Consider the following 57,671-nt stretch of genomic DNA (forward strand, 5'->3'; position numbering starts at 1 on the left):
GACGGCCGCGTCCGCGGTGTAGCGCGTGCGGGCCCAGAACGGAAGGGCGAACCAGCACAGCAGGTACCAGGCGAGCACGCCGGCCACCAGGTAGGGCACGAAGCCGTCGTGCGTCGCCGTGCGCAGGACCAGGAACAGCGCGGCGATCAGGGTGGCGAGCAGCAGCACGATTCCGGTGAAGGTGAGGCGTGAGGCCCATGTGACGGTCTGCGGCTTGATCCGCCGCCCGGAGACGATGCGGTGGAAGGCGACGGGGGCGACGAGGGCTCCGGTGGCCAGGGATCCGAGGATGACCGTCACGATGTAGATGGTCTTGTCGGTCTGCTCCAGCCGCTGGAAGATCGGGGTGAACACCACGGTCAGCAGGAAGCCGAACAGGATCTGGACGCCCGTCTGCACGACGCGTATCTCCTGCATGAGGTCCTGCCACCGGCGGTCGGCCCGCTCGTCCTCCGTCTCCTTCCGGCCGTCCCGCCGCCTGCCCGCGTCCGGAACGCGTTCACCGCTCATGGGCTGTCCTCCTCGACGAGGGGTGTGACGGATATGTACCCCCGGACGGCGGATTCCGCTCGTCGGGGCCTCCACGCTCTCGTGGTGGTGCCTCGCGGTTCCCGGGTCGGCGCCTTGCGGATCACGGGCCCTCGGATACTCAGATCGGTTGACTCGTCAACCGATCTCCCCCACCGACCCTCCTCAGACGCTCGGCGAGCACGAACGTGACACTGATCAGCAGCGCCCAGGCGCCGAACTTGGTCAGCGCCACCGGCTCCCAGCCGCGGAGCTGGTGCGGGTAGCTCCAGGCGCCGAGGTAGGTCGCGGCGTTCTCGGCGACCCAGAGGAAGAAGCCGATCAGCACGAAAGCCACGGCGAGCGGCATGCGGTAGCGCCGGGGACCGACGGTGAAACCGACCCAGGTTCCGGCGGTGACGGCCACCATCGCCGCCGCGAGTGGCCAGCGGAGGTCGGGCAGCCAGTGGTGGGAGAAGAAGTTGACGTAGACGGCCGCCGCGACCAGTGCGGTCGCCGTGGCGCGGTAGCCGGTGAAGCGCAGATCGAACAGGCGCCAGGCACGGCAGACGTAACTCGCGACGGCCGCGTACATGAACCCGCCGTACAACGGCACGCCGGCGATCTTGGTCACCGCTGCCTCGGGGTAGCTCCACGAGCCCATGCGGACTTTGACCAGTTCGAAGACTCTGCTGCGCAATTCGCTGCGGGGGTGGGGCCGGGTCGGTGATGATCGTCTCTGGGTCGCTTTCGTGCCGTGCGGCCGTGGAGGTGGGGCGGGTGTCGATGCGGCCGGTGGGGCTGCCGGAGATCCCGGAGCAGACGGTGAGGGTGGCTCGGGCGGCGTTCCCGAAGGGGAGCCTGGCGATACGGGCCCGGGACCGTCTGGCGGGGATTTTCGCTGATGAGCCGTTCGCGGGGGCGTTCGGGGTGCGGGGTGCTCCGGGGCTGTCGCCGGGGGTGTTGTCGCTGGTCACGGTGCTGCAGTACTGCGAGGACCTCACCGACCGGCAGGCCGCGGCGATGATGGTGCGGGCGATCGACTGGAAGTACGCGCTCGGGATGGAGCTGACGGACACCGGTTTCGACGCGAGTGTGCTGTCCAGGTTCCGGGCCCGGCTCGCGGACAACGGCATGGAACGGGTGGTCTTCGACCGGCTCCTTGAGCACTGCAAGGACGCCGGCCTGGTGGGGGACGGAGGCAGGCAGCGTACTGATTCCACCCATGTGATCAGTGCGGTGCGGGACTTGAACCGTCTTGAGCTGGCAGGGGAGAGCGTGCGGGCGGCCCTGGAGGCCCTCGCGACTGCGGCGCCGTCGTGGCTGGCCGGCCGGATCGATGTGGCGGAGTTCGCCCAGCGGTACGGGCCCCGGGTGGATGGCTGGCGGATGCCGTCCTCGCAGACCAAGCGCAACCGCCTCGCCCAGGTCTTCGGTCAGGACGCCCTCGCTTTATGCCGGGCGGCCTGGGCCGCCGATACCCCGGTATGGATCCGTGAGATCGAGGCCGTGGGCCTGCTGCGGCAGGTCCTCGTGCAGACCTACACCATCCGCAGCGACACGCGGGGACGGCAGGTGATCAGGAAGCGGGACGCCGACGACGGCGTCCCGCCCGGCCAACTCCGCCTGGCCTCCCCCTACGACACCGACGCACGCTGGGCTGCCAAAGGCGAGGACCTGTTTTGGCTGGGCTACAAGGTCCACCTCACCGAAACATGCGGCACACTCCCCGAAGCCGAAGCCGAAGCCGAAGCGGTAGCAGGGGTGCAGCCGAATCTGATTACCGACGTGCACACGACCGACGCGACCGTGCCGGACGTGAAGGCGACCGCGCCGATCCAGCGCAAGCTCGCCGGGCACGGCGTGAAGCCGGCCGAGCACTACCTCGATTCCGGCTACCCGTCGGCCGACCTGATCACCAAGGCCATGAAGGACGGTATCCGCATGGTCACCCCGGTCCTTCTGGACCACTCCGCGCAGGCCAAGGCCGCGGAAGGCTTCGCCAAGAACGCCTTCACCATCGACTGGAAGACCCGCCAGGTCCGCTGCCCCGCCGGGAAGACCAGCTCCCACTGGAACCCCGTCAAACAGCACGGCAAGGACGCCATCGTCATCACCTTCAGCGTCCTGACCTGCCGCGACTGCCCCTTCCAACAGCAGTGCACCACCTCGAAACCCGGGCGCCGCATGCTCACCCTCAGACCCCAGGAACTTCACGAGAACCTCGCCCGGGCCCGCGCCGAGCAGCAGACCAACACCTGGAAGAACAAATACGCCCTGCGGGCAGGCGTCGAGGGCACCATCAACCAGGCCCTCGACATCACCGACATCCGCCAGGCCCGCTACCGCGGCCTGCCGAAAGTCCGCCTCCAGCACGCCTTCTCCGCCACCGCGATCAACGTGATCCGACTCGACGCGTACTGGACCGACAGCCCTCTCCGGCGCACCCGCTCCAGCCGACTCGAACGCCTCGCCTACCAGCTCACCGCATGACCCGCCACGAATTGCGCAACAGAGTCGGTCGGCGGATGCGCCGAGCACGACCGCCGGTGGTGTCAAGCCCCGAATTCCCGTCTCGGGACAGCAGCCGTCCGTTCGGTCTTACTGGAGTCAGAGGCGCTCGGCACCGGAAGACACGGCGGCCATCGCCTCTGCCTCCGACTCCCGGACCGCGATGACTGCAGGTGAATGGCTCATGTACACGTCGATGAACTTCCGCACAGAGGTTCGCGTCGGTGGCCCCGACGTCCCGCGACGGCCCGCCACGGCCACCGCGCTGTCGCCCGGAGAGCGCGCAGAGGGCGGACAGCCCGGAGAGCACGCAGAGGGCGGACAGCCCGGAGAGCACGCAAGGCCCGCAGCCACGATCGGTGCCCGTGGCCCCGCCCGGAACCGCAACTGGCCGTACGCGCTGGGCGGTGCTCTCCTGGTGCTGATGTTCTCCGGCATGTGTGTGCTCGGCGCCATGATGGCGACGAGCTGCTACGAGCTCATCCGCGAGGGCACGGGCATGTACGAGCTCTATCTGCGGTCGGCCCTGTTCGCGGGCACGGGCTTCATCGGTCTGTGCGTCCTGCCCGTCATCGCCGAACGGAACTGCGTCGGCCGCTTCATCGCCCGCCACATCCCGGTATGAAGGCGTCTGCCAGGATCACCATGTGTCGAAACCCCGACTGACGATCAAGGACCCCGTCATCGGCTGCGAGGACCCCGAACGGCCGGCGGTGTTCTGGGGCGAGCTCCTGGGGAGGCCTGTCGCGGCGAGGACGGGCCCTTATGTGTGGCTCGAGCGGGGCGCCGGCCGGGAGTGGGATTCCAGAGGGTCTCCGAGGGCGCCCGGCGCCGGCACGTCACCACGCGCAATGATCCACCTGCCGGTGCGCGGCGACCAGCCCCCTCGCACGAAATGCCGGCATGAGCCGTCTACCCGGCCGAGACCATCGAGGCCCATCGCGCCTTCATCGCCCGCCGCAGGACCACCGGCCCGGAGTTGAGCATCGAACCCCCGCTGAGGAGGAATGGGACGCATTCCTCGCGCGCTTCGAGAAGCGGAGGGCCTCCATCTGCACCTGCGCGAGCTGGTGGTGCTTCGTCCGCGGCAAGGCGATTGGGTCCCGGTCGGCCGCAGAGCACCGACACAGGGGGACGATCGGCCGACGGCTACGGCGAATACGCGACTCCTGAACATGCGGGCCTACCCGTCCCGGGACGAAACGCGGCGTCGGCCGTCGGAGTGATCGTGGGCGGACCGCGGCGCCGCAGCGGCCCGGCGATGGGCCCCGCGAGCACGATGGACGCTCCGCACCCCGGTCGACGCCACTGCGGAGTACCCACAGGAGGACCTCGTGACCACTCAGCCGTCCGGCTCCGAAGCGCCGTCCGCTCGCTACGACGACCTGCGCGCACTCTTCGTCAACTGCACCCTGAAACGCTCACCCGAGACCAGCAACACCCAAGGTCTGGTCGAGAGAAGCCGCACCCTGATGGAACGCCAGGGCGTCCGCGTCGACGTCGTACGCGCCGTCGACCACGACATCGCCACCGGGGTGTGGCCGGACATGACCGAACACGGCTGGGAGACCGACGCCTGGCCCGCGCTCTACGAGCAGGTGATGGCGTCCGACATCCTCGTCCTCGCCGGTCCCATCTGGCTCGGCGACAACAGCTCCGTCATGAAACAGGTGATCGAGCGGCTGTACGCCTGCTCCAGCCTGCTCAACGACAAGGGGCAGTACGCCTATTACGGACGGGTCGGCGGCTGTCTGATCACCGGCAACGAGGACGGGGTCAAGCACTGCGCCATGAACGTGCTCTACAGCCTCCAGCACCTCGGTTACACCATCCCGCCGCAGGCCGACGCGGGCTGGATCGGCGAGGCCGGGCCGGGGCCCTCCTATCTCGACCCCGGTTCGGGCGGACCCGAGAACGAGTTCACCCATCGCAACACCACGTTCATGACGTGGAATCTGCTGCACCTGGCCGCGCTGCTCAAACGGGCGGGCGGCATTCCCGCGCACGGCAATCAGCGCACGGAGTGGGACGCGGGGTGTCGCTTCGACTCCCCGAACCCCGAACACCGGTAGACCTGGCGAGGAGGGCTTCCGCCGACGCGCCGGATGCCGTGGTCAGCTGCGCACCGTGCCAGCACCCCAGCTCCCAGGCGTGGACCGGCCCGTCGCCGGGCCCTCCTCGCTTCGAATCATTGCATAGGACAAACCGCAACGCCAGAGCCGTGCGAACCGACTGGAGGGCACTGTTCCGCCCGGGTGCCGCCCTCACTGGCGCGGGGCGACGGACTTCTCGACCTCCGCGAGCGTGGCACCGTCCACCAGGCCGGTGTCCTCCAGGACCTCCATGTGGTCCAGGACCGTCTGGTTGGCCTGCCGTGCATGACGGCGGATCAGGTCGTTCTGCGTGGCCGCCCGCACCTCGGCGATGGTGGCGAAGATCTTTCCGTGCGAGGAGCGCAGGACGTTCGCGAAGAGCCGGTCGAACTCGGCTCCCCGGGCGTTCTCCAACTGCTTCACCCAGTCCTGCTGTTCGGCCGTCGCCTCCTCCGGCAGCGGCACACCCAGGATCCTCGCGTCCTCGCGGACGAGCTGGTCGAGCTTGCTGTGCCCGTCCAGTAGATGCAGACCGGCGCGCTTGACGGCTTCGCTCGCGGCGTTCGTCTGGGCCAGCCGGCCCGCCGGGATCTCCCACAGGCCCGCCTGACGCACCTTGACGAGGAACGTCTTGTCCACCTCGGTCACCGGCTGCGGCCCCGCCGGAGCGCCTCCCGCGCCGTCCGTCGAGCCGTCGTCCTCCGCGCCGGTCGCATGACCGACACCGGACGAATGCCCGTATCCCGCCCCCGCGTTCTGGCCGTATCCGCCCGGAGCTGCGACCCCGGCGGCGGACGGTGCGGCCGACGTGTCGCCCTCGCCTCCGCGAGTCACGATCAGGACGGTGGCGATGACGGCGCACACCGCGACGACGACACCGAGGGTCAGCAGGGGGATCCCGGATTCGGCTGCACGTCGGCTCGGACTCATGATGCCTCCCGGTTCGGCAGGGTGTTCGTTCTCGTTCACGTCGCCGGGAGCTCTTGTGGCGGCTGGCACGGCACGCAGCCGGCAGTACGGACACGGGCTCCGCTGTGCTCAGTCGTTCGCCGTGATTTCCGGCGGACGCGGGAGCGCAGGGGAATCCCCCGCGGCTCGACACACCGGACACGGCCCGACACACCGGACACAGCTCGGCGGCCCGGGCACATGACCGCGGTGGCCCGTCCCGCGCGCGGGCGGCGCTCGGTCACGGCCGGGGTGCGGTACGGCGGGCCGACGGGGCAGGGTAGAAAAGGGGTATGGCCGACACGGGGGAGTCCGCGGAGCGCTTCGACGACGTCGAGGCGGTGACACGCGCCGTACTGACCGCGTCCAGGCTGCTCGTCGCCGTCTCCGCCCAGTCCCTGGCGGCGGTCGAGGAGCGGGTGACGCTGCCCCAGCTCCGACTGCTGGTGATGCTCTCCATGCACGGGCCGGCCAAGCTCGTCGTGCTCGCCGAGCGACTCGGAGTCAATCCCTCGACGGCGATGCGCATGATCGACCGGCTCATCACGGCCGGCCTCGCGGACCGCCGCACGAACCCGGCCAACCGGCGCGAGACGGTGCTGCGGCTGACGGACGAGGGCCGCGTCCTCGTCGAGGACGTCACGAGCAGACGCCGTAGGGAGATCGAGACGATCGTGACGCGGATGGCCCCCGCCCGGCGCGCCGCCCTGATCGACGCGCTCACCTCCTTCAACGAGGCGGGACGCGAACCGTGCGCACCGGCCGCGGACAGCGCGATGTACCCGCTGGGCTGGACGGACGCGCCGCTACTGCGGGGAGACTGATACACCGGGTCCCGGAGGCGCCCGCCGTGCGGCCGGCAGGTCGGTCGCCTCGCCGTGGAAGCGGGCTCCGGCGCGGAGCACCCTTGCGGCGGTCGGGCCCCCGCGCCGAGTGGAAGGCGCTCGGCGCGGGGGCCCGCGGATGCGTGGCCGGGTAGACGGGCCGCGACGCCGGCCGCGTGGCGGCCGGTCCGCTCCTTCGGCGCCCGCCGAAGGCGGCGCCCCGGTCCGCGGCGAGACGGCCGAGCCCGGCCCGAACCACCTCGCCCCGCCCGCCGGGTCAGCCTCCCAGACCCTCCGCGGCCGTCTTGATGTCCGCAGCGAACGTGCTGACCTCGGTGTAGACCCCGGGCTTGCCCGGGCGGGCGCAGCCCTCTCCCCAGCTGACGATGCCGACCTGGGTCCAGGCTCCGGCCTCGTCCTTGCGGAACATGGGACCGCCCGAGTCGCCCTGGCAGGTGTCGACCCCGCCGGTGTCCAGCAGGCCGGCGCAGAGTTCCTCGCCCGGGGTCAGCTGGTCGCCGTAGGCGTTCTGGCAGGCGGTGTCGTCGATGAACGGCACCTTGGCCTTGAGCAGGTACCGCTGCTGGCTGCCGCCCTCCTTGTCGGCACCCCATCCGGCTATGTCGAACTCGCCGTTGTTGAGCTCGCCGTCCGCCGCGATCGGCAGGGTCGGCAGGTCGATCGGCTGCTCGAGCTTGATGAGCGCCCAGTCCTTGCCCTTGCCGTTGTAGCCGGGCGCCTGCAGCACCTCGGTCGACTTCACGCTGACCGCGTCGGGGTCCTCCAGGTCGACCACCCCGGCCGTCGCGGTGATGCCGGTGTTGGGGCCGCTTCCGTCGACACAGTGGGCGGCGGTCAGCACGATGTCCTGGGTGTACAGCGAGCCGCCGCAGCCCATGGACAGTCGCACCATGAAGGGGAATTCGCCCTGATCGGCCTTGGTGCCGCCGACGACGGTCGCGCCCAGGTCACCGGGTGGGGCCGGTTCGGAGGCGGCGAGGGCAGAGCCGGGCTGGAGGCTGACGGCGGCGAGGGCGACGGCGCCGGCAGCGGTGGCGCGCTTGAGGTGCTTGAGGTAGTTGGTCAACGTACTTCCTCTCGTGGGGGGATACGCGTCCCGAGCCCGGCCCACGAGAATCGGCGCACCACGCCGAGGAGGGCGTGGCGGTGCACCCGCGTACGGCCGTTGCGCGACGGCAGCAGGCGGTTGTGCGTCCGAACCCAGTGGGGGATGAGTTCGCAGAGCGCCTAGCGATTATGTGGAAGTGATACGCGGGCATCAAGAGCGTTGTCGGTCCAACACCCTTTCTGTCCGGTGCTGTTGCCCATCGGCACAACGCAGGATTCGCCCGCTGGGGGATGGGTAGCGGCCGCGTCCTCCGCGGTGTTCACGGTGTCGGCACACGATGAGCGCAGTCTGTCCACGCGGTGACGGCCATCCCGTGGAAAGCTCCGTGTTCGAACAACTGTTGCTTTGCGCCGGCGTGTACGAGAGTGATCCGCCGGTCGCCCGAACAGGGAGAGGACACCCCCCACATGTCCACCCACCGCCTCAAGCGCCGGAAACCGTGGCAGCTTGCCGTCGTCGCCGCGGCAGCCACCGCCATCGCCGCTCCCGCGGCCGCGATGGCCACCCAGGCGCCCCCCGCCTCCACTCCCGCCCGGACCGCCGGAGCGGTGGGCGCGTACGACGACACGTACTACAAGGACGCGTTGGGCAAGACCGGTCCGGAGCTGAAGGAGGCCCTCCACGCCATCGTCAGCGACCAGACCCGGCTCACCTACGACCAGGTCTGGGATGCGCTGAAGGCCACGGACGAGGATCCGGAGAACCCGTCGAACGTGATCCTGCTCTACAGCGGCCGGTCGCAGAGCAAGGACACCAACGGATCCGGAACCGACGACTGGAACCGGGAGCACGTATGGGCCAAGTCCCACGGCGACTTCGGCACGGATGTCGGTCCCGGCACCGACATCCACCATCTGCGCCCCACCGACGTCACCGTCAACAGCACGCGCGGCAACAAGGACTTCGACACCGGTGGTGAGGAGGTCGAGGAGGCCCCCGGCAACCGTGCCGACAGCGACTCGTTCGAGCCGCGCGACGAGGTCAAGGGCGATGTCGCCCGCATGATCCTCTACATGGCCGTCCGCTACGACGGGGACGACGGCGTCCCCGACCTCGAACCCAACGACAGTGTCGACAACGGGTCCGCGCCCCACATGGGCCGGCTGTCGGTGCTGAAGCAGTGGAACCAGCAGGACCCGCCGGACGACTTCGAGAAGAAGCGCAACCAGACCGTGTTCGACGAGTTCCAGCACAACCGGAACCCGTTCATAGACCACCCCGAGTGGGTGGACGAGATATGGGAGCAGTCATGAGCACTGGTCGCCGGTGATCGCCGATCGCCGGTGAGCGTCTTTCGCCGGCGAGTCGCCTCCGTCCGACAGGCCGTTCTCCCACCGGGCTGTCGCCGCCGCCCCCGTCCCGCCTGCACCGGGCCCTTCGACGCCCGGCCCGGCGGAGAGGGGGCAGCACACTCGTCTGGAGCGGACGGTGCCCGGCGCGCATGCGAGTCGGGCACCTGCGCCCTGAGCGCGGTCACGAAGAGCCCTGATTGACGAGGTAGTCCGTGCGCCCGTCGTCGTCGAGGTCGAACGGGCCGGGCGGAATGACGCAGAACTCGTTCCCCTCCGGATCGGCCATCACCAGGAAGCCGCCCGACGCGTACTGTTCGGCCACGCCACGGTGCCGGTCCGCGAGGTAGGCGCCCACCGCCCGGTCCAGGGCATCACCGTTCACCGCCCCCAGCACGCGCCCGATCGTGGCCGGCGAGGGAGCACGCCGCCATCTGAGCGGGTGACAACGGATGCCGATGGCCGTCAGGAGTCCGCTGGAGGCGTTCGCACCCCATTCGGCCAGTTCCTCGATGCTCCGCGCGCCCGACACGACCGCACAGGCGCAGACCAGCAGGATCGCCGTCAGCGAGTACCACCGGCCCCGCCGCGAGCGCGGATCGGGCACCGCATCGAAGTACGGGCGCAGGTCGGCGGTCTGCCCCGGGCCCAACGGACCCAGCTTCAGCAGGACAGCAGGGATGGGAGAAGATACAGCGGCAGGCACGGGCCACCTCGTGATCAACGGGCTTAAGACACCACGATGATCACGAAGCCCGTGCCTGCACCTCTATCCGCCCCAACCGGCGGCTACCCGAACTCACCACACGACCAGGGAACTTGCAGCTGCCCTGTACGGCGAGCACTCCGCGCAGCGCCTGTTGCCCCTTCGGCGTCAGCCCGCCTCCCTGCGCGTACCTCATGAACCCGGCATACCGCAGGGATCACGAACTGTCACGACCAGCCGTCATCGCGAGTTCAACCTCAGTACCGAGAAGCCAGAAGAATGATTCGATCGTCTTCCTGGAAAGCAATCCTGACATCCTTGTCCGGATTGAGGTGGACTCCAAAACTCGGGGGCCGCCCCATCTCATCCGATTTAAAGTATCCCATGGCGATCCATCCGCTCCCCTGGGCCTGCTCAATTATCGAGGAAAAGTATATTCCGCCCCGCGGAAAAGGTGTGTCGGTGAGGAGTGATGAAGGGGATGCGTACAAAATTTTCGCATCCATCAGCTTTCCGAGAACTCTATAAGAGTAGGCATGGCTGCCGATCTGCGATATGAGTCCGGCCGACAGGGAGTTGAGGTCCACGATGTCGACGGCGCCAAAAATGGCGGGGTAGTCGATCTGTGTCACTTCATACATCTCTGCGATCTTTGCCCCCCGAAATTCTTCTATATGGGAGAGCTTCATGAGCCTAGCAAGCGTGAGGCAGTCCGCTTCATTCGGTTCCAAACCCTCTTCGGCAAGCAGGATCACATGTGTATAGCCCTCCATGGGCAAAGCGTCGAGATCATCCAACTGTGAGATATCTACATCCAGACGGGAAACTTTTGCCCCATGTGATGACCGAGCCGGTCTTTCACTCTCTCCGGAGTCATTCCTCCAATCCCCATCCCCTTGAAAGGCGACATTGATCATCGAATCTCTGCTCGTCGACTTATCGAGACGATCGAGAAGGGGACCCGCACGCTGGTTCCATCCAATGACAAGTATTCTACTTGAGTGCGCGCCGGCGTCGATCAACCCCTCCGCAGAGGCATCTCGGTCGATTGGAATGTTACGAGTGCGCGGCAAATTTGAGGAGATGTCGATGTCTTCATATACGCGACTTCCTTCCCTGGATATGAAGATAATCTTGTCACCGTTGCGTATCTCGGTACCCATCGCAGGCGGGAGTTCAATGTGGCCTTCCGCACTCAGCAGTCCTATGGGTGTGGAATGTTTGTACCTGCGGGTTATGCTCCCAAACTGCAGTCCGTTCACGTTCGGGTCGCGTTTCGCGTATATTTCATTCTCTGCGAAATTTAGAACCTCTCGACAGAAGTCAGGGAAACCGGGAAGGTGGAGCGCACGCGCAGTGATCCGAGAGAGGCGATCATTGAGACGGATGATCTGCAGTTCGTCGCTCGCGAGTTGTAGCATCTCCGCGGTCTCCATATCCCACACTGCAACACGGGTGTGCACGACCACCCTTTTCTCGATCTCGATTTGTCTGAGGTGCAGAAGGGTCTTCAGCAGGCGGGGGCCTTCAAGCGGCATAAGAATGATCGATCGGGCCGTTGCAGGGCTGACCAGATCCAGGTCTGACCTGCGCGATGGGTCTCCAACGCGGCAAATCAGCTTCTTGGACGAAAACCCTGACGGGCGGCTGCGTATTCTATCTTCAACCTTCTCATTGATTTCCTTGTCGGCAAGGAGGACGATCGAATGCGGCTGCTTATCCGCAAGCAGCTCTGAAATGACTCTGAACCCGAACTCGGACCATCCCAGCAGGAGAACGTGACCGCCCTCCATTACTTGAGACCTCCCTTTTTGGTAATCCAGGATACGTGAACGAACCCTGTAGTTTATCACGCCTATCATGGAGCTCAGGAAAAGCAGTTGAATCATTCCGATGAATATCTCTATGATCCGCGTCTGCCATTTCTCGTCATACAATTTAGGGCGGCTCAATCGAAATAGTTCAGCAATGTGAACCAGTGACTGATTCGTCCAGTCGTAGAAGAATCCATCTCCGGTAGGAAATGTGATGGCCACGAGGGAGCTGAATATGATGGTAACGGTTATGCATATGACGACCAGGGCCAGAGAGAGCACAATAAAGCCATGACTGACAAAAAACGTCTCCACATGATAATGTAGTCGCCTCAGTGTGAGCTTCTTCGATGTGAAGATCCGCATCCCCTGCCCTCTCCAATCTGCTGGGCCGGAGCGAAGTTCGGTGCGCAACCCCTATTCGCCCTCTCTGTGCCTGGAAGGCAGAAGCGTTGCTTGGCCAGTATCGCGCCCTGATCACCGATCGGCACCCTCGGGACTACTGCCATGAGTCCGCCAGGGCCCCGGCGAGTGCCTGGATCGTCTGGTTTGATCATGTGATGCAGTAGAGGGCTAGCCTCGCTGTTTCACTTGGGTACGGCTGGCTTGGGGCGGAAACGCGAAAGTGCCTTCCTGACCTGGGACGATGAACCTTGTCGAGGGGTTCTGTCGGTCCAGGCGGCAGGGCTTAATCAAGTTCCCTGAGGGTCCGGGTTGTTGAAGATGCCCAGGATCGGGGGTGCTCGTTCGGCCACTCCCCGGTGCCCGCGGATCGCGGTGGCCAGGTCGGCCGGGGTGGCCTGGTGGGCGTCGAGGCTGGTGACGGCGTAGACGCTCTCGCGGCTTTCGCGCCGGCCGGTCTCCTTGCGGCGGCGGTGGACGCGGATGGCCAGCACTGCGTGGGGAAAGGCGATGCCGCCGAGCTCGTCGGGGATGGAGCAGGTCTTGATCGAACGGGACTCGCGGCGGCCGTGACCGGTCACGGAGGCGGTGTGCTGGACGCGGATGTCCCGCCAGGGCAGACCCGCGAGCTGATGGTACGCGGTCGGCTGGTTGGTCTTGATCACGGCGATGTAGTGCGCCTTCTTCGTCTCCACGAGCCAGGTGATGTTCGCCTTCACCGAGTGCAGGGCGTCGAAGGTCACCAGGTCGCCGGTCAGGTCCAGCGGCGCGAGCAGCGGCTTGAAGTGCGTGGTTTCGTTCGTCTTCGTACCGACCTCTGCCTGGGCCAGGGTCACGACCGGGCGGTGTGTGACCGCGGACAGCAGATGACGACGGGGCGCGTCGAGGCGGGCGGAGCCCTTGAGGGCCTTGCCGTCGACGGCGATGACGCGTCGCGGCCCCGAGGTGTTCGCCGGCTCGGCCACGCCACGGTGCCGGTCCGCGAGGTAGGCGCCCACCGCCCGGTCCAGGGCATCACCGTTCACCGCCCCCAGCACGCGCCCGATCGTGGCCGGCGAGGGAGCACGCCGCCATCTGAGCGGGTGACAACGGATGCCGATGGCCGTCAGGAGTCCGCTGGAGGCGTTCGCACCCCATTCGGCCAGTTCCTCGATGCTCCGCGCGCCCGACACGACCGCACAGGCGCAGACCAGCAGGATCGCCGTCAGCGAGTACCACCGGCCCCGCCGCGAGCGCGGATCGGGCACCGCATCGAAGTACGGGCGCAGGTCGGCGGTCTGCCCCGGGCCCAACGGACCCAGCTTCAGCAGGACAGCAGGGATGGGAGAAGATACAGCGGCAGGCACGGGCCACCTCGTGATCAACGGGCTTAAGACACCACGATGATCACGAAGCCCGTGCCTGCACCTCTATCCGCCCCAACCGGCGGCTACCCGAACTCACCACACGACCAGGGAACTTGCAGCTGCCCTGGTCCAGTGTCCCGCCGCCCTGCGACCGCATCTTCGACGGCGGGATCATCGGCTTCGCGATCTCCCAACAACCCGTCCGGAAACAATCCACGTACCTCGCCCCATGAACCGTTCAACGAGCAACAGCCGGACAGGACACTGTCTTAACTGCGCGGCATTGCTTCATCATGCCATCCCGCTGTCAGCTCGACCCTCGCATCCTGAATCACGCCCGGTCAACGACAGCGCAGGAAAACGTCAAAGATCCCCGGCAACAGCATCAGGATGCGGCATCGTTGAATGGATAGTAGACTTTTTTTTATGCCGGATTTGGAGGAATTGCTGGCAGCGCGGACCCGGGAACTTGCCGGCAGGCGCCTCGGAGAAGTAGATCTCCACAGGATCAAGCGAAGCGTCATCGACTCGTATGCGGGAATTTGCGCCTCAATGGCCGATCGAGAAATTCTTGGCGAGTTTCGGAGTCTGGCAACGGGCCCCGGAGCGGGATCGGGCTGCTCCGTCTGGGGTGTTGGGCGAGAATCAAATATCACGGACGCGGTCTTTCTGAACTCCATCCTGGCGCGCCGCAGCGATCTACTTAATACATATATATCACCCAATGGAATGGGTGTGGTTCACCCCTCGGACAATGTGGCACTGGCCTTGACCTTGGCCGACTGGCTGAACTGGAACGGAAGACAGTTCCTGGAATCTGTGAATATCTTCTTCCATCTGGCCGCGAAGTTCGCCGATTATTACGACCCTGAGGGGGATGGCTTTGATCACGACGCCGCCTCCATCTTTTGGACCGCGCTCTCCATCGGGCAGTCACTCGGCCTTTCCGAAACCCATCTGGTCGAAGCTCAGCGGATCGCCGGCGGCCTCGGGTTCAACAGCAATCAGGCCGCCGTCGGAAATGTGACCGACTGGAAACACTGTACTTACGCATCCGGCGCCATGCGGGGCCTGCAGGCCGCCAAGTTGGCGCGGGCCGGATTCACGGGACCGCGCCGCATCTACCAGGGGGAGTTCGGCGCCGACCGCTTCTTCAGGCACTGCGAGGCGTCGCTCGACATCGAGCCCGATCTCACGAGTATCATCTTCAAGAGATGGCCAGCGCTGTTCTTCTGCCAGACTCCGATCGACGTCGCGCAAGAATTGTCCTCAAGGATCGACCGGGTCGAGGATATTCTCACGGTGGTGGTCGAAAGCTACGGCCGTGCGATACGGAATGGCCTGACAGCTTCGGCCTTCAACCCGACCAGCCGGGCGGCTCGTACGCATTCGCTGCCCTATTCTGTGACTACGGCACTTCTCAAGCCTGTCGAGTACAGCGACTTTGATGCCAAGCGCGCGCGAGACCCGCAGATTCGATACCTGCTGGAGAAGATCGAGGTCACGGAAGATCCGGCCCTCACGCAGAAGTACCCTCCGGCGACGCCATGCCGAATCGTTGTGACACTCCGTTCCGGAGATACCCTGCGACACGAGCGTGACTTCTCGCGCGGAGACCCGCGTGACCCGCTGTCTGATGACGATATATCAGGGAAACTGATGCAGAACCTCGCACCACTCGCCGATTCAGCAGACCACAGTAGAATCCTCGCCAGCCTATGGAATCTGGAGAGGCTCGATGACCTTACAGAGCTGCTGAATCCACTGAAACGGGACCTGACGGCGACGGAGGCGGGAAATGGTTAGCGCCAGTCAATTTGAAGACTACGCCGAAGAATTCAGCGCGGCAACCGACAAGTCGGATCTCTTCGATCGCTATTATTCGCCCGACGCGATATTCGACCATCCCTACAAGGGGATTTTCCGTGGGAAGGCAGAGATAGTTGGTTTCTGGAATTCGGGGGAGGGGTCAGGGCATGCCGGCATCTTGGAAACCTTGCACCTGAAGAACTTCGTCGCATCTGGCAACAAAATAGCCGCAGAGTTCGAAATCGAGTGGCGCTGCATAGAAGATACGAACTACCTTGGCCCGCGGAAGAAGGGTGAGACCTTTCGAGGGAGGTGCGCGGCCTTCTATTGGTGTGTAGATGGCAAGTTCAATCACGTCACCCTCTATCTCAATCTCATTGAGGATGCATTGAACTCGTAAGGCTGTCCGTCCGGGCGCTCATTGAGCATCTTCAGCCGCGTCGCACGATGATGCGTCCCATGACGGCGATGAAGGGCCTGACTTGAGCAGGATCGAAGGGGCCGGTAAGACTGCCGCCCGCTGATCCCGGCATTCCGCTGTGGGCGATGGCAGACGGCGCAGCGCCCTTCGTCTGCGTGCCGCAGGGCCGCTCCGACGTCGACGTCGGCGACGGGGACGGGGACGGGGACGGGGACGGGGACGGGGAACCATACGGCGGGTGCGACCGTCCTGACGCACATCTCCGGCTGCGACGGGTCCTGCCGGGCACGCGGGCCGTCCGCCCGGGAGAGGGCGGAGGGGGCGATCAGCCGCTGCTGCTCCCGGGCCCGATCACCGTGCGAGGCGGGCCACCCCTCCTGCCGCCGCGACGGCGGCCCGCCCCCACTCGCCCGTCCCGCCTCACGCGCACGAGTACGAGTCCCGGGTGCGGGAAGTCGGGAGCGTCATCCGGCTGCCCGTACGGCGGGGACCCGTACCGGCGCACCGGTTGGAATCACCGGCCGCGTCCCGGAGCCGAGGCGTCCGGTCAAGTCCCCCCGCGCGGCGGGAAGAACGGGTGCGGGACGAGGACGGCCGGATGCCTGATATGCGGGATAACCTTCGGTGGTACGAAGCCGGGGGCCATCCCTTCCCGGCCGACCGAACTCATACACCGAGGGCGAGTTGCGTGAGAACGAGATGGCCGTGTTCGGCGTGTCCGCCGCGGAGGAAGAGCTCTACCGGCACTTTCTGCGCAACCCCGATACCACGATCGAGGACCTGCACGCGCTCGCGCACAAGGACGGGCCGAGCCGGGGGCAGCACCCGGACCAGTGCCTGGAGCGGCTGCGCCGGCTCGGTCTGATCCACCCCACGGGAACCGACGGCCGTATCACTCCCGCGGACCCCGAGGTCGCCGTGGCCAGACTCACGGACGCCCGACTGCACGCGCTGCACCAGGAGTTGCAGAGGGTGACACAGGCCAGGCACGTCATCCAGGGGCTGCGGGCCGAGCAGGGCGAGTGGATGGCGCCGCAGGGCATCGAGCAGTTGCACGGTCTGGACGACATCCGCAACCGCATCGAGGACCTCGCGTTCTTCGCCCGGGACGAGATCCTGTCGGTCGAGCCGTACACCAAACTGTCGGCCGAGAACATCGCCCGGTCGAGGCCGCTCGACACGCGCTGTCTGCGCAGAGGGGTGCGCATTCGGAACGTCGTGCTCCGGGCCGCGCTCGACAATCCGCCGACTGCGGGCTATCTGCGGGAGCTGGTCGCGGAAGGCGCGATGATCAGGGTGGCGGAGAACATAACCGAGCGGATCCTCGTATACGACGGCCATACGGCGCTGGTGCCCGTGGATCCGCGCAACACGGCTCGGGGTGCGCTGCTGGCCCGGAGCAACGGGTTGGTGGCGAACATCATCGCCCTGTTCGAGAAGATCTGGTCCCAGGCCGAGCAACTGACCGCCGCTGCCGGGCCGGAGGACGCCGGGGAGCGGTTGACCGCTACCGAACGGCGGGTGCTGCTGTCGATGTGCTCGGCGGGCAAGGACGAGGTGGGGGCGCGGGAGCTGGGCGTGTCGGTGCGGACGTATCGGCGCCATGTCGCGGACATCATGCAGAAGCTGAGTGCGGTGAACCGGGCCCACGCGGCGCTGCTCGCGAGGGAGCGCGGCTGGGTGTGACCGCGGAACGCGGCCGGGCGCCTTCGGACCGGCCGACTCCCCCGGGTCCGGCCGGTGGCGAGGCCCGGCTGCCCATTCCGTCCGGTCCGGTCCGGTCCGTCGGCGGCCCGGCTGCCCATTCCGTCCGGTCCGGTCCGTCGGCCGGGCACGGCGGCCGGTTCCGTCCGGTCCGTCGGCGGCCCGGCTGCCCATTCCGTCCGGTCCGGTCCGTCGGCCGGGCACGGCGGCCGGGCCCGGCTGCGGAGGTCCGGTCCGGGCCCGCTCGGACCGGTCCGTCGCGCCCGTTTCGCCGTCGTGCCCCGGCCCTGCGGTTCAGTCCCGGTGGCACGACCAGCCGCGCAGCCCCGAGTCCGCCATGGCCCGGCCGACGACGCTGCTGACCACGCGCGGATCGGTGGCCGTGTCGAGGGCGATCCGCAGCCGGATGCGGTCGGCGCGGACCTCGGGCAGGCACGTCCAGTGCCCCGGCAGGAGGCCCAGCAGCCGGATGACGGTGGTCTCACCCGCGGGCGCGGAGCGGTCGTCGCGCACGGCGACGACGTCGACGTAGTCCGGCCGGGCGGGGCTCATCGCCGTCGGCCCTCCTGCCCTTCAGGACCGCCGAGCAGGCTGCGTACGGCGGTGGCCATCGCGGTGATGCCGGCCGGGAGGGCAGTGCGTACGTCGGGGGCGAACGTGTCCGCGTGGTTGGCCGGCACCGGTTCGCCGCCGTCCCTCGCGGCGCGCCACTGCCGGGCGCCGGTGGCGCCGAGCATCCAGTAGGCGACGGGTACTCCGCCCGCGGCGTAGTGGGGGAAGTCCTCGGTGGCGGTCGAGCCCGGCCAGTCGCTCACCCGGTGCGCCCCGAAGACCTCCTCGTGGGCGCGGCGTACCCGGTGCGCCGTGTCCGCGTGGGCCACGAGCACGGGTGAGGCGGCCGTGACCGTGATCTCCGGTTCCCGGTCGCATCCGGAGGCGGCGCACTCTGCGCGTACGACGCGCCGGACGGCGTCGGTCACCCTGGTCAGGGAGGCGTCGCTGAACGCCCTGACGGAGACGGACAGCCGGGCTTCGGAGGGGATCACATTGGCCCGGTCCCCGGCGTGGAGGGAGCCGACGGTGAGCACGACCCGCTCGCCGGGGGCGGTCTCGCGGGACACCACCGTCTGGAGCCGTACGACGACGGATGCGGCGGTCACCACCGGGTCGACCGCGAGGTGCGGGGTGCCCGCGTGTCCGCCGCGGCCGTGGACGACCACGTCGAGGGTGGCGCCGGCGGACATCAGCGGGCCCCGCCCGTGGGCCACCGACCCGGCGGGCAGTGGTGCGCAGTGCTGGGCGAGCACCGCGTCGGGGATTCCGAAGCGGTCGTAGAGGCCGTCGTCGAGCATCGCCCTGGCTCCGGCGAGGGTCTCCTCCGCGGGCTGTCCGACGAGTACCAGCGTGCCCCGCCAGGAATCGCGGTCGGCGCCGAGGAGCGCGGCGGCACCGGCGGCCGCCGCGGTGTGCAGGTCGTGTCCGCAGGCGTGCATGACGCCGGGAACGGTGCTGGCGTACCTCAGGCCGGTGCGCTCCCGTACCGGCAGCGCGTCCAGTTCGGCGCGGACCGTCACCGTGGGGCCGGGACCGTTGCGGAGGACGCCGACGACTCCGTGCCCGCCGACGCCACGGGTGACCTCGCAGCCGTGTCGTTCGAGCCGGGCGGCTAGGGCTCCGGCGGTGCGGGCCTCCGCGCCCGACAACTCGGGATGGGCGTGCAGATCGACGTAGAGAGCGGTGGCGTCCCTCAGGACGTCAAGCGGGACCTCTGGTGCGGTCATCGGATCTCCTTGCCCTTCCGTGCGTTGTCCCTCCGTGCGGCGGTGAGGACCGGAAGGCGGCTCCCTCGCCAGCGTCCCCGCCCCGCACGCCAGATGTCCGGCGTTCCGCTGACACGGGGTGTCAGCGAAGTGTCAGTGACAGCCGAGGCGTGGTGAAAGGGCGTTCGGCTGCAATAGGCCGTACGAGGGACACCGCCGGAACCGCCGGCCGGACCCGCACACCGAGGGAGACCCCCATGACCCCGAAGCCCGAACTCGCCACGCTCGCCGACGAGATCCTGGAACTGGAGTCCGAGACCTTCGAGATCTCGGACTACTCGGACGCCGCCGAGGTCGTCCTGGCCGGTTCGACGTCGTGTTCCTCCACGTCGACCTGCTCCAGCACCACCAGCACCACGTCCTGCAGCGCCTGATCCCAGGAGCGCCGGCCGTCCGCGGACGGACCACGGCCTCCCGCCCGGCGGAGCCCTTCCGCCGCGCGGGAGGCCGCTTGCGTGCGGGGGCCTTGCGCAGTGCGCGGGCCTTGCCGTACCTCTCCCCCGCCGCCTTCCCCGCACCCGGGATGCCTCGTCCCCGGTAGTGCCGCAGTGGATGACGGCCCGTCATGGAAACGGATGGGGAACGGTTTTGACCTCGGCTGCGGGGAGTACGTCCGGGCGCCGGCCGGCGTCACGCAGCCCCGTCCGCAGCCGCGGCATCAGCAGGGCCCGCTGCCGGGACCAGCCGAAGTCGAGCGGCAGGATGCCCGGGACGACCATGGCGACGGTGTGCAGCCCCATCCCGCGCTGCTCCGGTGTCGTCTGGTCCACGACGACGACGTCATGGCCGGCGTCGGCAATCCGCCGGACGAGGAAGCGCACGTCGTCACGGAGGTCGTCGGTACGCGGCCGCACCGAAGTCGTCCAGTCGCGGAACGCCGCCTCGAGCGGCAGGAGGCCCGAGGGCTCCAGGAACTCCTCTGCGTGGGATGCCATTTCGGGCAGGCCGAACAGCTGGGCATGGTCCTTCAGGTGGAGCACCTTGGTGTAGTCACGGGCCATCTGGAGCAGTTCGCCGCGACGCTCGGCCACCTGGTGCGGCAGATGCGGGATGTACGTCAGCACCTCGGAGAGGGCGGATTCCACGGTCTCCTCGGGGTCGAACCCGGCAGCCGCCCCGAAGGACAGGGTCCCGGGGCCGCCGTCGCGGCGGACGGCCAGCGCGGTGACCACGGGTACGGCGAGGTCCATGGTGGTGTCGTAGGCGTGGACGTCGTAGCCGTGCAGCGCCGCCCGGTCGATCATGGCGCGGACCGCGGTGCGCCGGCAGGTGCGGAGGTCGATCGCGGTGAGCCGGGCGCGCCCGTACCAGGCCAGCAGGAAGGCGTCGCGTTCGACGAGTTCCAGCAGGGCGAAGAGGATCGCCTCCTCCGGACTGCCGCCGGTCGCACAGCCGTTGGAGCACTCGAAGACGAAGTTGTCGGCGTCCACTCCGGCGCTGTAGTGGGCGAGGCGGGCGGGGACGAGCACCGGCCGGTCGTCGCGCAGCGAATGCCCCCAGACCCAGGGGATCTCCCGGGCCGGGTCGAAGGGGCTGACGAGGGGGTCGCTCGCATAGGTCTCGGGGGCGTAGAGGCCGCGGGCCGCGGGATCGAGGGCGGGGGTGCCCTCGGCGACCAGGGCGTCGTACGAGGCCGTCACGGGGGTGGTGCCGCGGCGGCGGTGGGTGCCCGCGTAGCGCTCCAGGCCCTCCAGGTGCGCCAGTGTGCGGCTGGCGGCGTAGCTGTTGGCCTGGCCGCTCCAGGTGACGTCGTTGAGACCGGCGTAGCCGCGGACGAAGTTGGTGCCGGCGACGGGCGCGGTGGTGGTCGAGGCGGGGTTGATCCAGGTGCGGGCGCCGAGTGCGCCGCAGACGGGGTTGGCGAGCGCCTGTTCGGGGAGCTCGTACGAGGAGGCGGGGCGCAGCCGGTAGCGGCCGGGGTCCGGTTTGGCGGCGGGCCGCAGCGTGGTACGGGCGGCGTCCGCGGTCTCGGGGGCCGTCGTGACGCAGGACGGGCACAGGGGTTCGGGCAGGAGGGGGAACGTCACGGTCGCGAGGGTCCCGAGGTCGACGCGGGTCACCTGGCACAGGGCACGATCGGCCGGGCCCGTGGCCGGTGGGGTGAGGCGTCCGCCGAGGGCCGCCCGGTACACGGCCCACACCGCGTCGACGGCGTACGGGGTGAGCAGCGGCCAGGCCGTGGCTCCGTGCGGGCGTCGGCCACGTTCGAGTGCCTCGCGTTCGGAGCGGCCGCGCAGCCGCTGCCAGCGCATGGCGAGACACTGGCCGCACGCCGGTCCCTGCTCACCGCCCCACGGCCCGACCAGGGCGGCGCGCGCGGTCAGCTGGACGTTCGCCCGGGGGCGCGCGGCCGCGTACGGGTCGGGGGCTCCCGTGCCGAGGACGTCGGCGGCACCGAGCGGCACGACGAGCGGTGCGGGGAGGCCGGCGTCGCCGAGCGCCGCGCGGTGCGCGGCGAGCGCGTCCTGGAGGTGCCCGGTGGCCCGTCCCAGCGGTGGCGCGGCGGGGGCCGCGGCGGCGGTCGTCATGCCTTGTCGCTCCAGCGGAAGGTCCTGAGGGCGACGGCGCCGAGCACCACGGCGAAACCGGCCAGCACACCGCAGTCGAGGAGGATACCGCCGGTGCCGCCGCCCGTGAGCGCGCCGGAGACACCGTCGTTGAGGTAGCGCAGGGGCAGCGCCCGGGAGAGGCTCTGCATCCAGTCCGGCATCATGTCCAGTGGGAGGAAGGAACCGGACAGGAACGCCATCGGGATCATCAGGCAGTTGGCGACGGCGGCGACGGCCTCGGGGGTCCTGGCGTACGAGCCGACGATCACTCCCAGCATCAGGAAGGCCGTGATGCCGAGGACGAGCACGGGCAGCGCCAGCGGCCAGCTGCCGGAGACGCCCAGCCCGAAGAACGGCAGCATGGCCACGGCGACGAACAGCACGGCCTGGACGACTCCGACGGCGACCGCCAGCACGTAGCGGGAGGCGATCACCGCGGAGACGGGCGTCGGTGTCATCCGGATGAGGCGCAGGATGTCGTCGCGGCGCCACTGCATCAGGACGAACGCGACCCCGAATACGGCGGCGTTGCCGACGCCCCAGGCGAGCACGCCGGGGGCGATGTGGTCGATGTACGGGCGGCCGCTCTGCTCGACGTCCTGACCGCTGAAGATCAGGCCGAAGACGACGAGGAACAGCAGGGGGAAGGCGAAGGTGAAGAAGAGCGTGGTCCGGTCCCGGGTGTAGGCCCGGTATCCGGCCGTGGTCAGCGCGGCGTAGGCGCTCATGGCGAAGGTCTCCGTGGTTCGTGGCCGGCGGTCGGCGCCGGCGGGAGGCGATGGCGGGAGGCGATGGCCCGGAGGGGCGGAAAGCGGCGGCGGGAGGCGATGGCCCGGAGAGGGCTCGGGGTGTGCGGGCGGGGCTACGCTCCGGGGTCGGCCGCGCCGGTCAGCTGGAGGTAGACGTCCTCCAGCCCGGCGGTGCGCGTACGGACGCCCCGGAGTCCGGCGAGGGCGTCGACGGCGGCGAGGACGCTCCCGGCGTCGAGGGTCTCCAGGACCACCGAGTCGCCTTCGAGGGCGGCCCGTTCGACCCCGGGGATGCGCCGGGCGGTCTCCAGGTCCAGCCGTTCGGCGGGGACGAGCAGCCGGGTGGTGGGGCTGCCCTGCTCGATCAACCGGCCGGGGCTGTCCAGCGCGGCGACACGGCCGTCGACGAGGATCGCCACCCGGTCGCACAACTCCTCGGCCTCGTCGAGGTGATGGGTGGTGTAGATGATGGTGCGGCCGGCGCCCTTGAGGTCGCGCAGCACCTGCCACAGGGCCCTGCGGGCCTGCGGGTCGAGTGCCGCGGTCGGCTCGTCGAGGAAGATCAGCTCGGGTTGGTGGACGAGGGCGGAGGCGATCGCGAGCCGCTGCCGCTGCCCGCCGGAGAGGTCGTCGACGCGGGTGCCGCCCTGCTCGGTGAGTCCGACGGAGGCCAGCGCGTGCTCGGCGGCGGCGTCGTCCGTGCGGTACAGGGCGGCCACGGTGCGCAGATGCTCGCGGGCGGTGAGCCGGACGAAGAACGCGGAGGACTGGGTCTGCACACCGACGCGTGTGAGGAGTGCCGGGTTCCTCGGCCAGGGGCTGTGGCCGAGGACGGTGACGGTGCCCGAGTCGGCGCGGCGCTGGCCCTCCATGATTTCCACGAGGGTGGTCTTTCCCGCGCCGTTGGGCCCGAGCAGTCCGAAGAACTCACCCCGTGGGACGGTCAGGGACACGCCGTCGACGGCCTGCACCGCGCCGTAGCGCTTGTGCACTGCGTCCAGGACGACGGCCGGGCCGTCCTGCGGGCCGGCGGTGGGGGGCATGGAACTCTCCTTCGGTGGAAGCGGATCGCGGCCGGGGGCCGTCATGGCGCGCTGGTGAGGTAGTGGTGGGCAACGGCCGAAGCGGCGGCCGCGAGCAGGACGAGGGTGAGTGCGACGGCCGCGGTGTAGACGGCGTAGGCGCGGCGGGCGCGCCGCGGGTAGCCCGTGGCGACCGGGGAGCGCCGGAGCAGGAGCCCCAGGTACGCGGCCGTGGAGGCGGCGAGCCCGGTGGCGCCCAGGAGTTGGGCGGCGATCCTGTACCCGTCGAGGGGAGGCAGCGGAAGGAGCATCGTGAACGCCTGGACGCTGCCCAGCAGGAGGAGGGCACCGACCGCCTGCCGGGTGGTGTGGTCGAGGGGGGCGAGCGCCCAGACGGCGAAGAACGGCAGGAGGAACAGCAGGTTCACCGCGGCGCCCGCGCCCGCGGTGGCGATTCTGCCCCTCCGTCGGGGCAGATGGAGGAAGTCGTCCACGGTGCAGTACATGATGACCACCGGGAGGCGCCAGCGCAGCCCTATCTCCGACACCCGTCCGCCGTGGTGGTGCGCGAGCACTCCGTGGGCGAGTTCGTGCAGCGCGGTGCTCAGCCACAGCAGGGTGGCGACCGCGAGGAGGAGAGCCGGGGCGGTGAACAGAGCGGCGGTGCCGTCGAGCAGTTCACCGAGGCGCAGCAGCAGGGTGGCCTCCATGAGGAGGGTCAGTGCCAGCAGCGGCAGCAGCGCCGCCGGTGTGAGCAGGTACCGGGTGAGGCGGTGCAGCCGGGCGGCGGTCGCGTCCGCGTCGGCCACGAGGCGGACGCTGCCGCGCAGCGGCCCTCGGGCAGCGGGCGGCTCCACGCCGGGAGCGGTCGCGGAGTCGGCTGGGGCCGGTGGCCCGGCGGCGGTGGCGACCGCGTCCGGTGACCCGGCGACCGAGGGGGCTTCGGCCGCCGGCCCGGCGGCCGGGGCGGCTGCGGATCCGGTGCCGGGAGCGGGGTCTCCCGGTGCGTCGGGGGGCCCGGGGCGGCGCGCGAGGAGATCGCGCGTACCGAGCAGCGACAGCAGGGAACGCCAGTGGGAGTCGCCCAGCCGCCGCCCGAACCGTCCGGCGTAGTCGGCCCCGATCTCCTCCAGGGTCCGGGTGCCGTCCATCCGGGAGATCAGGAAGTGCTCCCGGGGGCCGACCTTGAAGGACTGGCCGCTCCCGGTGTTCTTGATCAGGTGGACGAGATCCGGTCCGTGGAGCAACGGCTCGCTGAGGAGCACTCCGGCACGCAGTGCGGGTCGGTAGCGCGCCGGGAGGGAAGGGACGGTCACGGCGTCTCCCCGGTCGCGGGCTCACGCAGGGCGCGGCTGAGGACGTGCGCGAGGTACGCCTCGTCCCTGATGGTGACGTGCAGCCGGTTGTTGGTCATGTGCATGTACGGGGACAGGAGCAGCGGGAGCGCGGCCGCCGGGTCGGTGACCCGCTCGTCGCGTGCGCCGTCCCAGGAGCGGAAGACCAGGTCGCCGTCGGCGGCCAGCTTCTCGACGCGAGCGCGCAGTTCGGCGCAGTGCTCCGCCCAGCCGGCCAGGAACGACGGCAGCCTGCCCGGCGCACCGTCGCGGGTGGCGGAACGCACGCGGGCGAAGTGCGCCGCGAGCGAGGCGGCCATGGCGGCGTAGTTGCGGTCGTACTCCGCGCTGCCGATGAACCCCGTGCCCGGGAAGGCCCGGTGCCAGAAGTCGTAGTAGCTGTCCAGGTACCCCGCGAGTTCGGCGTCTCCGTGGAGGAAGGTGCCGGACATGACCATCATCAGCTGCGCGGACGTGCCGAGCAGCACCGTGCGCAGATGCAGGTTCTTGGTACGGAAGGCGTCGACGACGAGATCGCTGGAGTGCCGGAAGTGCCATTCGGCGAGGGCGACTCCGGCGGGGCCGCCGTACTTGCCGTACTCGGGCTCGTACGGTTCCGCGCTGCGGGAGTTGTTCGGACGCAGCCGCATCCGGCCCTGGGCGTCGGTGTAGTGACCGCGCTCGGCGCCGGGGAACTCGATGTCGAACAGCGTGTTGTAGAAGTCGTTGAGGAAACCGGAGTCGACCTCGTAGAGCGCCGGGCGCTCGGCGAGGAAGGCGTCCACGGCCTCCTCCGTGCGGCGCCGCACCTCTGCCGCGGTCCCCGCCGACGAGGGCTTCAGCCTCAGTCGGACGTGCGGTCCCTCCAGCCAGTAGTTGATGAAGAACCAGCCGGATATCAGCCCGTCGGCCTCCAGCTCCGCCACGAGCGGCCGGATGCACTGGAGGAGCATGGGCCGGGGATTGGCGGCGTAGAAGACGTGGGTGGCCTGCCAGTCGTGGGCCTCGGCGGGCGCGGCGGACGGGCGGGCGGCGGACGCCGGGGCCTCGGCGGGCAGCGGGCCCGCGACGGCCGGGAAGGCGTCGGGGACCGCGCCCCCCGCGGACACCCGGTCCGGCGCCGGGTCGTACCCCGGGCCCGGCACCGACGCGGAGGCGGAGCCCGTGGCGGAGGGCTCCCGGGAGCCGGGAACGGGCTGCTCGCTGTCGGAGGGGGGCCGGCCGGCGGCGGTCGTGCTCATCGTCGTCCCTTCGGTCGGGTGGGGACGGCCGCGGTCTCCACGGCCAGTTCGGCGACATGGCTACCCCGCGCGGACGACACGTGCAGTCCGCCTTCGTCGGGCAGCATCTCGCGGAGGACCACACGGGCCTCCGACGTCCTGAGCGTGCCCTCGAACGCGGCCAGGGACAGCGGGCTGTCGAGGTCGACGTACTGCGGCTTGGCCCCGGTCGCGCCGCGCGCCCCGCCGTCGGTGACGGTGGCGAAGACCCGGTCGGGCAGTCCGTGGGCGCGCCGGAACGCGTGCCACCCCAGGAACCACTCCTCCTGCGTCACACTCCCGCCGTGCAACGGAAGGGCGGAGACGGGGGCGCTCCAGCTGCGCCGGCTGAGCACGACGCCACCGTGCCGCACCCGGGGTCGGCGGGTGACACCGCCGACGGGATCGCTCTCGGGGACGCCGCCCCACACGTTCAGCGGCGACATGGAGCTGGGCGAGAGCAGCAGCAGGGTGCGGGGCAGCTCCGGTAGGGCGAGCGGTACGAGGTAGCCGAGGTACACGGGGACGACCTCGCGGCCGAGCCGGGCGGACCGCAGGACGAGCCGGTCCTCGCTCTCGTCGTGCACCAGATGCAGATCGTCGAGGTGGAGGCCGTACGGCCCGGGCAGGCCGCCGCTCTCGCCCGGGCAGACGATCTCGTACTCGGTCAGCCGGCCGTGGAGGTTGAGGTTGCTGGTGACCGGGCCGCCGGTGACCTCGGCCAGCACGGCTCCGTCCGGGCGGAGTTCGCCGGAGCGGTGCAGCAGCCGCTCCTCCAGTCCTTCGAAGCAGTGGGTGAAGCGGCTGAACGGGAACGAGACCCCTCCGTAGGAGCGGTTGAGGACCGCCAGGGGCTCACCGCCGCGCGGGACGGCGAGCTGGACGTGATGGCTCAGCGGCATGAACGGCGGGGTGATCGGCTCGAGTTCACCGGCGACTTCGGCGAGCAGGGTCTCCCCGACGACGAGGTCGTCATCGCCCTCGTGGTTCTCCCACAGGGCGCGCATCCCCTCGGCGAACGCCTGCCGGGCGGTGTCGAGCGCCTTGAGCTGGGGCAACCCCAGCCAGTTCTCCTCCGGGACGTACCGTCCCCCGGCGTCGAAGGGGGTGCGCCGGGAGGTGAACGAGATGTACTGGTCGAAGAAGTCCTCGTGGAAGTCGTGGACGAGTTTCAGCAGGTCGTCGCAGCGTCCGCCGCGGCCGTGGCGGGCGACGAAGAAGCCCTTGAAGGTGATGCGCTGCGGCAGGGTGAGGTCGAAGGCGGGCAGCACGCGCTCGACGGCGCCCAGCGCCCCGGCGACGGACCGCGTCCAGACGTCGAGGGGCAGCCGTACGTCCCGGCCCGCGGCGACGTCCTCGTACAGCACCGTCTGGGGCACCCTGCCGTGCGCGGCGCCCAGTTCCGTCTGCACGGTCCGCAGGTCCTCCCTCAGCCCGTCGAGCAGTTCGCGGCGCTCGCGCGGTGCCGCGGCGGCGAAACGGTCCAGGCGGGTCAGCGGTGTGGCGAGACGTCCGGCGAGTTCGGCGGCCCAGTCGCTGCCGAGGGCGCGGAGCGATTCCTGGAAGGCCCGCAGCGGATCGGTGTCGTGGACGCCGGTGCGCAGCCCCGGGACCTGGACCATGCCGATGTCGAGAAGGCCGGTCAGGTACTGCTCCGCCTCGGCGGCGGTCGCGCCGCGGTCGGCGGCCAGCCAGGCGGCGAGTTCGCCGTGGCGCAGGCTGCCGCGGTCCTCGAGCAGCGCGATGAGCCGCTCCAGGGTGCCGCTGCGGCGCAGGAAGAACAGCCGGTCCTGGACGGCGTCGAAGGTGACGGCGGTGTCCTCCTCACCGGAGGTGGTCCAGCGGCGCACATAGCGCACCCGGTCGCCGACGCGGCCCCAGCCGGGTGCGAGGGCCAGCGGCAGATCCGCGCGCCGGGCGGGGTCGGAGGTGACCGCCTCGGCGAGCCGGCCGAGAGCGGCCACGTTGAGCCGTGCGCGGCCGGTCCACTCGTCGTCGACGCGGACGGCCAGTGCGTCGTGGGCGCCGGGAAACGGGCCGTCGTCGCCGCGAGGGCCGGGAGCGGCGTCCACCCGCGGGGCCGGACGGTCGGCGGCGTACGCGTCCCCGCCGGAGCGCGGGGCCCTGCCCTCGCCGGAACGCCGCGCAGGGTCCACGCCGCAACCCGGGACCCGGCCCTCGCCACCCGCCGGGATCCCGACCGGTCCCGTCCCGTCCGCCGTGAACTCCCCCGGCACCACACCGGTGAACGTGCTGAACGGGCTCGTCTTGCACGCGGTGCGGTACAGGTACGCCAGCAGGGAGCGCTCGATCTTGCGGTCCCTCTTCCCCGGCGCACGGTCCGGATCGGCGGCCAGCCGCCGCTGCCAGTCGTCGAGTTGCGCGTCCAGCGTGGGGGACGCCAGCAGCAGACCGCCGCGCAGCCGCGGCTCCCCCGCCAACCGCCCGAGGGCCGCCCGGGCGAGGCCCGTCTCCCGGGCGAGCAGAGCGGCGCCCTCGGCCCTGCGGTCGTCGAGAGCCCGGCGGTCGGTGAGCCAGCGTTCCAGCATCCGCGCGGTGTCCGGGTCGTGTGCACGGACCTCCGTGAGCGCGACGTCCGCGTCCCTGGGCAGCCGGTTGTTGAACACCGCACGGCGCACGGCGAGCAGCAGGCGCCGGGACGACTCGTCGTCGTTGTGGCCGATCAGCCCGTGCAGAAGACCGCCGAGGCGCGTCCCCTCGACGGCCAGCCGCTCGGTCTCGGTGAGCACGTCGTCGGCCCAGCGGCGGCTCGCCGGGCAGCGGAGCCGGCGCACGCTGTCGACGGACAGCCCGGCGACGCGGAGCATGAACGGCATCGAGATCCCCACCCTTCCGGTGCTCATCGGTCAGGCGATCTCGTGACGGAAGTCGGCGGGGCCGGGCCGTTCGTTGCCGAGCATCATGATCAGCAGGGGTGCCTCTCCGGTGCGTTCGAGGTCGAGTTCCTCGATGTACGAGATGTTGTCGAAGCCCAGCGCGACGCCGCAGCCGACACCGAGGGCGGAGGCGGCGGTGTAGACGCTCTGTGAGACCGCGCCGACCACCGCGTTGGCGATGCGGTAGCCGCGGTCGCCGACGGCGTCGAGCACGGCGCGCGTGCGGACGGTCGGCACCAGGACCGCGCCGGTCTGCTCCAGGTTGTAGTTGGCCAGGAAGTAGTTCTTCTGCAGGAAGGTGCCGGGAGGCCCGGCCTTCAGCAGCCGCAGGGTGTGTGCGGCCGCGTCGTAGGAATAGGTGCCGGGGGCGATTCCCTCGGTGTGGCCGACGAAGGCGTACAGACCGGCGATCGGGGTGGTACCGGTGTCGGTGTCACCGCCGAGGGACGCGCCGGCGGCCGCGGCGGCCAGGCAGGACGCCAGGCGGTCGGCGCTCAGGGGCCTCCCGGCGTCGAAGCGGCCGAAGCTGCTGCGGCGGTCGCGCAGTGCGGTGCGCACATCGGCGTCCAGCGGCAGTGGCGCGGGCAGCGGGACCGCCGGCAGCCCGGAGTCGGGGACGGGCGCGGCCGCGGGGGCGAGCGCCCCGGCCGCCGGCCGCCGGGCGGCGTGCTCCTCCGTGGCCTCCTGCATCCTCGTCACGGCGTCGAAGGCGAGCACGGTGCGCGAGCGTTCGAGGTCGCGGCGGCGGACGGCCGCCGCAGCCGCCGGCGGCGCGGGCCTGGCCTCCGCGCCCTGCCAGCGCAGCGGTACGACGGCGAACACTCCCTCCTCCTCCGTGCGGATCCCCAGCAGCCGGGCGAGCCGCTGCTCGTCGAACCACATCAGCGGCTCGACGGAGAGTCCCTGCGCCCTGGCCCAGATCCGCCACGTCTGCACCACGGTGCCGACGTCCATCGTGACGGCGTGGAACGAGAAGGAGTTGTACTTGAAGGCGTTCTGCCAGTACTTGACGCCGAGGACGAGGAACTGGTCCGTTCCGGCGGCCCGTTCGGCGGCGGACGCCGGTTCGCCGGTTTCGGCGGGCCCGCCGAAACCGGCGGAAGCGCCGGACGACGCGGACACGGAGAAGGCGCCCGGCTCTGCCGGCTCCCCCGGCGTCGTGGGCTCCGGTTCGCCGACCGCCTCGCGCACCTCACCGGAGACATCGCCGGTGAGGAGGCGCTGCATGGCGTGGTGACGGGTGGCGTAGTAGTGCACGCCGGGCGGCAGGGGGCCGCTCGGCCCGGACACCCAGTAGATGCTGACGGGGTAGAGGCCGCCGCCGGACGCGGTACCGCGGGACCAGTTGGCGAGCGCGTGGAACGGCAGCGCGCCGAGGTCGGTGTTGGCCTGGACGCCGAGCCTGCGCCCCGTGAGACCGTAGGAGTCCCGCAGCATGCCGGACAGGGTCGGCAGGTCGAAGGCCCGCCCGGGGCCGTCGTGGGCCGGGGCCAGTCCGCGGCCGACCGTCGCTCCGGACGGCATGGTGTGGCCGGGCAGCGGCACGGTGTCGGCGCCCGGATAGAACTTGGTCTTCCGCGGGCCGTCCGCCCAGTTCGGGACGAAGTCCGCCGGCGGCATGGGGACCCTGCCCCTCCGCATGATGGCGGCGGCGTAGTCATGGGCGTACCCCATGGTGTGCCCTGCTTTCTTGGTCGTGGGGTGCCGGGCCGGGCCCGGTCAGGGGAAGGGATGCGGCGCGGGGTTGAGGTCGGCGGGGGTGAGGTCGTGTGCCCGCAGGCCGGCTTCCCGCAGGGCCGTGCGCAGCCGGGGCATGCCGAGGGCGCGCTGCCGGCTCCAGCCGAAGTCGATGGGCAGCAGGCCGGGTACGAGGACGCTGACGGTGCGCAGTCCGAGCCGGCGCTGCTCGGGCATCGTCTGGTCCACGACGACCACGTCGAATCCGGCCCCGGTGACCGCGTCGAGGCAGCGGACGAGGTCGTCGCGCAGATCGTCGGAGACGGGCGACACCGGGCCGTCACCGTACAGCTCGTCCATCGGGATCCGGGGCGGGCGGGGTTCGCCGGGCTCGCCGAGGAGGAAGTGGGCGTGGCGTCCCATCTCCGGGATGCCGTAGACGAGCGGATGGTCGTGGAGGGCGGCGACCCGGTCGAAGTCCTCGGCCATGGCACGCAGCCGCTGCTCGTCGCGTTCGGTGCGGCCCTGGAGGTTGACGGCGTCGGTGGCGATCTCGCACAGCGCTCCGGCGAGCGCGGCCTCGGGATCGAGCCCGGCGCCCGCGCCGAAGCACATCCGACCCGGTCCGCCGTCGTGGCGCACGGCGACGCCGGTGACGACGGGTACGGGGAAGGAGATGCGGGTGTCGAAGAACCGGGCCTCGTACCCGTACATCTCCAGCCGCTCCACCATGTGGCGGGTGGCGGGGCGGGCGCTGGTGCGGGGATCGAGTTCCGGGAGGCGCGCCTGTCCGTACCAGGTGAGGAGGAAGGCGTCCCGTTCGACGACCTCCATGAGCCCGAAGTAGACGGCCTCCTCCAGGCAGCCGCCGGAGGCACAGCCGTTGGAGCTCTCCTGGACGAACCGGTTCTCCAGGCCGGGAGCGTGGTAGTACGTCAGTACCTCGGGCACCAGGACGGGGCGTTCGTCGCGCAGCGACCAGCCCCACACCCAGGGGATCTCGCGGTCGGGGGTGAACGGTCTGACCCTCGGGTTGGCCCGGTGGAAGTCCTCGGAGTAGAGCCCGCACACGCGCGGGTCGACCGTGTGGGCACCGCGGGCCCGCAGCCCGTTGAGCGAACCCGTCACGCGGGCGCGCTTGGCACGCGGGCGCATCCCGGCATAGCGCTCCAGACCTTCCAGTACGCCGATGCGGACACTGTGGCCGAAGCTGTCGGCGTGTCCGCCCCAGAACGTCTCGCGGAGGTACTCGCCGGACCGCATGGAGAAGCAGCCGATGGTGGCGGAGGTGGACGTGGACGACACGTCGTGGACGACGGACGGCCCGAGCGCGCCGCACAGCGGGTTGGCGAACGGCTCGACGGTCAGGCCGTAGTCGCCGATGTCGCGGACCCGGAAGCTGCCCGGCCGGACCTTGGGCGCGGGAATCAGGGTGAGGGCTGCGGCCCCCGGAGTGTCCTCTTCCGGCACCGCACAGCGTGGGCACTCCGGGTCGGGCACCAGCGGATAGTGACGTACCGTCAGGGTCCGTAGGTCCACGAGGTGCACGGGCGGGAAGATGCCGGTACGGGGGCCGGTACCGGCGACGAGGCCCGCGACCAGGGCGGCGAGCGCGTCCGCTGCGAACGGCGTGACGTACGGGAGCCGGCCCGCGGCCCGGGTGCCGGAGCCCAGCTCCAGCGCCTCCCGCAGGGCCACCGACCGCACGGCCTGCCAGCGCCGCTCCAGGCAGTGTGCGCAGGGGCGGCCGGACTCCCCGTCGCGGCCGGGTCCGAGAGGCCCGACGACGGCGTGGTGGCCGTAGATCCGGACGGGCACGGAGGGTTCGGTTCCGGCGGCGCGGAGGGCGCCCGGCCCGGCCACGGCACCGGGGGTGCCGGCCCCGGCCACCGCCCGCGGACCTTCCGGTCCGGCCGACGTCCGTACGGCGTCCCGCCCGGACGCGTCGGCCACGGCCGGGGCGAAGGCGTCGCGCACGCCCAGGGCGGCGATGTCGAGCCGGGGACGGATACCGTGCCGGGCGAGCGCGGGGCCCAGGAGGCACACCAGTTCCTCGCAGGACCGGTCACGGGCCGTGGCCGTGGCCGGGGCCGTGGCCGTGGCCGGGGATCCCGGCGCGGCGGTCGCGGACGCGGTCGCGGACGCGGTCGCGGCAGTCGCGGTCGCGGTGGGAGTCGGGACCGGGGCCGGGGCCGGGGATCCCGGCGCGGCAGTCGCTGACGCGGTCGCGGTCGGAGTCGGGGCGGGCGGGGACCCCGGCGCGGCGGTCGCGGTGGGCGTGAGCGTCTTCACGGCGGGCGCGGGCGGGTTCGTGTCAGCGGGCATCGGTACCGTTTCCCCGACCGCCCCGAGTGAGCAGGACACGCGCGGTGGCGATGCCTCCGGCGGGCAGATCGCACGGGGTGGTCGGGACGTACAGCGCGTCCCGGCCGCTCGCACGCAGCCGGTCGAGGACGGCGTCGAACGTCGTGCCGGGGGCGTCGGCCGGTACCGGCCCGGCCGTGGCGGTGAGGGTGCCCGCGGCCAGCTCGGGGACCAGCGGATCGCCGGTGTCGACCGCGTACCCGGAGTCGTCGGCGGTCAGCTGGACCGAGCCCAGCAGGTCCCGCAGGGCGGCGCAGCACGCATCCCTGCGGGAGAGGCCGGCGGCGACGGCCCAGCGCGCGGCCGGTCCGCCGGCCTCGCGGGCGAGCACGGCGGCGCCCCCGGTGCGTGCGTCCTCGCCGAGGTCGAGCAGGTGCGCCTCGATTCCCAGGTTGACCGCGGACTTGAGCAGGAAGACGAGTTCGGGGTCGTCGTCCGGTGCCACCGTCGCGGTCCGGGCCGTGCCGCGCAGGGCGCACAGCAGGGCGTCGTGGGCGACGGCCGACAGAAGTCCGCTTCCCGCCGCCTCTCCGTCGGTGCCGCCGGAGCCCGCTCCGGCGGAGGTCGCCAGGACGATCCTCTCGCGGTTGTACGGGCCGAACGGCCGTACGGCGGCGGCCGGCACCTTCACGCGCTCCCCCGTGAGCAGCGACGTGGCCGGAACCCAGGCGGCGACCTCGGACTCCGTTGCGGTGCCGGCCCCGGTGCTGAGTGCGGCGGGTGCCACGGCGGGCAGGTCCGCACCGGCGCCGGCCAGGAGCCGTACCGGAGCGACGTGTTCGACGTAGGTCTCGGACGCCAGGCGCAGCGCCCGCGTCCGGGCCCCGGCGAGATGGTGCACGTCGAAGGCGGCGATCGTGCGGCGTTCTCCCGGGGCGAGGGCCAGTTCGAGGCGTGCGGCCTTGAGCGGGGTCTGGGTGAGCGTCTCGTCGTCGAAGCGGGCGAAGACCCCGGCGAAGGCACCCACGAGGGCGGTGCTGGTGCGGTTGAGCGCGTCGACGGTGTCCTCGGCGTCACGCGCGGTCTCCACGCTCGCGGTGGTGGGGACGGCGAGCGCGCCGGGCAGCCCGGACGTCGTCTCCGGCCTCCCGCCGGGCAGGGGGCCGGGCACGCTCTCCCCGGCGGTCCTGGTGCCGGACCGTGCCCTGCCGGGGCCGCACAGCGAGCAGCGGGGGTGGGCCAGCAGCGGCTCGGCGACGACGTCGAGGGACTGGAGGTTCTGGAGCAGCACCTGCCGGTCCGTCTCGGCCGGCAGGGCTCCGGTGGCGATGCGGAAGACCTCGTAGGCGAGCAGATTCCCCGTCATGGCGGCGACGGGTCCGCCGAGCGGCCCCTCCCCGGCGGGGCGGCCGGGTTCGGCGGCGGCGCCCGCCACCTCGCTCCAGAGTGCGGCTGCCGCCCCGGCGTCGTGGTTGGCTCCGAGCCTCAGCAGGGCGCAGGACCAGCACCCGGTGGAACCCGCGGTGGCGAGCGGGCCGGTGACGGCCAGTTCGCCGAACGTCCACACGGGGATGAGGGTCTTGCCCTCGGGTACGCCGGCGGCCAGCAGCCGGTGGACGCGCCGCGCGGCACCCGTTCCGGTGACCACGACCGTGTCGTAGTCGGCGAGTTCCGGCCACCCGGGTTCGGCGCCGAGCAGGTCGGTGCGCACGGGGCAGCCGTCGGCGGCGGCTTCCGCCGCTTCTGCGGCCACCTCGGGGAAGTCCGCGGCGAGGGCGATCCCGGCGCAGCCGTTGCGGACCAGGCTCAGGGCGCACCAGCGGGCGACCTCGTCGTCGCCGAGCACCGCGACGGCGGTGTCCCGGAAGCGGCGGAAGCGCTCGGGGGCACGGTCGGTGTAGTGGTCGACGTAGGCGATCTGGACGGCGTAGCGGCGTGCGGCCTCCTCGCCCGGCCCGCTTCCCGGGTCGTCGTCGGTGAGTGGTACGTCCCGTGCGAAGTCGCGCTCGTAGAGGGTCCGCACCAGCTCGGCCGCCATCCCGCGCTGCGGGGCTCCGAATCCCGAGCAGAGTTCCGCGAGGCTGTGGTCCCCGGTGAGGTGGGGCACCATCAGCGACGCGAACCGGTAGGCGGTACGGCCGGTCAGGTGGAAGCCTCCGTCGGCGTTGTGGAAGAGGACTCCGCCCGGAGTCTCGGTGAACAGCACGTCGCGGCGGATCCGGGGCCGTGTGGTGGCGAGCGCGTCGAACGGCGTCCGGCCCGCGCGGGACGTACCGGGAACGCAGGCGCCCGCGTCGGCCGCCGTTCCGTCGGCCGTCCCTGCGCCGTCCGATGAGCCGGCGCCGTCCGGCGTCCCCGCGCCGCCGGCTGAGCCGGCTCCCCCGGCCGGATCCGCTCCGCCCGGTGATCCCGTCGGTTCCGCGTTCGCCACCGGGGCTGCCCCCTTCTTCGTGGAGCCGGCTTCTCTTGCGTCGTCTGCTTCGATGACGTCGGTGGGCATGGCGTCACACCTTCTGTGGGGGACGGACGGACGGCGAGTCGTCGCCGCGCGCGTAGAGGCGCAGGAGGTCGTGCATGCGGTACGGGCCGGGCGGCCCCTCCTCGAGCAGTCCGGCGTCCGCCAGCCGTTCGAGAAGGTCCTCGGTCTCGCGCAGGGGCAGACCGAGCAGGGCGGCGCCGTCGCGGGCGTGGAGTCCGCCGGTCGTGTGCGCGCCGATGCGCAGGAAGGCGCGGGCGGCTCCCGCGTCGAGTCGGCCGAGCGCCGCGCCGAGCACCTGACGGAGGGACATGTGCGGCGAGCCGGGCAGGGAGAGCCGGGCCAGCGGATCTCCGGACAGCCACTCCGCGCAGTCGGCGAGCCCCAGTGCCGGGCGGGTGAGGAGACGTGCCGTGACGATCCTGAGGGCGAGCGGATGGTGGCAGCAGGCGTCGGCCAGGGCGCGGGCGGCATCGGGTTCCGCGCCCACCCGTTCGCCGCCGAGTACGGTCCTCAGCAGCTCGTACGACTCGTCCTCCGCGAGCGGGCCGAGGCGCTGGACCCAGCCGCCGTGCGCGGCGATCAGTCCGGCGAGTCCCCGTCTGCTGGTGACGAGGGCGGCGGCGTCGGGGCGCGCGTGCAGCAGGGGCAGCACCTGGTCTCCGTCGAGCACGTCGTCGAGGACGAGCAGGATCCGGCCACGGGCGTGCGGCTCTCCCACCGCGGCCGTGACCTCGGCCGTCACCTCGCGTGCGGTGAGCGGCACGCCGTCGGGACGGACCATCCGGACGAGGTACCCACCGCCGGGAAACCGGCTCTCCGCGAGGTGGGCCACCCGCCGGGCGAGCGCGGTCTTCCCGATCCCGGGCGCCCCGGACACCACGACCGTCGCCGCCTCGTGTCCCTCCCGCCCCGCGAGGCGACCGCTGAGGGCCACGGTCTCGGAGGCCCGGCCCGTGAACACCGGAACGGGTGGTACGGGCACAACGGCCGGCGCGTCGTCACCGCGCAGCGCATGGGCGGGGGACGCAATCCGGGAGGACGGTGGTGGAAGCGGCCGGGCGTCCCCGTCGCCCGGCACCGGACGCCTCGGGGCCGACGTACCCGGGGGCACGGACGTCCCGCCGTGCGCGGGCGTCCCCGCCGGCACGGACGCCGGAGCCGCCGACCCGGCGGCGGGCGTCCCGCCGCCGGCGTCACCGGGCACGGGGCGGCCGGCTGCGGGTCCGTAGGGGTCAGCCGCGGTAAGCGCCCGCGCGGTTGCCGACGGTCCCGACCCGCCGTCGTCGCCCGGAGCGTCGCCGGGCCGTCCCGTCGGAGGGACGGCGTCGGGGCGCGGCATCACCGGGGCAGGACGCCGCGAGGCGGCTCCCGGAGCGTCCGCGGTGTCCGGCACAGGAGCGGCGCCGGGCACCGCGCCCCGGCCCGGTTCCGCCGGCAGGGGCGGGACCGCCGCGGACGGAGAGGGTGGCGCGGCCTGCCGCCCGGCCGCGACCGGGAGCGGGGGCCGCAACGGGGCCCCCGCCGCGAGAGCGGGAACGGCGCGCCCGAGGTCGTCACCGCGCAGGATGGCCAGTTCCAGTCCCCGCAGCGCCGGTGACGGGTCGACGCCCAGTTCGGACCGGAGGTACGCCTTCACCCTCCGGTACTCCGCCAGCGCCTCCGTCTGCCTGCCGCTCCGGTACAGCGCCTCGATCAGCTGCTCGCGGAAGCGCTCGTGGCCCGGATGGGCACGTGTGGCACCCCACAGGGCGACCAGTGCCTCACCGCAGCGGCCCAGGGAGAGTTGCAGTTCGCAGACCCTCTCGACGGTCCGCAGCCGCTCCTCCGCGAGCCTCGGAACCTCGTCCCGACGCAGCACGTCCGAGCGCACGTTCGCGAGCAGCGGCCCCTGCCACAGCGACAGCGCGTCCTCCAGGGTGTGCAGTTCACTCCCCGGGTCGTGGGCGTACGCGGCAGCCAGACCCACCCGCTCCCGGAAGCCGATCAGGTCGAGGGATTCCGGCCCCGCACCGATGCGGTACCCGCCGGGTACGGCCTCGATCGGAGCACCGGTGACACCGTGCTTCACGAACAGCCGGCGCAGCCGCAGCACACACGTCTGCAGTGCCGCTCTGGCCGTCGCGGGCTGCTCCTCGCCCCACATGGTGCGCTGGAGGTACTCGACCGAGACGACGGTGTTGGCGTGCAGGAGCAGGGAGGCGAGGAGGATGGTCGGTTTGGAAGGCGGGAGGACGACGGTGTCGGAACCGTCGGTGATGCTCAGCGGTCCGAGCAGCTGAAACCGCATCGCGGCACGCCCGCCTAGTCCCAGCCGTTGACGTGCTTGCAGAAGGCGAGGGCTTCCTCCGGGACGGCACCGTGGCGGGCCGCGTGCTCGAGGTGGCTGCAGAGGATGCAGGCCGCCTGCCGTTCCGCCGGAATGGGATCTTCCGACAGATGTGCGAGCCCGGTCCCGCTCCGGACGGCGACGGTGAGACCGGTGGAAGCGGTGAGACCGGTGGAAGCGGTCGTGGTCGTGACGGGGACGCCCGACGCGGCGGCGGGGACCGGGGCGGCTGCGGCGGCACCGGCGGTCGTGACGAGCGTGACGGCCGCGAGTCCGGCGACGAGGCCGGTCCGCGTGGCCCGGAGCGGTCTCTTCACAAGTGGCATCAGGTACACGTGTGCTCCCTGTTGTGGCGTACGGGTGGGGGATGTTCGCCACGTGCGACCTTGCCAGGGCGGGGGCACTTACAACCGCCGGAAGCCTGTCAGCTTGATGCAGGAGCCACGACAGCTTTGTGTCAACCCAGCAGGACGCGCGTAGTTGTGGTATGGCCCGGCCAAATCCGCTGCCGGTGCGGCGCGTTCACCGAAAGGTGGGCGGACCGGAGGGCCACATGCCACCCGCACCGGGCCCCACGTCCTGGGCAGGACTTCCCGCCGGCCACGCTCCGGCGGCTGCGGGACGTCAGGGCGGCGTACGCCCCGGAGAACGTCTTGCGCAACAACTTCCCCATCCCGCCCGCGGAGCGGGCCTCCTGATCCGGAACGATCGCGGCCGTGCCATCCTCGACCCGGCACGGTGTCCGCGCCGCCTTCCGTGCAGACGGATCCGGCGGTGGGACGGTGCGAGCGGGGTGGACGCCGATCCGCGGTGTCGAAGTGTGCGGGGGCAGTGGCAGATGCCGGCAGGACCGGCAAGGGCTGGGGAGGAACAACATGCTGGAGGCGGTGGGACTGTCGGCCGCGGAGACCGACGTGTACCGCGCGCTCGTCGGCGCCGCCGCGGCGTCGGCCGACGAGGTGTCCACGACGACGGGCCTCGACGCCGGGACCGCCGGGCGCCTGCTCGTCGCGCTGGAGCACAAGGGCCTGGCCCACGGGGTGGAGGGAGTTCCGGGGCGGTTCGCCGCCAACCCGCCCGACCTGGCCCTGCGCCCCAGGATCGAGCGCCGTGCCGACGACCTGGACAAGGCGCGTACCGCGGCGTCCGAACTCATGGAGGCCTACCGGCGCAACGCCTGGATCCGCGACGCGAGCGACGTGGTCGAGCCCGTCACCGGGGCCGGGGGGCTGCGCCGGCGGCTGCAGCAGGTCCAGGACAGCGCCCGCGAGGAGCTGCTGTGGTTCTGCAGGGCCCGGTACGTGGCCCTGCCGTCCGGCACGAACCGGGCCGAGTTCGACGCCCTGGGGCGGGGCGTCGGCTACCGGGTCCTGTACGAGCAGGCGTTCTTCGACGGCTCCGGGTCCGTTGACAACGTAGTCAGGGCGGTACGGGCGGGCGAAGCGGCGCGCGCCGTACCGGCGTTGCCCCTGCGGATGGCGATCGCCGACCGGTGTGTGGCGATCTGCCCGCTGGCACCGGCCGGTCCGGCGGGCGACCCGCGCGAGGAGACGGCGGCCGTCGTCCGCGGCAGCAGCCTGGTGGAGGCCCTCGTCGCACTGTTCGAACGTTACTGGGAGATCGGGGCCCCGCTGCGGGTGACCGCGCAGGGGCAGATCGGCGGTCCGGGCCTGGAGGCCGACGCCGACGCGCTGACGGCCGACGACCGGCATCTGCTGTCCCTGATGGTCGCCGGCATCACCGACGAGTCGATCGCCGGACAGCTGGGCATCAGCAGACGCACCGTGCAGCGCCGCATCCAGCACCTGATGCACATCGCCGGGGTGGCGACCCGGATGCAGCTCGGCTGGCAGGCCGCGCGCCGCGACTGGATCTGAGCGGAGCGGACGGCGGTGGTGCGGCCGGCTGGCCCTGCCGCACCAGATCGGGCGGTGCCGTGATGCCCGCCCCCACGGAAGGCGATCACGTCACACCAGCGCGTCCTTCAGACCTGGCGCCCCGCGTCGCCGCCCTTGGAGGGCGCCGCGCCGGGACCCGTCCCTGGACCCGCCGGGCATACGGGACAGCCTTACGCTGGCCGTCGAGGTGAGCCGCACCGGGACGCGCTTTCAGCCGAACCCCTTCGCCCGCACCGCACATGCACGCCCCAGGGAGGTGCCCGGATGGAGACACCCGCATCGTCGCCCGCGAAGCCGGAAAGTCCGCGGCCCCGGGCTCTGTTCCTGACGCTGACCCTGCTGACCGGGGCCCTGAACGCGATCGGCTTCCTGGCCCTCGGCGGGGTCTTCGTCAGTGTGATGACGGCCAATCTCGCCCTGGTCGGGATCGCGGTCGGTGGCTCCGACCCCGACCTGGCGCGGAACTCCGTCGTGGCGCTCGCCGGATACATCGCCGGGGTCCTGCTCGGCGCCCGGTACGGCGAGCGTTGTGAACGCCGGAACCGGCCGGGCGTACGCACGCTGCTCGGCAGCGAGTTGCTGCTGCTGTGCGGGGTCCTGGCGGGCTGGCTCGTGTCGGACGGCAGTCCTGCCGCACACCTGCGCACCGTCCTCCTGGGTACCGCCGCCCTGGCGATGGGATGTCAGAGCGCGACGATCCGGGCCGCCGCGCCGCCGGAAGTCTCCACCACGTACATGACCGGGCTCCTCACCACCGTGCTGGCCGATCTCCTGGCGCGCCGCCGACCGGACTGGGACAGGGCCGCCCTGCTCGCGGCGATCCCGGCCGGGGCCGCGCTCGGCGCCCTCGTCGTCGGCACCGCGAGGACGGCGGCACCACTGCTGCCGGTCGTCCTGGTGGCTGCCGCACTGACCCTGTCGGGCGGCGGGCCGGGCGCGCCGGGCCGGGCGGACCCCGGCTGACGCGGCACGAGGCCGTGTTCGAGAAGGCAGCGGGCGGTCCGGTGCGCCGCACCGTCCCGGGACGGTACGGGACGGTACGGGACGGTACGGGACGGGACGGGACGGGACGGGACGGGACGGTGCGGCCGATCACGAGGCGGAGCCGTGCTGCGCCCGCTGGCGCTGACGCGCGGTCCGGCGCTTGAGCGCGCGGCGCTCGTCCTCGCTCAGGCCGCCCCAGACGCCCGACTCCTGGCCGCTTTCCAGCGCCCACTGCAGGCACTGCTCGATCACCGGGCAGCGGCGGCTTCTCTGGGGGCTGATCCTGTGTGGTGAGACGTTGCACCGGAGAGCTATGTTGATCTTCTGAAGATCGTTCTCTGGGGGTGCGGCTCTGTGGCGGGTTGTTGCATCAACCGTCGGATCATGGAGTTGCATTGCGTGCCTTTCCTGTCAGATTGCCCTCTGGCGTGCGGTATTGGACGGTCGTCGATGACGGCTACGAGGTCGTGTTCATCGCTGATCAGTGGCTGAGGTTCTTGCGGTTCGGCCGAAGCCGTTCCGAGTTGACGACGAAGGCGTACGCCGGCGGCATAGCGCTGTACCTGCGGTGGTGCCGGTCAACCGGGCGCGAATGGTCCGTCGCTGCGCGGGACCTGGGCCTGTTCATGGTCTGGCTGAAGTACACGCCGTCCTCGCTGGATGACGATCCGGCGCCGGTGGTGCTGGGGCCGGGCGCCGACCCGGCTCGCAAAGAGCGGAGGGTCAACGGCGTCCTGGCGGCGGTGCGGGGGCTGCTGTCCTACGCGGTGTCGGTCGGTGAGGCACCGAGGTCGGTGCTCGGGCAGATCTACGAGCTGGCGGACAGCCGGGACCTGCCGGTGGAGGCCCAGGGCGAGGATTCCGGCCTGACCTACCGGCTGCGAGCTGTCCACCGGAGCCAGGAGCCGGAAGCCGAGGTGGACCGGGCCACCGACGAAGAGCTGGTGGCGATGTTCCTGGAGTGCCGCAATGCCCGTGACCGGCTGATCGTGCTGCTGCTCGGCCGGGTCGGGCTGCGCCGCGGCCAGGCGGCCGGTCTGCACCGCAGTGACTGTCACCTGCTTCCCGATTCGCGGGCGCTGGGCTGCGACTACAGCGGCGCTCACCTCCACGTCCGGCGACGGGAGAACAGCAACCGGGCGTGGTCGAAGTCGAAGCAGGCCTGGACACAGCCGTTGGACTTCCTGGTGGTCCAGGCTTTCGACCAGTACATCGACGAGCGACACGAAATACTCGGGGCGGGCGGCAGCGACTTCCTCCTGGTGAACCTGTTCCGTGAGCCGCTGGGGGCGCCGATGCCGCCGGACGCGCTGGGCGAGTTGTTCGAGCGGCTGAGCCAGCGGGCCGGGCTGTCGCGGAAGGTCGGTCCCCACATGGCCCGCCGGGCCTTTGGCAGCAACGTTGCGGACGCCGGCGGGTCGGTGGACGAAGTGCAGGCCCTGCTCGGCCAGACCCACCCGGAGTCGCCCAGGCCCTACCTGATCCCCGACCGGGCCCGATTGCGCGAGGCGATCGAGCGCGTTCCCTCCCCGCGGTCCCTGCACGGGACGGGGGAGAAGTGATCGGGACACCTCTGCCGCTGGCCCATGAGCTGCAGGACCTGCGGACCCAGGTCATCATCGACGCCTTGGACGCCGAGTTCCTGAGCCTGGTGAGCTGGGACTGGGAGTCGCGTGTCGTGCGCTACCCCAAGGTCCATCCGGTGCTGGGCATGCCGGACTGCGAAATCCCCGGCTGCACGAAGGGCACCCCGCTTGGCGAACCGGTCTGTGTCGGCTGCATCGGCCGCTGGCGGCGCTCCGGCCTGTCCTTCGAGGACTTCGCCGCGGTCCCGAGGGAGAGTGCCTATCACCGTTCCGACGGGCAGATCCTCTGTCGTGTCCCGGGCTGTCAGCGGCCGCCCCGGCTGGTCACGCATGGTCTTTGCACCGCTCACCAGGCGCGCTGGCACAGCTCGTCCGAGCTGACCGTAGAAGACTTCCTGCGCAACTCCCCGCAGCAGGGGCTGCCCGGGTTCGGGCCCTGCCAGGTCGCCGCCTGCTACCGGCTGCGCGGCTCAGAGCGGACCCGCTACTGCGAGGTCCACCGAGGCCGCCTCAACCGCGAACGGCGGTCGGGGACCTTCGACGGCGACGAGGAACGGTGGCGCCTGACGTCGTCGTCGGTGCCGGTCAACCGCGAAGTCAGCCTGCGCGGGCTGCCTGACCGGCTGGTCGCCGAGCTCCTCTACTGCCTTCAGGTCCGCACCGCCCGGGAGGCGAAGACCAAGGATCACCGGATGCGGCACATCAGCGATCAACTGCGTCTGTTCCAGGTCCCGAGCCTGGAGACGCTGGGAGAGGACGACCTGATCCGCGCGGGGATGGTCGATGACCTTCGGATGATCATCCGTGGTGCACAGACCGCGCTGCGCAGGCTGGGGGCGACTGCGGAGACCGAGCGGCTCAAGGACGTCTGGGACCTGTTCGTCTTCGGGCACCACGGCACGCTCACGTTCAGCCGGATCCACCAGCGTCCCCTGCGGGAGGCGGTCAAGGTCTGGGCCTATGACGAACTCCCTCGGCGTCGCGGGCGGCATGTCGCCAGTTCCATGCAGAACATGATCCGCGGCATGGAGCAGCTCTCGGACAGCCTGCGGCTGCAGCGGGACGACGCGGGGCATGCACTTCGGCTTCTGGGCCGCACGGACATGGTCAGCTTCTGCAACCGCGTCGCGTTCCTCACCGAGACCGGCGTCTTCGGGGCTCACCACCGGGTCAATGTGATCCGATACGTCCGCAGAATCGTGAACCGGATCCGTGTCCTGGGTCTCACCGGCCCCGGCCAGATGCTGGAGGGCCTGCCGGCGGACTTCTCCCTGTCCATGGAGGACATCCCCGACGAGCCCGAGGACACCGAGGCCGGACGGGACCTGCCGGACGAGGTGATGCGGGAGCTCTGTGACAACTTCGATCTGCTGGAGAAGATGAGCAACCGCGAGTACCGCGTCGCGGCCGAGCTCCTTGTCGACACCGGCCGGCGGCCGGACGAGATCAGCACGCTGGCGCTGGAGTGCCTGGGCAAGGACCCGGACGGGACCTTGGTCCTGATCTATGACAACTCCAAGAACTACCGGCTGGGCCGTCGTCTGCCGATCGCGAAGGCGACCGCCGCCGTGATCACTGCGCAGCAGGAGCGGGTCCGTGAGCGCTTCCCTGGCACCCCGGCCGACAAGCTCAAGCTGCTGCCGAGCCCGGTGGCCAACCCCGCGGGAACGAAGCCGATCGGTTCGATCGGTGACGCCCACCGGGCCTGGGTCAACGCGCTTCCCGACATCATGATTCCGGTCGTCGTCGAGGTCGACGGGCAGCTGGTGACGAAGCTGCTGCCGTTCGACAAGTCCAAGATCTTTCCCTACGCCTACCGGCACTCCTTCGCTCAGCGCCACGCGGACGCCAACGTCGACCCCGACGTGCTCATGGATTTGATGGACCATCGTGAACTCTCCACAACTCAGGGCTATTATCGGGTCAGCCAGGAGCGACGCCGTGAGGCGGTCGACCGGGTCACCGCGTTGCAGTTCGACCGCCGCGGCACCCGCGTCTGGCGCAAAGCCCAAGGACTTCTGGACTCCGAGCACGTACGGCGGGCCATCGGCGAAGTCGCCACGGCCTACGGCATCTGCCTGGAACCCCACAACGTCGCGGCCGGCGGCCAGAGCTGCCCGCTCCGCTTCCGCTGCATCGGCTGCGACCACTTCCGCACTGACGTCTCCTACCTGCCTGACCTGGAGCGATACCTCTCTGATCTCCTCCGCAGCCGGGAGCGGCTGATGTCGGCCTTCGAAGCCGACGACTGGGCCCGCAGCGAAGCGATGCCCTCCGAGGAGGAGATCAGCCGGGTCCGCCGTCTGATCAACCGGGTCAAGGCGGACTTGGACGACCTCTCGGACGAAGAACGTGCCCAGATCGAAGAAGCCGTCGCCGTGGTCCGCCGCGGCCGCTCAGTGATGCTGGGCATGCCCCGCGTCGGCCAGCCACTTCCCGACGTCAGGCCCTGGAGGCTTCCGTGATCCCTGCTATGCGCGACGGCCGGCAGGCCGACACCGAGCGGCGCCGCCAGCGGGTTGCCACCGCGGTGAAGAACGCCGCGAGGAACGGCACGCCCATCAGCGTCTCGGCCATCGCCCGGCAAGCCGGAGTCGATCGCAGCTTCCTCTATCGTCACCGCGACTTGCTGGAGGTCGTGCACGCGGCCGAGCTCGAACCTGCGGCTCAAGACCCGGCAGGCACTTCACCAGTGAGCCGGGCCTCGCTCCAAGCCGATCTCGCGAACGCTCAGGCTCGCAACACCCGACTTGCCGCCCGCGTCCAGCAGTTGGAGAAGCGGTTGTCGCAGGTGCTGGGGACTCAGGCATGGCAGGAGTCAGGGCTCGGGGCTCCAGCGGACATCGACGAGCTCCAGCGGAAGATCACGAGACTGGAGCAGCGCAACGTCGAACTGGCCTCCGCGTTGGAGGAGGCCCGATCCGATCTCGATGCCGCGCGGGCGGCCAACCGGGACCTGACGAGAGCGCTGAACCAACGCGGCTGAGGCGGTCCAGGTTGTCGCGTGCCGTCGAAGGCGGCACGCGACAACCTGAATCACTTCCCTGCACGCATCAGCAGATGCCCCCGGCGAAACCGTTCTCCCTCGCATGGCTCACGCAGCATCCGGCCGACCTCGGTGAAGCCGGCCGCACCGGCCAGCCCTGCAAGGTCGTCGATCGGCCATCGGTAGGCTGTCGTCACCTTGTGGTCGAACGCCGTGGTCGGCTCACCTTCCGACTCGAAGAAGGCGAGCAGAAGAGTTCCGTCGGGCACGAGTACCCGATGGAACTCGGCGAAGTACGCCTGCACGTCCTTCGGTGGGGCGTGAATGATCGAGTACCAGGACACGATGCCTTGCAACTGGCCATCGGCCAGGTCGAGGGCATCCATGGAACCGACCTCGAACCGCAGGTCCGGGTATGTCTCCCGCGCGAGATCGATCATCACCGGCGACAAGTCGACGCCGAAGACGTCCAGCCCCAGATCCCGCAGGTGTGCGGTGACAGGTCCAGGGCCGCATCCCAGCTCGGCGACGGGCCCGGAGCCGGCGGCCCGCACAGCTTCGGCGAACGCGGCGAGCACCGCGCGATCCAGCGGAAGAGTGTTGAGGTCGTCGCGTGGCAATTCGGCATAGAGAACGGCGACGGCATCGTAGGCATCAGCTGTCGCACCGTGATACGAGGAAAGTTCAGTCACAAGCGAGGACCCTAGAGCCTTCCTGACGCTGACGGCTGGCTATCGGACAGGCCCACTGGCGACTGCTCGAAGCGACAGTGGCGCCACATGTGTTGCACACGATAGTGTCGCTCGCACCGGCGCTGAGCTGCACAAAGTGGTCCCCACTCGCCTCGCGCCACACGGTTACCCCCAGAGAAGGCGGCAGACGGCCTTGGCCTCGGCCACCTGCAGCAGGGCCGGTCCGGTGGTGCCGATGGGGAAGAACAGATCGGGGTCCTCGTCGCGGCAGGCCGCGTCGTGACGCCAGTTCTCGTGCTCCACTTGGAGCGCCTCCTCCGTTCGGGGATGTTCGTCCTTCCCCAGTCGGGTGGCCGACGATCGGCCGCTGAAACACCCGTCGCACGTACGTCCTCGGATCGGGCGGGGCGAAGGCGTCCGTGCGACGTCCCGCCACGCGATCGGCGGCCCGTCTGAACGACGCGGATCCGTCCTGCTCATCGTGCAGCCCCGGCCCGGCCGGCGGAAACCGCCTCCGCCCGGGTGAGTTCCGTGTCGCGCGACGGGGCCCGTACCAGCAGGCCGGCCCACCTCACCCGTTCGGTGGCGTTTGAGTGGCACCCCGCACGGCCCGGGATTCTCATGGAACCGGACCTCAACGGCGTCCGGGGCGGAGGTGCCCGATGTACAGCATGTGCGCCGAGCGGATAGCGGCCGAGGGCGGCACCACACTGGTGTGGCACGCCCTCGACACCAACGGCGACGCCTTGTGCGCCCGGCCGGTCAGGGGCACGGCGGCGTGGACACCGGAGGCCGTGAACGGCCTCGACGAGTACTGCCGCGACTGCATGAACGCCGTCGCCATGGCCTTCCGGCCCGCTTCCCGTGCCCCCGGCGACCGCACCGCCGTCGGAGGCGGAGCAGCGGAGCGGCAGGCCGACTCCGCTCCACCGGATCCGGAGCGCCTCCCCCATGGGCGGTGACGCGCAGCGGCGGGACCGCCCGCGACCGGGGCTCGTCGCACGCTGGCGCGAATCGGCGGATCAGCATCTGACGCCCACCAAGAGATCGCTGATCGTGACGTGGCTGTCCTTCGGCGTCACCTGGGGCGCGGTCCGGCTCATCACGCACGGCATCCGCGACGGATGGCTGCCCTGGGGGGACATCACCGCCGCCGGCCGGCACTTCCACCACTACAACTTCGGGATCGGGACCCTGGCGGGCGTCGGCCTCGTCGCCGTGCGCGGAGACGAACGCGCGGTCGGCCACCCGGCCGTCGCCGCCGCCTACGGCTCGGGAACGGCCCTGATCGCCGACGAGTTCGCCCTGCTCCTCGATCTGCAGGACGTGTACTGGACCAAGCAGGGGCGCTTGAGCGTGGAGGTCTCCCTCGGGATCCTCTCGGCGCTCGGGGCGTACCTGACCGCCGTGCCGTTCTGGCACGAGTGCGCCCGGGTGACACGCCACCACCTGGTGTCCGCGGCCAAGCGCGAGGCGCGATAGGACTCCCGGCGGGCAGGGGGCCGTCTCGCGGTCGCCTGCCCCGTGCGCGCTCACCACGTCCGGCCGTCACGTACGGCCGGAGCCCGCCCCGTCGAGTCAGCACGCCCTTCCGTGGCGTACCGCGGTGCCGAGTCCGCACGCCCTGCTGAGTATGCGCGGCCGCACTCCTGAGTAGACGTACTCAGGGCATGACGACCGGCGTCGACGACAGTGGTGTGCGGACCGAACGAGCAGACCGAACGACCGGAGCAGGAGACCGCCGTGCACGTGTCCCACAGGATCAACCGGCCCATCGGCACCGCCGGGCGCCGCAGGGGGTGGCGCGTCGTCGCGGCCGCCGCACTCACCGCCGCGGTGGCGGCGGCCACGCTCACCGGATGCTCCATCAGGGACGACATCTGCAGCGAAGGCGAGTACCCCGTCATCGCGGTGGGCGGCACCGGTTCCGCGTGTGTCCCCGAGGGGGAGCGGCCCTCGAAGGGCTACACGCGGTACCCCGAGGGCAAGGTGCCGCAGCAGGTCGACGACGAGTGGGACGTCTACTGGCGTACGCACACGGTCGACGAGGGCGGCGACATCGTCGACGCCCCGGACGCGGGCTGACCACCCGAGCCAGCGGTTCGACGGGGCGCCGGGCGCGCCGCGTTCACGGTTCCGGAACTCCGTCCCGCGCCCGATGCCGCCCGCCTCGGGCACATGCGGTGCGAGGACGGACCCCGGGCCCGGTCCCGGCACCTCCCGGTGACACGCCGGAGGACGGACGCGTCCGGGCGGCGGGGTCAGCGGCCTCGCAGCAGTTCGCGTTCGGCGACTTCGCGGAAGCTGCGCGGCGGCCGTCCGGTGACGCGCCGGACGGTGTCGGTGATCCGGTCCTCCGCTCCCGCGGCGACGGCACGGTCCATACCGGCCAGCAACGCGGCGAACTCCCACGGCATTCCGGCCGCGAGGCGGTCGCGCTGCTCGTCGTACGTCAACCGGCGGTGGACCACTGGGCGGCCGGTGACGCGGGCGACGATCGCGGCGACGTCGTCGTGACTGAGCGTTTCCGGTCCGGTCAGGACCAGGTCAGGACCGGGCGCCGGCTCGTCCGTCAGGGCATGCGCGGCGACGGCGGCGATGTCGTCCGCATCGACGAATCCGACTCGGCCGGGCCCGGCCGCCGTCAGGATGGTGCCGTTCTCGCGGATGCCTGCGGCGTGGGGGTGTGAGCCGGTGAAGTTCTGCATGAACCAGGAGGGCCGCAGCACCGCCCATTCGTCGAACAGACCGGGCAGGGCCCGGTGTACGGCTCCCGCGGCCGGGCCGCCCTCGGGGATGGCCGAGGAGCTGAGGAGCACCGCGCGGTGCAGGCCGGCCTCGCGCGCCTGCCGGAGGAAGGGCAGCATGACCGCGGCCGGATCCGGGTCGCCGACCGGCGGGATGAGATAGACGCGATCGGCTCCGGCGAGGGCCCCGCGGAAGGTGTCCGGCGCGTACCAGTCGAACCGGACCGGGTCGGTGCCCGGGAGCGCGGTGCGCCCGCGGCTCGCGGCCCTGACCCGGTGGCCGGCCGCGACGAGGCGCGCGGCCGTGCGGCTGCCGGTGGTACCGGTCGCGCCGGTGACGAGGACGGTGCGGGTCGCGGTCACCGGGCGCCGCTCCCGGCGAACTCCACGCCGGGCTCCTGGACGGCGAGGGGGTTCCAGTAGTCGCGGTAGGAGGTGAATCGGCCGTCCCGCACGGTCACGACGGCGATGTAGGTCATGTCGAAGGGGCCGCCCGTCGCGACCACACGCCCCACTCCGCGCATCTCTGCCACGATGGTCCCCGGCTCGGTGGTCCGGTGGATCCGGAGGTCGGGGAAGTCGTGCAGGTCGATGTGGTCGGGATAGCCGTGCATGTAGGCGGCGACGGCCTGCTTGCCCTCCAGGCGCGCCGGCCGGCCGGGGGGAGCGAAGGGGAACTCCATGACTCCGTGCTCGGCCCACAGGTCGACCCAGCCGGGAATGTCCTTGTCCAGCAGGAGTCGAAGGCCGTGGCGGTACAGGTCCGCCGCTGGGGTGTCTGCGGGCATGCGCTTCTCCGTCCCTTACGATACGGACCAGCGGTCCGCTTCAGTGGAAAGATACGGACCGCCGGTCCGTTTTGCAACTGGAGGCACCGCATGCCCGAGCGCAGACCACGCAAGGACGCGGCCCGTAACCGGGCGGCCGCCCTCGCGGCCGCCGACACGCTCTTCTCCCGCAGCCGGAGCCCCGAGGACGTCACCATGGCCGACATCGCCGCGGCCGCAGGCGTGGGCAAGGCGACGCTCTTCCGGGCTTTCGGCGATCGCACCGGGCTGATCCACGCGCTGTGCGAGACACGCCTCGAGGCGATCAGGGACGCCGTCGAGGAGGGGCCGCCGCCACTGGGGCCCGGAGCGCAGCCGGTCGAGCGGGTACCGGCGGTGCTCGACGCCGTCCTGTGCTTCAAGCTCGACAACCGCCATCTCGCACTGGCTCTGGAAGGAACCGGCGGCGACAGCCCCTACCGGACGAACCACTACGAGCGCTGGCACGCCCTGCTCGAGGACCTGCTGCAGCAGACCCCCGGCCCGACGGGAGACGCCGGCTTCACCGCACACGCACTGCTCGCCGCCACCCGCGCCGACCTCGTCGAGCACCTGACCGGCGAGGAGCGCGCATCCCGAGAGGAACTGCGGGGGCAGCTGGCGGCATTCACCGCCCGAGTCCTCGGCGGCCCCGCGCGACCGGAACGCCCCCGGCGAGCGGCCCGCTCCCCGATCACCCCCTGACCGGCGTCCGGAAACGATAGAAATGCTCCATGCATCAGATTTTGGGGCGAAAAAGGCGCAGATCGCCGAAGTCGCCTGGGAGTGATCATGCGTCCGGCCGGTGGAGCGCCCGGGGACTGCCGGGGCGTCTGCGTTCCCTGCTGACCGTGCGCAGCCTCGCCGGCCAGGTGTTCCTCCTGCAACTGGCGGTCGTGGTGCTGGTCGTCCTCGCCGCCCTGGTGGCCCTCGTCGTACAGGCGCGCCGTGACAGCATGGCGGACGCCCGGCACCGGACGCTCACCGCGGCCCAGACCTTCGCGAAGTCACCGGGACTGCTCGACGCGTTGGAGAGTCCCGACCCCTCCGCTTCACTGCAGCCGAGCGCAGAGGCGGTACGCAGGGCCGCCGGCGTCGACGCCATCATCGTCTACCGGCCGGACGGGATCACCCTCACCCACAGCGACCCGAAGCAGATCGGAAAGCACGTCATCGGCCCCTACGCGGAAGCGGCGGCGGGGAAGACGTTCACCCGGACCTTCCAGGGGGCGCTGGGGCTCTCCGTCATCTCCGCCGTCCCCGTCGAGGACACCGGCGGCTCGGTCGTCGCCATCGTCTCGTCCGTCGTCACGGTGGGGAGCGTGCAGGACCGGGTGAACCAGCAGCTGCCGGTCCTGTTCGGGGTCGCGGCCGGGTCGCTCGCCCTCGTCGCGGGCGGGTCGGCGCTGGTGAGCCGTCGCCTCCAGAGACAGACCCACGGCCTGGGACCGGCCGAGATGACCCGGATGTACGAGCATCACGACGCAGTCCTCCACGCCGTACGGGAAGGGGTGCTGATCGTCGGGGGCGACGGCCGGCTGCTGCTGGCCAACGACGAGGCCCGTCGCCTGCTGGAGCTTCCGGAGGACGCGGAACGCCGCCATGCGGGCGCGCTGGGGCTGAACGCCGACCTCGCCGAGCTGCTGACGTCAGGCCGCCCCGCCACCGACGAGGTGCACCTGGCGGGTGACCGGCTCCTCGCCGTCAACAAGCGGTTCACCGCCGCCCAGGGACCGGCCAGCAGGGTGGTGACGCTGCGGGACACCACCGAGCTGCAGGCCCTCTCCGGCAGGGCCGAGACCGCCCGCCGGCGGCTGCAGCTGCTCTACGACGCCGGGGTGCGGATCGGCACGACCCTGGACGTCACCCGCACCGCCGAGGAACTCGCCGAAGTCGCGGTTCCGCGCTTCGCCGACATCGTCACCGTCGAACTCCTCGACCCCGTCCTGCACGGCGACGAGCCCTCCGGCGCGAGCACCGAGATGCGCCGCACCGCCGTCGTGGGACTGGAGGGGGACCACCTCCTCTACCCGGTCGGCAGGCTGATCCGCTTCGTCCCCGCCCACCCCACCGCCGCCGGCGCGGCCGACGGCCGGGCGGTGCTGGTCGAGGACCTGAGCACCTCCGCGGGCTGGCAGGCACAGGACCCCGACCGCGCCCGGCGGGTCCTGGAGCACGGCATCCACTCCCTGATCGTGGTCCCGTTGCGCGCCCGGGGAGTGGTGCTCGGAGCGGCCCACTACTGGCGGGCCGACGGCTCCCCGCCGTTCGAGGAGGAGGACGTGTCCTTCGCCGAGGAACTGGGCGCCCGGGCGGCGGTGTGCATCGACAACGCCCGCCGCTACACCCGCGAGCACACCATGGCCGTCACCCTGCAGCGCAGCCTGCTGCCCAGCCGGGTACCCGAACAGTCGGCCCTGGACGTGGCCTACCGCTATCTGCCCGCACGCGCAGGTGTGGGCGGGGACTGGTTCGACGTCATCCCACTGTCCGGTGCCCGGGTCGCGTTGGTCGTCGGCGACGTCGTGGGGCACGGTCTGCACGCTGCGGCCACCATGGGCCGACTCCGCACCGCCGTGCACAACTTCTCCGTCCTGGACATCCCGCCGGAGGAACTCCTGGGCCGTGTGGACGAACTGGTGGCCCAGATCGACAGCGACGAGGACGCCGTCGCAGGGGAGGGGCGGGGCATCACCGGTGCGACCTGCCTGTACGCCGTCTACGATCCCACCTCCGGGCAACTCGCGGTCGCCACCGCCGGCCATCCCGGACCGGCCGTGGTCCACCCGGGCGGGACCGTGGACTTCCCCCGGCTGCCGGTGTCCCCGCCGCTGGGCCTCGGGGCCGGGCTGCCCGGCGAGAGCGCCGAACTGACGGTGCCCGAGGGGTCCCGGCTGGTGCTCTTCACCGACGGGCTGATCGAGGACCGGGAACGTGACCTGGACGTCGGCCTGGCCGCGCTGCGCGAAGCGCTGGCCGGGCCAGGCCGGTCCCCGGAGGCCACTTGCGCCGCGGTCGTCGACGCGCTGGTCCCCGACCGGCCCAGGGACGACATCGCGCTGCTGGTGGCCCGTACCCACCGGCTCGACCCGACCCGGATCGCCGACTGGCAGGTACCCCGCGACCCGGCGGCGGTCGGCCCCGTGCGCGCAGCATGCGTCCGCCGGATCCGGGAATGGGGCCTCGGGCAGATCGACTTCGCCGCCGAACTGGTACTCAGCGAGCTCATCACCAACGCGATCCACTACGGCTCCGAACCCGTCACCGTCCGGCTCGTCCGCGACCGGGTCCTGATCTGCGAGGTCTCCGACGGCAGCAGCACCTCACCACGCCTGCGGCGGGCCGCGGTCACCGACGAGGGCGGCCGCGGGCTCTTCCTGGTGGCCCGGTTCACCGAACGCTGGGGCACCCGCTACACGCCGACCGGCAAGGTCATCTGGGCCGAACTCTCGCCTCACGGCGGCCCCGGCCCGTCGATGGAGGGACTGGCCGAGATCCTGCTCGACGAGGAGGGGCCGCTTTCCGGGGAGGACCGGGAGCAGGACGGCACGGCGCCGTGAGGGGCGTCCCGCCGATGCCGTACGACCGCTCGCCGGTCTGCTCGTCCCCACTCGTACGTCCCCGCTCGTATGTCCCCGCTCGTACGTCCCCACCCGTACGTCCCCGCTCGTATGTCCCCGTTCGTACGTTCCCGACCCTCGCGTCCTGGAGCAATCGTGACCGTACCCCGTGTCCGAACAGCGGCCACCGCGGCCTGCCTCACCCTCGCGCTGCTGGTCGGTTGCACCGAGACGTCGAAGACCGCGCCCGTCGAGCCGTCGGCCGCCACCTCCGCGCAGGAGGCGGGAGGCATGAGCAGGCTGATCGCCGCGGCGAAGAAGGAGGGTGCGCTGAACGCGATCGCGCTTCCGCGCGACTGGGCCAACTACGGCGGACTGATCGACGGCTTCGAGAAGACGTACGGGATCAAGGTCACGGTCGATGATCCCCAGGGCTCCAGTCAGGACGAGATCGACGCCCTCAGGAGCAGCGGGAAGCGCGCCAACGCCCCCGACGTCGTCGACGTGGGCGACACGTTCGCCCGGTCGGCGGTCCGCCAGAACCTGCTCGCGCCGTACCGGGTGGCCGCGTACGACTCGGTACCGGACAACCAGAAGGACGGCGAAGAGGGCCGCTGGACCAACAACTACGGCGGATACATCTCCATCGGCTGCGACGCCGCCCGCGTCGGCCCCTGCCCCCGGACCTTCGCCGATCTGCTGGAACCCCGGTACAAGGGGATGGTCTCGCTCGACGGCGACCCCACCCGTTCCAACACCGCCTTCGCGGGGGTCTACGCCGCCGCCCTCGCGAACGGAGGGTCGTTCGACGACATCACTCCCGGCCTGGAGTTCTTCGCCGAACTCCACGATCGCGGCAACTTCAACCCGGTCGAGTCCACCTCGGCCGCGGTCGAGACGGGGAGGACCCCCATCAGCATCGACTGGGACTACGTCAACCTCGACTACGCGGACCGGTTCCGCGGCAAGGGCGTGGACTGGCAGGTCGCGATCCCCTTCGATGGCAGCTTCGCCCAGTACTACGCCCTGGCCGTCAACAGGAACGCCCCCCACCCGGCGGCCGCCCGCCTGTGGCAGGAGTACCTCTTCGGCACGACGGGCCAGAACCTCCGGCTCAAGGGCTACGCACGTCCGGTCCTGATGGAGACCATGCGCGAGGACGGCACCCTCGACGAGGCCGCAGCCGCGAGGCTGCCGACGGTTGAGGGCGAGCCCCGGTTCCCCACGGACGTACAACTGCAGAAGGCGAGGCTGACGGTCGACCGGGGCTGGGCGAAGGCCGTGGGAGGCTGACCGCGATGCGTACGACCTCCGGGCGGGGCCCGTACGGCCTTCACTCGAGCGCTTCGTCCGGCCGGGGCGGGCTTCGGCGGCACGGCTCGATGGGCCTCGGCAGGCGGCGTGCGGCGACGACCCGGGCGGCCGCCCCTCACTCCACGATCGTCGCGACCGCGTCGAGCCCGGCGTGGCGCAGCGTCCGCCGGACCGTGCGCCGCGCCCCGCGGATGGTCAGCTCCGCGGGCTTCGCGCGAAGGCCGGCCGCCCGAAGGAGCGCGTACGCGCACGCGAGGTCGAGGTGGGTGACCTCGCTCATGTCCACGACCCACTCGGCGGCCTCGGCCAGTGGGCGCGCGTCAAGGCGTTCTTCCAGTTCGCGCAGGGTCGCGGCCCCGATATCCCCGGTCAGGACCACCTCTGCGCGCAGACCGTCGGCCGTCGACACCGTGATGATCGGTCGGGCCGACGGGGTGATGTCCTCGGCTGCCACGGTGAACTCCTTCACGGCCGACGGTACTCGCATTGCCCTTCCATCGTCACGCCGGCTGCCGGGGCCGGTCCGCGTGCGGGCCCGGACCGGCCCCGAGTTCAGCCGACGGGCGTAGTGGCGGCCGTCCCCCGTCACCGGTGGACCTCCGGGGCTTGGGAAGGCCGGACAGCCGGACCTCAGCGGGCGCTCGGACCGGCAGTGCGCGGGCGCTCACGTCGGGCGGTCGTGTGTCACATCCGCTCCGGCGCCGAGACCCCGAGCAACCGCAGGCCGTTGCGCAGCACCACTCTCACCGCGTCGGTCAGCCACAACCGGGCCCTGGTCCGGTCGTCCGGGGCCCCCGGCCCTCGGCAGGACACGGCAGGCGCAGTAGAAGCGGTGGAACGTGCCGGCCGGCTGCTCCAGCGCCGATGAGGTCGATCCGCTTGGCGTTCGGGTCCCGGGTCTCCGGCACCAACACGAGCATGCCGATGACGGCGATGATGATGACGGGAATGCCAATGAGGAGGATCGAGCCCCACCAGAAGTTGTTCAGCAGCCATCCGCCGGCCAGCGGGCCGAGTGGCAGCCCGAGGGCGAAACCGGCGGTGGCGATCGCCATGGCTTTGGAGCGCTCCTCCTTCGGGAACATCAACGGCACGATCGACAGCGCGAGCGGGGTGATCGCGGCGGCGCCGGCGCCCATGACGATGCGGGCGATGATCAGGCCGTCAGGGCTGTCGACTCTCAGGACCATCAGGGAGCCGACACCGAACAGCAGCAGCCCGCCGATCAGGACGAGTCGTCGGCCGATGCGGTCGCCGAGTACACCGAGCGGCAGCAGCAGACCGGCGAACGGGAGGGTGTAGCCGTCCGTGAACCACTGCAACTCAGTGGTGGTCGCCTCGAGTTCGGTGGCCAGTGTCGGCAGGGCGACGGTCAGGATCGTTGCGTCCAGGCCGACGATCATCAAGCCGAAGACGGGCGCGACCAGGGCTAACCAGCGATTGCGTACCAGCCCGCTGTTCCCGGATGACGATGGATCAGTTGCGGTGGTACCGGGCATCGCCATGGATGCTCCTCAGCAGGCGCAAGAGAAGAAGAATGAGTGCCGGGCCGTCGACCCGGGTTGGAAAGGAGCCACTGATCGGCACGATCTGACGTGGCCCGAGGCGCGTACGGGCGCGCTGCGTAGCCCCCTGAGCTGTTCGTGTCGCTCAGGGAGCCGATGAACCATCCCCCTTGTGAAGTTGCTTGGGCCAAATGCCCCGGCTGCCTGCGAGAGGCAGCGCTGTCAGGTCAGTTGCAGCAGGCACACCCCGGTGCGCAGCCGCAGGCGTCCTGGTCGTCGGCCGGCTCGGTACCGGCCTTCAGCGTGCTCAGACCACTCGGTGCGCAGCAGCCGTCGCCCCGCCATGCCTCCCGGCCTTCCTTGACCGCGATTGCTGCTATCACCAGCGCGGCGATCGGGTCCGCCCACGACCAGCCGAGGGTGGCGTTGGCGAGCAGGCCCACCAGGAGCACCGCCGACAGATAGGTGCACAGCAGCGTCTGCTTGGAGTCCGCAACCGCCGAGGCCGACCCGAGCTCCCGGCCCGTTCTCCGCTGCGCGGCGGACAGGAACGGCATGATCGCCAGCGAAAGGGCCGCCAGCACGATGCCGGGGATCGACGACTCCGCCTCGCCGCTGCCCACCAGGGCGCGGATCGAATCCACGGCCACGAAGGTCGCGAGCGCGAAGAACGACACCGCGATGATCCGCAGAGCCTGCTTCTCCCGCGCTTCGCGCACAGCGTGCTCGCGGGCCGAGAACTGCCAGGCCACCGCAGCTGCCGACGAGACCTCAATGATCGAGTCGAGACCGAAACCCACCAGAGCGGACGACGACGCGATCGTTCCCGCGGTGAGGGCGACGACCGCCTCGATCACGTTGTAGGCGATGGTGGCCGCAACCAGCAGTCGTATGCGCCGGGCCAGGACCTCGCGGCGTGCGGGGGCCGGGCCGAGAGATACCTCTGCGGCCATTAGCAGCAGCCCTTCTCCTCGGTATCCGGGCAGGTACTGTCCTCGGCGACGGCCACAACGGCCTGGCGAAGGTCGTCCAGCGCATGCCCCAGGCGGGGGTCGGCGAGCTCATAGCGAGTGCGGCGGCCCTCGGGCACAGCCACGACCAACCCGCAGTCGCGCAGACACGCCAGATGGTTCGACAGGCGCGTACGAGAGATGCCGATGGCATCGGCCAAGTCGGACGGATATGCGGGAGCCGCACGCAGGGCGAGCAGCAGCCGGCAGCGGATCGGGTCGGCGAGGGCACGGCCGAACCGTGCCAGCACCTCGATGTCTTGCGCGAGATTCAGCACACCAAAGACGATACACAGGACCCTGAATTCAGGGAAGTATGGATAGTGTGGTGAAAGGCGCCGCCTCCGGCCCCAACAGGTGAGCGAGTACAGCGCAGGCGTGTGACTGGTCAGTGCTCGTGCGGTTCGCGGCGGTGGACTGGGCCGTGCCGGAGTCGAGCCGGGCTGAGGCGTCTCAAGTCCCCTGCACACCGAGCGGTTGCCCGGCCGGCCAACTCTGAAGCAGATATTGCGAAGTTTATGCTTCACATCTACGCTGCGTGCATGCGACCGAAGCACAAGCCTGAGCAGATCACCGACCTGTCACGGTTGAGGGCGTTCATGAACCCGCTGCGGATGCAGCTGTACCGGCTGCTGTACGCCGCGGGCACCGCGACCGCCTCTCA

Annotated in this window: 48 protein-coding genes and 4 pseudogenes (2 of these 52 cut by a window edge); 21 read left to right on the forward strand and 31 right to left on the reverse strand. The window is 70.9% G+C overall.

The features are described 5' to 3' along the window. Positions 1–510, reverse strand: partial view of a DUF6328 family protein gene (locus FEF34_RS02875; RefSeq protein ID WP_138051716.1) — the 5' portion only. Its footprint begins 18 nt before the window's first position; only the first 510 of its 528 coding nucleotides appear in the window; it begins with the start codon at positions 508–510; its stop codon lies beyond the left edge, outside the window. A 139-nt stretch (positions 511–649) separates the two neighbouring features. Further along, positions 650–1,192 (reverse strand): annotated as a pseudogene (locus FEF34_RS02880) (DUF817 family protein); the annotation flags it as partial. Positions 1,193–1,293: 101 nt separating this feature from the next. Here FEF34_RS02880 and FEF34_RS02885 point away from each other — a divergent pair. The 3 genes from FEF34_RS02885 to FEF34_RS02900 all read left to right on the forward strand — a co-directional run bounded on the left by FEF34_RS02885 (position 1,294) and on the right by FEF34_RS02900 (position 5,090). Then, entirely contained in the window at positions 1,294–3,000 is a 1,707-nt protein-coding gene (locus tag FEF34_RS02885; RefSeq protein ID WP_138057246.1) for an IS1182 family transposase, read from the forward strand. A gap of 202 nt (positions 3,001–3,202) precedes the next feature. Beyond that, positions 3,203–3,643 (forward strand): hypothetical protein, encoded by a 441-nt coding sequence (locus tag FEF34_RS02890; protein WP_138051717.1) that lies wholly within the window; start codon positions 3,203–3,205, stop codon positions 3,641–3,643. 709 nt (positions 3,644–4,352) lie between these two features. Next, a complete protein-coding gene (locus tag FEF34_RS02900; RefSeq protein ID WP_138051718.1) occupies positions 4,353–5,090 on the forward strand; it encodes a flavodoxin family protein in 738 nt (245 codons plus the stop codon). Between the two features lie 192 nt (positions 5,091–5,282). Here FEF34_RS02900 and FEF34_RS02905 read toward each other — a convergent pair whose 3' ends face one another. Then, positions 5,283–6,041, reverse strand: a complete 759-nt coding sequence (locus tag FEF34_RS02905; protein WP_171052795.1) for a DUF4142 domain-containing protein — start codon at positions 6,039–6,041, stop codon at positions 5,283–5,285. A gap of 311 nt (positions 6,042–6,352) precedes the next feature. Between FEF34_RS02905 and FEF34_RS02910 the strand changes: the two genes are divergently transcribed. Continuing rightward, entirely contained in the window at positions 6,353–6,883 is a 531-nt protein-coding gene (locus tag FEF34_RS02910) for a MarR family winged helix-turn-helix transcriptional regulator (RefSeq protein ID WP_138051719.1), read from the forward strand. Positions 6,884–7,160: 277 nt separating this feature from the next. Here the strand turns inward: FEF34_RS02910 and FEF34_RS02915 are convergent, their stop codons facing one another. Further along, complete coding sequence (locus FEF34_RS02915) at positions 7,161–7,970, reverse strand: S1 family peptidase (RefSeq protein WP_138051720.1); 810 nt, start codon at positions 7,968–7,970, stop codon at positions 7,161–7,163. 449 nt (positions 7,971–8,419) lie between these two features. Here FEF34_RS02915 and FEF34_RS02920 point away from each other — a divergent pair, with 449 nt between their 5' ends. Further along, complete coding sequence (locus FEF34_RS02920; RefSeq protein ID WP_138051721.1) at positions 8,420–9,265, forward strand: endonuclease I family protein; 846 nt, start codon at positions 8,420–8,422, stop codon at positions 9,263–9,265. Between the two features lie 220 nt (positions 9,266–9,485). On the opposite strand, the gene FEF34_RS42490 is transcribed toward FEF34_RS02920, so the two are convergent. The 4 genes and pseudogenes from FEF34_RS42490 to FEF34_RS44115 all read right to left on the reverse strand — a co-directional run. Further along, positions 9,486–10,007: a transposase family protein gene (locus FEF34_RS42490; protein ID WP_234042241.1), complete on the reverse strand. Its 522-nt coding sequence runs from the start codon at positions 10,005–10,007 to the stop codon at positions 9,486–9,488. Positions 10,008–10,264: 257 nt separating this feature from the next. Then, positions 10,265–12,187 (reverse strand): CASTOR/POLLUX-related putative ion channel, encoded by a 1,923-nt coding sequence (locus FEF34_RS02930; protein WP_138051722.1) that lies wholly within the window; start codon positions 12,185–12,187, stop codon positions 10,265–10,267. Positions 12,188–12,513: 326 nt separating this feature from the next. Beyond that, positions 12,514–13,569, reverse strand: coding sequence for an ISAs1 family transposase (locus tag FEF34_RS02935; protein ID WP_234042242.1), 1,056 nt, complete (start codon positions 13,567–13,569; stop codon positions 12,514–12,516). 127 nt (positions 13,570–13,696) lie between these two features. Further along, positions 13,697–13,800 (reverse strand): annotated as a pseudogene (locus FEF34_RS44115) (IS5/IS1182 family transposase); the annotation flags it as partial. Positions 13,801–13,995: 195 nt separating this feature from the next. Between FEF34_RS44115 and FEF34_RS02940 the strand changes: the two are divergent. From FEF34_RS02940 to FEF34_RS02955, 3 genes are all read left to right on the forward strand, one after another. Next, positions 13,996–15,375, forward strand: a complete 1,380-nt coding sequence (locus FEF34_RS02940; RefSeq protein ID WP_138051723.1) for an MmgE/PrpD family protein — start codon at positions 13,996–13,998, stop codon at positions 15,373–15,375. Then, entirely contained in the window at positions 15,368–15,778 is a 411-nt protein-coding gene (locus FEF34_RS02945; protein WP_138051724.1) for a nuclear transport factor 2 family protein, read from the forward strand. Before FEF34_RS02940 ends, FEF34_RS02945 begins: the two co-directional genes overlap by 8 nt. Positions 15,779–16,483: 705 nt before the next feature. Next, positions 16,484–17,485: a LuxR C-terminal-related transcriptional regulator gene (locus tag FEF34_RS02955; protein ID WP_407698249.1), complete on the forward strand. Its 1,002-nt coding sequence runs from the start codon at positions 16,484–16,486 to the stop codon at positions 17,483–17,485. A 312-nt stretch (positions 17,486–17,797) separates the two neighbouring features. On the opposite strand, the gene FEF34_RS02960 is transcribed toward FEF34_RS02955, so the two are convergent. Continuing rightward, entirely contained in the window at positions 17,798–18,055 is a 258-nt protein-coding gene (locus FEF34_RS02960; protein ID WP_138051726.1) for a hypothetical protein, read from the reverse strand. Then, entirely contained in the window at positions 18,052–19,284 is a 1,233-nt protein-coding gene (locus FEF34_RS02965) for an amidohydrolase (protein WP_138051727.1), read from the reverse strand. Before FEF34_RS02965 ends, FEF34_RS02960 begins: the two co-directional genes overlap by 4 nt. Positions 19,285–19,520: 236 nt before the next feature. On the opposite strand from FEF34_RS02965, the gene FEF34_RS02970 reads away from it, so the two are divergent. Beyond that, positions 19,521–19,697 (forward strand): thiazolylpeptide-type bacteriocin, encoded by a 177-nt coding sequence (locus FEF34_RS02970; protein ID WP_017948544.1) that lies wholly within the window; start codon positions 19,521–19,523, stop codon positions 19,695–19,697. A gap of 189 nt (positions 19,698–19,886) precedes the next feature. Here the strand turns inward: FEF34_RS02970 and FEF34_RS02975 are convergent, their stop codons facing one another. From FEF34_RS02975 to FEF34_RS03025, 11 genes are all read right to left on the reverse strand, one after another. Then, positions 19,887–21,851, reverse strand: coding sequence for a TOMM precursor leader peptide-binding protein (locus tag FEF34_RS02975; RefSeq protein WP_138051728.1), 1,965 nt, complete (start codon positions 21,849–21,851; stop codon positions 19,887–19,889). Further along, a complete protein-coding gene (locus tag FEF34_RS02980; RefSeq protein WP_138051729.1) occupies positions 21,848–22,600 on the reverse strand; it encodes an ABC transporter permease in 753 nt (250 codons plus the stop codon). Before FEF34_RS02980 ends, FEF34_RS02975 begins: the two co-directional genes overlap by 4 nt. A 134-nt stretch (positions 22,601–22,734) precedes the next feature. Then, positions 22,735–23,664, reverse strand: coding sequence for an ABC transporter ATP-binding protein (locus FEF34_RS02985; RefSeq protein ID WP_138051730.1), 930 nt, complete (start codon positions 23,662–23,664; stop codon positions 22,735–22,737). 41 nt (positions 23,665–23,705) lie between these two features. Then, positions 23,706–24,959 carry a M50 family metallopeptidase gene (locus FEF34_RS02990; RefSeq protein WP_138051731.1) on the reverse strand — a complete coding sequence of 418 codons (1,254 nt, stop codon included), beginning with the start codon at positions 24,957–24,959 and terminating at the stop codon, positions 23,706–23,708. Next, positions 24,956–26,035: a lantibiotic dehydratase C-terminal domain-containing protein gene (locus FEF34_RS02995; protein ID WP_138057251.1), complete on the reverse strand. Its 1,080-nt coding sequence runs from the start codon at positions 26,033–26,035 to the stop codon at positions 24,956–24,958. The genes FEF34_RS02990 and FEF34_RS02995 overlap by 4 nt, the downstream gene beginning before the upstream one ends. A gap of 179 nt (positions 26,036–26,214) precedes the next feature. Beyond that, positions 26,215–29,100: a lantibiotic dehydratase gene (locus FEF34_RS03000; RefSeq protein WP_234042243.1), complete on the reverse strand. Its 2,886-nt coding sequence runs from the start codon at positions 29,098–29,100 to the stop codon at positions 26,215–26,217. Positions 29,101–29,103: 3 nt separating this feature from the next. Beyond that, complete coding sequence (locus FEF34_RS03005; RefSeq protein ID WP_138051732.1) at positions 29,104–30,807, reverse strand: nitroreductase family protein; 1,704 nt, start codon at positions 30,805–30,807, stop codon at positions 29,104–29,106. A 45-nt stretch (positions 30,808–30,852) separates the two neighbouring features. After that, positions 30,853–33,135, reverse strand: a complete 2,283-nt coding sequence (locus tag FEF34_RS03010; RefSeq protein ID WP_234042244.1) for a TOMM precursor leader peptide-binding protein — start codon at positions 33,133–33,135, stop codon at positions 30,853–30,855. Further along, entirely contained in the window at positions 33,125–35,614 is a 2,490-nt protein-coding gene (locus tag FEF34_RS03015) for a TOMM precursor leader peptide-binding protein (protein ID WP_234042245.1), read from the reverse strand. Before FEF34_RS03015 ends, FEF34_RS03010 begins: the two co-directional genes overlap by 11 nt. A gap of 4 nt (positions 35,615–35,618) precedes the next feature. After that, a complete protein-coding gene (locus FEF34_RS03020) occupies positions 35,619–37,880 on the reverse strand; it encodes an AfsR/SARP family transcriptional regulator (RefSeq protein WP_138051733.1) in 2,262 nt (753 codons plus the stop codon). A 14-nt stretch (positions 37,881–37,894) separates the two neighbouring features. After that, positions 37,895–38,245, reverse strand: a complete 351-nt coding sequence (locus FEF34_RS03025) for a hypothetical protein (RefSeq protein ID WP_234042246.1) — start codon at positions 38,243–38,245, stop codon at positions 37,895–37,897. A 549-nt stretch (positions 38,246–38,794) separates the two neighbouring features. On the opposite strand from FEF34_RS03025, the gene FEF34_RS03030 reads away from it, so the two are divergent. Then, a complete protein-coding gene (locus FEF34_RS03030; protein WP_138051735.1) occupies positions 38,795–39,796 on the forward strand; it encodes a helix-turn-helix domain-containing protein in 1,002 nt (333 codons plus the stop codon). 285 nt (positions 39,797–40,081) lie between these two features. Then, positions 40,082–40,780, forward strand: a complete 699-nt coding sequence (locus FEF34_RS03035; protein ID WP_138051736.1) for a YoaK family protein — start codon at positions 40,082–40,084, stop codon at positions 40,778–40,780. A 129-nt stretch (positions 40,781–40,909) separates the two neighbouring features. Here FEF34_RS03035 and FEF34_RS42495 read toward each other — a convergent pair. Beyond that, positions 40,910–41,065: pseudogene (locus tag FEF34_RS42495) on the reverse strand (WhiB family transcriptional regulator); the annotation flags it as partial. 164 nt (positions 41,066–41,229) lie between these two features. Between FEF34_RS42495 and FEF34_RS03045 the strand changes: the two are divergent. The 3 genes from FEF34_RS03045 to FEF34_RS03055 are packed head-to-tail and all read left to right on the forward strand — an operon-like array spanning position 41,230 to position 45,373. Continuing rightward, positions 41,230–42,363, forward strand: coding sequence for a tyrosine-type recombinase/integrase (locus tag FEF34_RS03045; RefSeq protein ID WP_234042247.1), 1,134 nt, complete (start codon positions 41,230–41,232; stop codon positions 42,361–42,363). After that, positions 42,360–44,852, forward strand: a complete 2,493-nt coding sequence (locus FEF34_RS42500) for a site-specific integrase (RefSeq protein WP_234042248.1) — start codon at positions 42,360–42,362, stop codon at positions 44,850–44,852. The genes FEF34_RS03045 and FEF34_RS42500 overlap by 4 nt, the downstream gene beginning before the upstream one ends. Then, on the forward strand, positions 44,849–45,373 hold the full coding sequence (locus FEF34_RS03055; protein WP_234042249.1) for a DUF6262 family protein: 525 nt from the start codon (positions 44,849–44,851) through the stop codon (positions 45,371–45,373). The genes FEF34_RS42500 and FEF34_RS03055 overlap by 4 nt, the downstream gene beginning before the upstream one ends. Before the next feature lie 50 nt (positions 45,374–45,423). Here FEF34_RS03055 and FEF34_RS03060 read toward each other — a convergent pair whose 3' ends face one another. After that, positions 45,424–46,065: a class I SAM-dependent methyltransferase gene (locus FEF34_RS03060; protein WP_138051739.1), complete on the reverse strand. Its 642-nt coding sequence runs from the start codon at positions 46,063–46,065 to the stop codon at positions 45,424–45,426. A 180-nt stretch (positions 46,066–46,245) separates the two neighbouring features. Then, positions 46,246–46,368, reverse strand: a pseudogene (locus tag FEF34_RS03065) (WhiB family transcriptional regulator); the annotation flags it as partial. 359 nt (positions 46,369–46,727) lie between these two features. Between FEF34_RS03065 and FEF34_RS03070 the strand changes: the two are divergent. From FEF34_RS03070 to FEF34_RS03080, 3 genes are all read left to right on the forward strand, one after another. Then, the gene (locus FEF34_RS03070; RefSeq protein ID WP_138051740.1) at positions 46,728–47,027 is read left to right on the forward strand and encodes a hypothetical protein; all 300 of its coding nucleotides are present in this window, start codon (positions 46,728–46,730) and stop codon (positions 47,025–47,027) included. Next, positions 47,017–47,547 carry a hypothetical protein gene (locus FEF34_RS03075; protein ID WP_138051741.1) on the forward strand — a complete coding sequence of 177 codons (531 nt, stop codon included), beginning with the start codon at positions 47,017–47,019 and terminating at the stop codon, positions 47,545–47,547. The genes FEF34_RS03070 and FEF34_RS03075 overlap by 11 nt, the downstream gene beginning before the upstream one ends. A 267-nt stretch (positions 47,548–47,814) precedes the next feature. Continuing rightward, on the forward strand, positions 47,815–48,150 hold the full coding sequence (locus FEF34_RS03080) for an SCO0607 family lipoprotein (RefSeq protein WP_234043046.1): 336 nt from the start codon (positions 47,815–47,817) through the stop codon (positions 48,148–48,150). Between the two features lie 176 nt (positions 48,151–48,326). Here the strand turns inward: FEF34_RS03080 and FEF34_RS03085 are convergent, their stop codons facing one another. Together FEF34_RS03085 and FEF34_RS03090 are read right to left on the reverse strand one after the other, a co-directional pair. Next, positions 48,327–49,175, reverse strand: coding sequence for an NAD(P)H-binding protein (locus FEF34_RS03085; protein ID WP_138051742.1), 849 nt, complete (start codon positions 49,173–49,175; stop codon positions 48,327–48,329). Next, a complete protein-coding gene (locus tag FEF34_RS03090; RefSeq protein ID WP_138051743.1) occupies positions 49,172–49,600 on the reverse strand; it encodes a nuclear transport factor 2 family protein in 429 nt (142 codons plus the stop codon). Before FEF34_RS03090 ends, FEF34_RS03085 begins: the two co-directional genes overlap by 4 nt. Positions 49,601–49,690: 90 nt before the next feature. Between FEF34_RS03090 and FEF34_RS03095 the strand changes: the two genes are divergently transcribed. The 3 genes from FEF34_RS03095 (at position 49,691) to FEF34_RS03105 (ending at position 54,471) form a co-directional block, all read left to right on the forward strand. Next, entirely contained in the window at positions 49,691–50,323 is a 633-nt protein-coding gene (locus FEF34_RS03095) for a TetR/AcrR family transcriptional regulator (protein WP_138051744.1), read from the forward strand. 29 nt (positions 50,324–50,352) lie between these two features. Continuing rightward, positions 50,353–53,178, forward strand: coding sequence for a SpoIIE family protein phosphatase (locus FEF34_RS03100; protein ID WP_138051745.1), 2,826 nt, complete (start codon positions 50,353–50,355; stop codon positions 53,176–53,178). A 156-nt stretch (positions 53,179–53,334) separates the two neighbouring features. Continuing rightward, a complete protein-coding gene (locus FEF34_RS03105) occupies positions 53,335–54,471 on the forward strand; it encodes an ABC transporter substrate-binding protein (protein WP_234042250.1) in 1,137 nt (378 codons plus the stop codon). 136 nt (positions 54,472–54,607) lie between these two features. Here the strand turns inward: FEF34_RS03105 and FEF34_RS03110 are convergent, their stop codons facing one another. The 5 genes from FEF34_RS03110 to FEF34_RS03130 all read right to left on the reverse strand — a co-directional run bounded on the left by FEF34_RS03110 (position 54,608) and on the right by FEF34_RS03130 (position 57,285). Continuing rightward, a complete protein-coding gene (locus FEF34_RS03110) occupies positions 54,608–54,979 on the reverse strand; it encodes an STAS domain-containing protein (protein ID WP_138051747.1) in 372 nt (123 codons plus the stop codon). Between the two features lie 197 nt (positions 54,980–55,176). Then, positions 55,177–55,305 carry a DALR anticodon-binding domain-containing protein gene (locus FEF34_RS44120; RefSeq protein ID WP_234042251.1) on the reverse strand — a complete coding sequence of 43 codons (129 nt, stop codon included), beginning with the start codon at positions 55,303–55,305 and terminating at the stop codon, positions 55,177–55,179. Further along, a complete protein-coding gene (locus FEF34_RS03120) occupies positions 55,248–55,997 on the reverse strand; it encodes an MFS transporter (protein WP_138051748.1) in 750 nt (249 codons plus the stop codon). The genes FEF34_RS44120 and FEF34_RS03120 overlap by 58 nt, the downstream gene beginning before the upstream one ends. Before the next feature lie 227 nt (positions 55,998–56,224). Further along, entirely contained in the window at positions 56,225–56,950 is a 726-nt protein-coding gene (locus FEF34_RS03125) for a cation transporter (RefSeq protein ID WP_138051749.1), read from the reverse strand. After that, positions 56,950–57,285, reverse strand: coding sequence for an ArsR/SmtB family transcription factor (locus FEF34_RS03130; protein WP_138051750.1), 336 nt, complete (start codon positions 57,283–57,285; stop codon positions 56,950–56,952). Before FEF34_RS03130 ends, FEF34_RS03125 begins: the two co-directional genes overlap by 1 nt. Positions 57,286–57,549: 264 nt before the next feature. Here FEF34_RS03130 and FEF34_RS03135 point away from each other — a divergent pair, with 264 nt between their 5' ends. Then, a protein-coding gene (locus FEF34_RS03135; RefSeq protein WP_138051751.1) for a winged helix-turn-helix domain-containing protein crosses the window boundary here: on the forward strand, positions 57,550–57,671 show its beginning. 472 nt of this gene lie beyond the right edge of the window; the window shows 122 of its 594 coding nt (coding positions 1–122); the start codon lies at positions 57,550–57,552; the stop codon falls past the right edge of the window.

The organism is Streptomyces marianii, assembly GCF_005795905.1.
Lineage (GTDB): Bacteria > Actinomycetota > Actinomycetes > Streptomycetales > Streptomycetaceae > Streptomyces > Streptomyces marianii.

Coding starts and splice junctions, on each gene's coding strand:
- FEF34_RS02885 (WP_138057246.1), top strand. CDS start 1,294: ATGCGGCCGGTGGGGCTGCCGGAGATCCCGGAGCAGACGGTGAGGGTG.
- FEF34_RS02890 (WP_138051717.1), top strand. CDS start 3,203: ATGTACACGTCGATGAACTTCCGCACAGAGGTTCGCGTCGGTGGCCCC.
- FEF34_RS02905 (WP_171052795.1), bottom strand. CDS start 6,041: ATGAGTCCGAGCCGACGTGCAGCCGAATCCGGGATCCCCCTGCTGACC.
- FEF34_RS02910 (WP_138051719.1), top strand. CDS start 6,353: ATGGCCGACACGGGGGAGTCCGCGGAGCGCTTCGACGACGTCGAGGCG.
- FEF34_RS02920 (WP_138051721.1), top strand. CDS start 8,420: ATGTCCACCCACCGCCTCAAGCGCCGGAAACCGTGGCAGCTTGCCGTC.
- FEF34_RS02930 (WP_138051722.1), bottom strand. CDS start 12,187: ATGCGGATCTTCACATCGAAGAAGCTCACACTGAGGCGACTACATTAT.
- FEF34_RS02940 (WP_138051723.1), top strand. CDS start 13,996: ATGCCGGATTTGGAGGAATTGCTGGCAGCGCGGACCCGGGAACTTGCC.
- FEF34_RS02945 (WP_138051724.1), top strand. CDS start 15,368: ATGGTTAGCGCCAGTCAATTTGAAGACTACGCCGAAGAATTCAGCGCG.
- FEF34_RS02960 (WP_138051726.1), bottom strand. CDS start 18,055: ATGAGCCCCGCCCGGCCGGACTACGTCGACGTCGTCGCCGTGCGCGAC.
- FEF34_RS02965 (WP_138051727.1), bottom strand. CDS start 19,284: ATGACCGCACCAGAGGTCCCGCTTGACGTCCTGAGGGACGCCACCGCT.
- FEF34_RS02970 (WP_017948544.1), top strand. CDS start 19,521: ATGACCCCGAAGCCCGAACTCGCCACGCTCGCCGACGAGATCCTGGAA.
- FEF34_RS02975 (WP_138051728.1), bottom strand. CDS start 21,851: ATGACGACCGCCGCCGCGGCCCCCGCCGCGCCACCGCTGGGACGGGCC.
- FEF34_RS02980 (WP_138051729.1), bottom strand. CDS start 22,600: ATGAGCGCCTACGCCGCGCTGACCACGGCCGGATACCGGGCCTACACC.
- FEF34_RS02985 (WP_138051730.1), bottom strand. CDS start 23,664: ATGCCCCCCACCGCCGGCCCGCAGGACGGCCCGGCCGTCGTCCTGGAC.
- FEF34_RS03000 (WP_234042243.1), bottom strand. CDS start 29,100: ATGAGCACCGGAAGGGTGGGGATCTCGATGCCGTTCATGCTCCGCGTC.
- FEF34_RS03005 (WP_138051732.1), bottom strand. CDS start 30,807: ATGGGGTACGCCCATGACTACGCCGCCGCCATCATGCGGAGGGGCAGG.
- FEF34_RS03010 (WP_234042244.1), bottom strand. CDS start 33,135: ATGCCCGCTGACACGAACCCGCCCGCGCCCGCCGTGAAGACGCTCACG.
- FEF34_RS03015 (WP_234042245.1), bottom strand. CDS start 35,614: ATGCCCACCGACGTCATCGAAGCAGACGACGCAAGAGAAGCCGGCTCC.
- FEF34_RS03020 (WP_138051733.1), bottom strand. CDS start 37,880: ATGCGGTTTCAGCTGCTCGGACCGCTGAGCATCACCGACGGTTCCGAC.
- FEF34_RS03025 (WP_234042246.1), bottom strand. CDS start 38,245: ATGCCACTTGTGAAGAGACCGCTCCGGGCCACGCGGACCGGCCTCGTC.
- FEF34_RS03030 (WP_138051735.1), top strand. CDS start 38,795: ATGCTGGAGGCGGTGGGACTGTCGGCCGCGGAGACCGACGTGTACCGC.
- FEF34_RS03035 (WP_138051736.1), top strand. CDS start 40,082: ATGGAGACACCCGCATCGTCGCCCGCGAAGCCGGAAAGTCCGCGGCCC.
- FEF34_RS03070 (WP_138051740.1), top strand. CDS start 46,728: ATGTACAGCATGTGCGCCGAGCGGATAGCGGCCGAGGGCGGCACCACA.
- FEF34_RS03075 (WP_138051741.1), top strand. CDS start 47,017: ATGGGCGGTGACGCGCAGCGGCGGGACCGCCCGCGACCGGGGCTCGTC.
- FEF34_RS03090 (WP_138051743.1), bottom strand. CDS start 49,600: ATGCCCGCAGACACCCCAGCGGCGGACCTGTACCGCCACGGCCTTCGA.
- FEF34_RS03095 (WP_138051744.1), top strand. CDS start 49,691: ATGCCCGAGCGCAGACCACGCAAGGACGCGGCCCGTAACCGGGCGGCC.
- FEF34_RS03100 (WP_138051745.1), top strand. CDS start 50,353: ATGCATCAGATTTTGGGGCGAAAAAGGCGCAGATCGCCGAAGTCGCCT.
- FEF34_RS03110 (WP_138051747.1), bottom strand. CDS start 54,979: ATGCGAGTACCGTCGGCCGTGAAGGAGTTCACCGTGGCAGCCGAGGAC.
- FEF34_RS03120 (WP_138051748.1), bottom strand. CDS start 55,997: ATGGCGATGCCCGGTACCACCGCAACTGATCCATCGTCATCCGGGAAC.
- FEF34_RS03125 (WP_138051749.1), bottom strand. CDS start 56,950: ATGGCCGCAGAGGTATCTCTCGGCCCGGCCCCCGCACGCCGCGAGGTC.